The sequence below is a fragment of the Bifidobacterium parmae genome, assembly GCF_002860365.1.
In the GTDB taxonomy this organism is placed as follows: domain Bacteria; phylum Actinomycetota; class Actinomycetes; order Actinomycetales; family Bifidobacteriaceae; genus Bifidobacterium; species Bifidobacterium parmae.
Genome location: NZ_NMWT01000013.1, coordinates 115,344 through 159,224 on the forward strand (window position 1 = coordinate 115,344; position 43,881 = coordinate 159,224).

Annotated in this window: 30 protein-coding genes (1 of these 30 cut by a window edge); 14 read left to right on the plus strand and 16 right to left on the minus strand. The window is 61.5% G+C overall.

The annotated features are described in order from the left end of the window. A protein-coding gene (rpsF, locus tag Uis4E_RS05945) for a 30S ribosomal protein S6 (protein WP_101622285.1) crosses the window boundary here: on the minus strand, positions 1-15 show its 5' portion. 282 nt of this gene lie to the left of the window's left edge; 15 of the gene's 297 nt are visible here — the first part of the coding sequence; the start codon lies at positions 13-15; its stop codon lies off the left edge, out of view. A 358-nt stretch (positions 16-373) separates the two neighbouring features. Here rpsF and Uis4E_RS05950 point away from each other — a divergent pair, with 358 nt between their 5' ends. Together Uis4E_RS05950 and Uis4E_RS05955 are read left to right on the plus strand one after the other, a co-directional pair. Further along, positions 374-2,434: a zinc ribbon domain-containing protein gene (locus Uis4E_RS05950; RefSeq protein WP_101622286.1), complete on the plus strand. Its 2,061-nt coding sequence runs from the start codon at positions 374-376 to the stop codon at positions 2,432-2,434. A gap of 440 nt (positions 2,435-2,874) precedes the next feature. After that, positions 2,875-3,888 (plus strand): ribose-phosphate diphosphokinase, encoded by a 1,014-nt coding sequence (locus Uis4E_RS05955; protein WP_101622287.1) that lies wholly within the window; start codon positions 2,875-2,877, stop codon positions 3,886-3,888. A gap of 400 nt (positions 3,889-4,288) precedes the next feature. Here Uis4E_RS05955 and Uis4E_RS05960 read toward each other — a convergent pair whose 3' ends face one another. The 3 genes from Uis4E_RS05960 to Uis4E_RS05970 form a co-directional block, all read right to left on the minus strand. Then, positions 4,289-6,130 carry an ABC transporter ATP-binding protein gene (locus Uis4E_RS05960; protein WP_101622288.1) on the minus strand — a complete coding sequence of 614 codons (1,842 nt, stop codon included), beginning with the start codon at positions 6,128-6,130 and terminating at the stop codon, positions 4,289-4,291. Positions 6,131-6,268: 138 nt separating this feature from the next. Further along, a complete protein-coding gene (locus Uis4E_RS05965; RefSeq protein WP_101622289.1) occupies positions 6,269-8,251 on the minus strand; it encodes an ABC transporter ATP-binding protein in 1,983 nt (660 codons plus the stop codon). A gap of 391 nt (positions 8,252-8,642) precedes the next feature. Next, on the minus strand, positions 8,643-9,122 hold the full coding sequence (locus tag Uis4E_RS05970; RefSeq protein ID WP_101622290.1) for a MarR family winged helix-turn-helix transcriptional regulator: 480 nt from the start codon (positions 9,120-9,122) through the stop codon (positions 8,643-8,645). 369 nt (positions 9,123-9,491) lie between these two features. Here Uis4E_RS05970 and Uis4E_RS11860 point away from each other — a divergent pair, with 369 nt between their 5' ends. Next, positions 9,492-9,629 carry a hypothetical protein gene (locus tag Uis4E_RS11860; RefSeq protein WP_165784869.1) on the plus strand — a complete coding sequence of 46 codons (138 nt, stop codon included), beginning with the start codon at positions 9,492-9,494 and terminating at the stop codon, positions 9,627-9,629. Positions 9,630-9,811: 182 nt separating this feature from the next. Here Uis4E_RS11860 and Uis4E_RS05975 read toward each other — a convergent pair whose 3' ends face one another. The 3 genes from Uis4E_RS05975 to glf form a co-directional block, all read right to left on the minus strand. Further along, positions 9,812-10,762, minus strand: coding sequence for an aldo/keto reductase (locus Uis4E_RS05975; protein WP_243394373.1), 951 nt, complete (start codon positions 10,760-10,762; stop codon positions 9,812-9,814). Between the two features lie 155 nt (positions 10,763-10,917). After that, entirely contained in the window at positions 10,918-12,441 is a 1,524-nt protein-coding gene (locus Uis4E_RS05980) for an amino acid permease (RefSeq protein WP_101622292.1), read from the minus strand. Positions 12,442-12,594: 153 nt separating this feature from the next. Further along, positions 12,595-13,794 (minus strand): UDP-galactopyranose mutase, encoded by a 1,200-nt coding sequence (glf, locus tag Uis4E_RS05985; RefSeq protein ID WP_101622293.1) that lies wholly within the window; start codon positions 13,792-13,794, stop codon positions 12,595-12,597. 101 nt (positions 13,795-13,895) lie between these two features. Between glf and rfbB the strand changes: the two genes are divergently transcribed. The 3 genes from rfbB to Uis4E_RS06000 all read left to right on the plus strand — a co-directional run bounded on the left by rfbB (position 13,896) and on the right by Uis4E_RS06000 (position 18,813). Continuing rightward, entirely contained in the window at positions 13,896-15,002 is a 1,107-nt protein-coding gene (gene rfbB, locus Uis4E_RS05990; RefSeq protein ID WP_101622294.1) for a dTDP-glucose 4,6-dehydratase, read from the plus strand. 84 nt (positions 15,003-15,086) lie between these two features. Continuing rightward, complete coding sequence (locus tag Uis4E_RS05995) at positions 15,087-16,346, plus strand: UDP binding domain-containing protein (RefSeq protein WP_101622295.1); 1,260 nt, start codon at positions 15,087-15,089, stop codon at positions 16,344-16,346. A 151-nt stretch (positions 16,347-16,497) separates the two neighbouring features. After that, positions 16,498-18,813 (plus strand): LTA synthase family protein, encoded by a 2,316-nt coding sequence (locus Uis4E_RS06000; protein WP_423734920.1) that lies wholly within the window; start codon positions 16,498-16,500, stop codon positions 18,811-18,813. A gap of 478 nt (positions 18,814-19,291) precedes the next feature. Here the strand turns inward: Uis4E_RS06000 and Uis4E_RS06005 are convergent, their stop codons facing one another. Continuing rightward, positions 19,292-19,684 carry a hypothetical protein gene (locus Uis4E_RS06005; RefSeq protein ID WP_101622296.1) on the minus strand — a complete coding sequence of 131 codons (393 nt, stop codon included), beginning with the start codon at positions 19,682-19,684 and terminating at the stop codon, positions 19,292-19,294. A 50-nt stretch (positions 19,685-19,734) separates the two neighbouring features. On the opposite strand from Uis4E_RS06005, the gene Uis4E_RS06010 reads away from it, so the two are divergent. Next, positions 19,735-21,864 carry a glycosyltransferase gene (locus Uis4E_RS06010; RefSeq protein ID WP_165784872.1) on the plus strand — a complete coding sequence of 710 codons (2,130 nt, stop codon included), beginning with the start codon at positions 19,735-19,737 and terminating at the stop codon, positions 21,862-21,864. Positions 21,865-21,910: 46 nt separating this feature from the next. Here the strand turns inward: Uis4E_RS06010 and Uis4E_RS06015 are convergent, their stop codons facing one another. The 5 genes from Uis4E_RS06015 to Uis4E_RS06035 form a co-directional block, all read right to left on the minus strand. Continuing rightward, positions 21,911-22,846 carry a glycosyltransferase family 2 protein gene (locus Uis4E_RS06015; protein ID WP_243394370.1) on the minus strand — a complete coding sequence of 312 codons (936 nt, stop codon included), beginning with the start codon at positions 22,844-22,846 and terminating at the stop codon, positions 21,911-21,913. Positions 22,847-22,851: 5 nt separating this feature from the next. Then, positions 22,852-24,543 carry a glycosyltransferase gene (locus tag Uis4E_RS06020; protein ID WP_165784873.1) on the minus strand — a complete coding sequence of 564 codons (1,692 nt, stop codon included), beginning with the start codon at positions 24,541-24,543 and terminating at the stop codon, positions 22,852-22,854. 52 nt (positions 24,544-24,595) lie between these two features. Beyond that, a complete protein-coding gene (locus Uis4E_RS06025) occupies positions 24,596-26,101 on the minus strand; it encodes a DUF2142 domain-containing protein (protein ID WP_165784874.1) in 1,506 nt (501 codons plus the stop codon). A 77-nt stretch (positions 26,102-26,178) separates the two neighbouring features. Continuing rightward, positions 26,179-27,777: an NAD(P)/FAD-dependent oxidoreductase gene (locus Uis4E_RS06030; protein ID WP_101622299.1), complete on the minus strand. Its 1,599-nt coding sequence runs from the start codon at positions 27,775-27,777 to the stop codon at positions 26,179-26,181. Positions 27,778-28,157: 380 nt separating this feature from the next. After that, positions 28,158-29,030, minus strand: coding sequence for an acyltransferase family protein (locus tag Uis4E_RS06035; protein ID WP_165784875.1), 873 nt, complete (start codon positions 29,028-29,030; stop codon positions 28,158-28,160). 164 nt (positions 29,031-29,194) lie between these two features. Here Uis4E_RS06035 and Uis4E_RS06040 point away from each other — a divergent pair, with 164 nt between their 5' ends. From Uis4E_RS06040 to Uis4E_RS06060, 5 genes are all read left to right on the plus strand, one after another. Beyond that, positions 29,195-30,382, plus strand: coding sequence for a glycosyltransferase family 2 protein (locus Uis4E_RS06040; RefSeq protein ID WP_165784876.1), 1,188 nt, complete (start codon positions 29,195-29,197; stop codon positions 30,380-30,382). Between the two features lie 115 nt (positions 30,383-30,497). Beyond that, entirely contained in the window at positions 30,498-31,331 is an 834-nt protein-coding gene (locus tag Uis4E_RS06045; protein ID WP_101622302.1) for an ABC transporter permease, read from the plus strand. Then, positions 31,331-32,587 (plus strand): ABC transporter ATP-binding protein, encoded by a 1,257-nt coding sequence (locus tag Uis4E_RS06050; RefSeq protein WP_101622303.1) that lies wholly within the window; start codon positions 31,331-31,333, stop codon positions 32,585-32,587. Before Uis4E_RS06045 ends, Uis4E_RS06050 begins: the two co-directional genes overlap by 1 nt. 40 nt (positions 32,588-32,627) lie before the next feature. Beyond that, positions 32,628-34,328 carry a DUF6020 family protein gene (locus Uis4E_RS06055; RefSeq protein WP_101622304.1) on the plus strand — a complete coding sequence of 567 codons (1,701 nt, stop codon included), beginning with the start codon at positions 32,628-32,630 and terminating at the stop codon, positions 34,326-34,328. A gap of 211 nt (positions 34,329-34,539) precedes the next feature. Next, positions 34,540-36,120 carry a hypothetical protein gene (locus Uis4E_RS06060; RefSeq protein ID WP_165784877.1) on the plus strand — a complete coding sequence of 527 codons (1,581 nt, stop codon included), beginning with the start codon at positions 34,540-34,542 and terminating at the stop codon, positions 36,118-36,120. On the opposite strand, the gene Uis4E_RS06065 is transcribed toward Uis4E_RS06060, so the two are convergent. Continuing rightward, a complete protein-coding gene (locus Uis4E_RS06065) occupies positions 36,092-37,207 on the minus strand; it encodes an acyltransferase (protein WP_101622306.1) in 1,116 nt (371 codons plus the stop codon). The genes Uis4E_RS06060 and Uis4E_RS06065 overlap by 29 nt on opposite strands. A gap of 59 nt (positions 37,208-37,266) precedes the next feature. Continuing rightward, positions 37,267-38,253 carry a glycosyltransferase family 2 protein gene (locus Uis4E_RS06070; RefSeq protein WP_101622307.1) on the minus strand — a complete coding sequence of 329 codons (987 nt, stop codon included), beginning with the start codon at positions 38,251-38,253 and terminating at the stop codon, positions 37,267-37,269. Positions 38,254-38,454: 201 nt separating this feature from the next. Here Uis4E_RS06070 and Uis4E_RS06075 point away from each other — a divergent pair, with 201 nt between their 5' ends. Further along, positions 38,455-40,281: a hypothetical protein gene (locus Uis4E_RS06075; protein WP_133125407.1), complete on the plus strand. Its 1,827-nt coding sequence runs from the start codon at positions 38,455-38,457 to the stop codon at positions 40,279-40,281. A gap of 259 nt (positions 40,282-40,540) precedes the next feature. Beyond that, positions 40,541-42,481 (plus strand): cell wall-binding repeat-containing protein, encoded by a 1,941-nt coding sequence (locus tag Uis4E_RS06080; protein ID WP_101622309.1) that lies wholly within the window; start codon positions 40,541-40,543, stop codon positions 42,479-42,481. A gap of 151 nt (positions 42,482-42,632) precedes the next feature. On the opposite strand, the gene Uis4E_RS06085 is transcribed toward Uis4E_RS06080, so the two are convergent. Continuing rightward, on the minus strand, positions 42,633-43,881 hold a 1,249-nt coding region (locus Uis4E_RS06085; RefSeq protein ID WP_133125408.1), incomplete at its 5' end, for a cell wall-binding repeat-containing protein.

Genomic DNA, 43,881 nt, shown 5'->3' on the forward strand with positions numbered 1-43,881 from the left:
CTTATGCGCAGACATCACCCACCTCCTTCGGACTATGTGGCCACGGACCTTCCGTGGCAGGAGTGTGTATGCGTGCTGCATCATCCGGGTCGCATGCGCGCGCGACGATATGCCGAACACGCCTATGACCCCAACAAAGCAACCTCACAAAGATAACGCCGAGCCGCGACAGCGTGACGCGCCGCACGCCGGCCGCACGCCGGCCGCACGCCCGGCTTCACGCGCCGCCGCGCACCCGCCTCCCGCACGCCCGCCGCACCGTTCCGCGCTCCCCCGAACCGCCCACGGACCGGGCATCTTCCCCACGTCCTGCAAACATCACTAGAATAAAGGACTATCGACCAGAGAAGCCGAGCAGAAAGAAGGGATTCTCATGTTCTGTCCTCATTGCGGAGCGGGCGTGCGCGAAGGGGCGAAATTCTGCCCCGCGTGCGGCCAGGCGATCGCCGCCGCCAGCGCGGCGCAGCCGGGTCAGGCCCCGCGACCGGCCGCGACTCAGTCCGCCCAGTCCAATCAACCGTCCTATGACGCGACCGTCATCGGCCAGCGCGGCGCCGCCCCGGCGCCCGGCGTGCAGATGCCGCAGGCCACGCCGTCGGCCCGACAGTTCTCGCCGTCCGCCGGCGCCGCCCCGTCGCAGCCGATGGCCGCCCCCGGCGTGAACGGCACGCCGTCCGGCGCCACCCCGATCAACGTCCAGCCGATCACCGCCGACCCGTTGGTCAAGGAGATGGTCAGCCCGCGCAACATCCAGGCGATCTTCGCGTCCGCCGGTTTCGGCCTGCTCGCCGCGATCGCGATCTCCATCTTCCCGGCAATCGCCTTCACGCAGCTGACGTCCTCAGCCGAATCGTCCTTCTTCTCGATGTTCGGAAGCTCCGATGCCAATCCGTTCCGGTACATCGGCAACGCCGAAGGTTCCAACTTCTTCTACTTCCTCGTGTACTCGCTGGTAACGGGCGTTTCCGGAGCGGTCAAACCGCAGGCCGCCAGCTCCGATTATGAGGCCATCGACGCTTCGATTTCCATGAATCTGGGTCTCACCGGCGTCGCGCTCATCATCGGCGCGGCGTTCGGCGCGTACATGCTGGCACGAAAGGGCGCAATCCGGTTCAAGTGGGCCGGCATCATCAGCCCGTTCATCACGGCGCTCGTCGGAGCCGCGGTCCTGACGATCATCGCCGCGATCGGCAGAATGCCGCTCGGCTCCGGCAAGGATCTGCAGGGATACCTCTCCGGCGCCACATTCCGCACGTTCGCGATGACGTTCCTGCTGCTGCTTATCGGTTCCGGCTTCGGTTACATGCTGGCCCAGTACGCCCCGGACTCCACGAACATGTTCACCGCCGCATGGCGGTGGGCGCATCGCACACGCGGCTTCATCCGCTCGTTCATCGACGTCGTGAGTCTGCAGATCATTCTCATCTTCGTCATCGGCCTGGTGCTGCTGCTCATCGCCACGTTCACAACGAACACCGGCCAATTGATTCTGCTCTTCCCGCTGATGATCAACATGCTCGGCTTCTGGGTGTTCACCGTCGCGACGTTCGGCTCAGTCACGATGTCGGTCACCGGACAACTGCCCGAGAGCATCAGCCTGTTCTCGAAGGATCTGGATCAGTGGACGTCGGGCAAAACCTGGGTGCTGTGGGTGCTGTTCCTGGTGATCCTCGTGCTCCTGTTCTACGTGGCGCTGCGCGCCTCCGCCCGAAACCTCTACGATCCGGCGTTCAAGGGATGGGGCCACAGCTGGAAGATGCCCGTCGCCGTCATGGCGTTCTGGCTGATCGCCGGCATCCTGTTCGGCACCATCACCATCAGGCAGGACAGCGACTCGATGACCATCGGCCCCGCGCTCTGGTACTTCCTCGTGATGGGCGTCTGGGCGTATCTGGTCGAGGCCGTGGCGAACTCGTTCGGCCCGTCCGTGATCATGTCGATGCAGGGCGTGTGGAAGCTGTTCGCGGGCGGCACCGTCCAGCCCACGCCGCAGGAGGTCGTCGACTATGTGGCCGGCTGCAACGGCCGCTGGTTCAAGAAGTACCCGTCCTCCGGCGTGCCGTCCGCCTCCGCGCTGGCCGCAGCGCAGGCGGCGAAGGAACAGGCCGCCAAGGTGCGCGCAGCCGCGCAGGCGCAGGCAGCCGCGGCCCAGGCGCAGTTCGCGGCGAACGGTCCGCAGTCCGCCGCGGTCCCGCCGATTCCGGGTGCCGCACCGGCCGCACCGGCTCCCGCCGCACAGCCCGGCTACGCCCAGCAGCCGCAGTACGGCGCGGCTCCCGCAGCACCGGCCGCGCCCGCCGCACCGCAATACGGCGCACAGCCCGGCTACGGCGCCCCTGCCGCGCCCGCGGTGCCTTCCGCGCCGGCACCGCAGCAGCCGCAGCAGTACGGCCAGCAGGGCGGTCCGAGCCTGCCGCTGCCGCCGCGCCAGTGATGTCAACGGTTGTTCAGTGACGTCGGCCGTCACGCGCGATCCGCGATGGTCGGCGCACGCCGCTAACGCGCACGCCGACCGGTAGCACGCACGCCGACCGTCGACGATGGAGGTCGTGGAACCCAACCGGTTCCACGACCTCCTTCTCGTTTCCGCACCATATCCTCCCCGCAGCCACTCCTGCAGTTCACCCGTATCCCCCATATCCCCCGTACCTCTCGCAACCGCCGCAACCGCCGCGGTCTCCGCAGCTGACCCGCAACCACCCCCGCGACCCCGCTCGCGACCACCCAACCGCCTCACGAAGCAACCCGCCTTCTTCCTATCCCCTAGTACACTTGACTGAGGTCCATCGAGCGCCCGCCGCACCGCCCATCCGCAGGCCCGGCCATGCGCACGATGCAAGAGAAAACGACATACAAAGGACGGGTACGAGAAACATGACGTCGCTGCTCGAAGGCACTCCGGACAAGCGTATGGCGGTGGTCACCGGCCGCGCCTACCCCGAACTGGCCGATCAGGTCGCCGCATGTCTGGGCACGAAGGTGTTGGAGACCACCGCCTACGATTTCGCGAACGGCGAGATGTACGTGCGGTTCACCGAACCGGTGCGCGGCGCCGACGTGTTCGTGCTGCAATGCCATTCCGGCAAGATCAACAAGTGGATCATGGAGCAGCTCATCATGATCGACGCCCTGAAGCGCGCCTCCGCCCGCACGATCACCGTGGTCGCGCCGTTCATGGGCTACTCCCGTCAGGACAAGAAGCATCAGGGCCGCGAGCCGATCACCGCGCGTCTCGTCTACGACCTGTTCCGCACGGCCGGCGCCGACCGCATCATGACGGTCGACCTGCACGCCTCCCAGGAGCAGGGCTTCTTCAACGCGCCGGTCGACCATCTGACCGCCACGCCGGTGCTCATCGACTACGTGCGCAACCATCTGCCGCTCGAGAACACGACGATCGTCTCCCCGGACGCGGGCCGCATCAAGGTGTCGGAGCGTTGGGCCGCGAAGCTCGGCAACCTGCCGCTCGCGTTCATCCACAAGACGCGCGACATCACCCGTCCGAACCATGCCGTCGCGCACGGCATCATCGGCGACGTCGTCGACCGTGACTGCGTGGTCGTCGACGACATGATCGACACGGCCGGCACGATCTGCGAGGCGGTGCACGCCCTGCGCGGCGCCGGCGCACGCTCGGTCACGCTGGTCGCGACGCACGGCCTGCTGTCCGGCCCGGCCGTCGAGCGCCTGTCGCAGTGCGGCGCGCGCGAGATCGTCCTGATGGACACGGTGCCGGTTCCGGAGGAGAAGCGCCTGCCGAACATGACGGTCCTGTCGGTCGCGCCGCTGCTGGCCGCCGGCATCCGCTCCGTGTTCGAGGAGGGCTCCGTGCAGACCCTGCTCGAAGGTCTCCCCGAGGACATGCGCCCCCGCAACATCTACGCGTGATTCCGTGTCACCACTTCCCTCTGACGAGGTAGGTGGGTGGCGCGAAGCGCCGGAGGGAGAGACGCCCCGACAACGGGAAAGCCCCAAAAACCCCCGAAGCCCTTGATTGGGCTCCGGGGGTTCTTTCTTGCCTACAAGGGGTACATCCGTCCTCTCCCCCAGTGGTTTCTCGCCTACGAGGGGTACCCAAACCGCCGATGACGACCAAATATCACCGTCATCACGCCGCAAATGCCCGATGCACCTCACCTTCGGTACCCCTCATAACGCAGATAGGCTTCCGCAACAGCACCGAACCACCCCTCGCAACGGAGATACGACGGAAGCACCCCCAACGGAGATATCCCAAACCGCCGCCGCATCCCGCATCAGCCCCGTGAGGCGATTCGCGCGAATCGCCTCACGCCACCGGCGCGAACTGGCTGTTGTACAGGTCCGCGTAGAACCCGCCGGCCGCCAGCAGCTCCTCGTGCGTGCCGCGTTCGATCACGTCGCCGTGGTTCATCACGAGGATCATGTCCGCGTCGCGGATCGTGGAGAGCCGGTGCGCGATCACGAACGACGTGCGGCCCACGGTGAGCGCGTCCATGGCCTTCTGGATGAGCTCCTCGGTGCGCGTGTCCACGGACGAGGTCGCCTCGTCGAGGATCAGGATCGGCGCGTCCTGCACCATCGCGCGTGCGATGGTGAGGAGCTGCTTCTGCCCGGCGGACAGCGACGTGTTCTCGTCGAGCACGGTGTCGTATCCGTCGGGCAGCGACATGATGTAGTGGTCGAGCCCCACCGCCCGGCACGCCTCACGGATCTGCTCGTCGGTCACGCCCGGCTTCGCGTAGGCGATGTTCTCGCGCACGGTCCCGTGGAACACCCACGTGTCCTGCAGCACCATCGAGAACTGTTCGTGCACGTTCCAGCGTGGCACGCTCGCCGTGTCGACGCCGTCGATCGCGATCCGCCCGCCGGCGATGTCGTAGAAGCGCATGAGCAGGTTGACCATGGTGGTCTTTCCCGCGCCGGTCGGTCCGACGATCGCGACCTTCTGCCCGGCCGTCACGTTCGCGCTGAAATCGTTGATGATCGGCTTTCCGGGTTCGTATTCGAAACGCACGTGGTCGAACGTCACGTCGCCGCGTGCCGGCGCGTCGGCGCGAGCGCCGAGCAGCGCCGGTTTCGCGCTTTCGTCGGTCATCTCCGGCTCCTCGAGGAAGCCGAAGACGCGCTCGGATGCGGCGGCGCAGCGTTGCAGGTTCTGGAACGCCTGCGCGAACTGCGAGAGCGGTTGCGTGAACAGTCGGATGTACATCATGAACGCGACGATGACGCCGAATTCGATGTCGCCGTTCATCGCGAGCGCCGCGCCGACGACGCACACGACGACGTAGCCGAAGTTGCCGATGAACTGCATGAGCGGCATCATCAGTCCGGAGAGGAACTGCGACTTCCAGCCGGAGTCGTAGAGGTCCGCGTTGTACTTTTCGAAGTCGCGGATGGCGGCGGCTTCGCCGTTGTACGCCTTGACGATGAGGTGGCCGGAGTACATCTCCTCGACGTGGCCGTTGACCTGGCCGAGCGCGACCTGCTGTCGGGTGAAGTAGCGTTGCGACGCCTTCATGATCGCCATCATCAGGATGAGGCCGACGAGGCTCGCGCCGATCGCGCACAGGGTCATGATGACGTTGTTCCAGAACATCATGACGAGCGCTCCGACGAACAGCGTGACGGACGTGATGAGCGAGCCGAGCGACTGGCCGAGCGTCTGTCCGATCGCGTCGACGTCGTTGGTGATGCGGCTCAGCACGTCGCCGTAGCTGACCTTGTCGAAGTAGCTGAGCGGCAGCTTGTTGATCTTCTCGCTGATGGATTCGCGCAGGCGCTGGGCGGTGCGCTGGGTGACGTTCGCCATCAGCCAGCTCTGCACGTAGCTCAGCACCGCGTACCCGACGTACAGCGCGACGAGCGTGAATCCGATGCGCGAGACCGCGTCGAAGTCGACGGCGCCCATGACCGGGCGGCCGTGGACCATCGCGGGCAGGCCCTTGACGATCTCGTTGGTCATGTCCTTGAGTTTGTCCGGTCCGACGATCTGGAAGATCGTTCCGGTCGCGCCCAGCACGAGCGCGATGATGATGACGGGGATGTAGCTCCTGCAATACCGCACGAGCTTGCCCATCACCTCGCCGAAATCCTGCGGTTTCTCGACGGCGCCGCGCCCCGGCCCGCCATGTCCCATAGGTCCTGGCATTATTCCATTCCTTTCACAAAGTCCAATCGGCGTGCGCTCCGCGCATCCCACATCCCCTGTCCCCCTCAGTCCGGCCTCCGCCTCGCGCCACGCGCGACTGAGGGGGGGTGACTGAGGGGCTTCACAACCGCCCTGCGCCTACGCCGTCAGTTCGGTCTGACTCAACTGGGATTCGGCGATCTGCCGGTACACGTCGCAGTCCTGGAGCAGCTCCTTGTGCGTGCCTTGACCCACGACCTTGCCGTCGTCGAGCACGACGATCCGGTCCGCGTTCATGATCGTGCCGATGCGCTGCGCGACGATCAGCTTGGTCGCGCCTTTCGCGTGTTCCGCGAGCGCGTCGCGCACTTCGCGGTCGGTTTTGAAGTCGAGCGCGCTGAACGAGTCGTCGAAGATGAGGATCTCCGGATCGCGGTAGACGGCGCGTGCGATGGAGAGTCGCTGCTTCTGTCCGCCGGACACGTTGGAACCGCCCTGCGCGATGGCCGCGTCGAAGCCGCCGTCCATGCGCGAGACGAATTCCGTGGCCTGCGCGACGTCCGCCGCGATCTTGACGCGAGCCATATCGATGGTCTGGTTCCGGGGACCACCCCCAGTCCGCTCCGCGGACAGCCCCCGCCGGCGGGGGCCGGAGGTCGCACCATCCCGCTCCTCACCGCCTCCCGCCGGCAGGAGAGAACGACCGCCCATCTCACTGCCTCCCGCTGGCGGGAGGTGGCGCGTAGCGCCGGAGGGTGGTTCGGCGGCGCCGGCCGCCGCGCGCACGTCGTCGCCGTACGCCGCGCGCGCGTCGTCACCGTACGCGACGTTGCTCGCGACGGTGCCCTTGAACAGCACGGATTTCTGCGGCACGTAGCCGATGCGGTCGCGCAGGTCGGTCACGTTCCAGTCGCGCACGTCGACGCCGTCGACGAGCACCTGCCCGGCGGACACGTCGTAGAACCGCGGGACGAGGTTGATGAGCGACGACTTGCCGGAACCGGTGGAACCGATGAACGCGACCGTCTGGCCTTGTTTCGCCGTGAACGTGACGTGTTCGAGGATCGGCTCGCGCGAATCCGGGTAGGTGAAGCTGACGTCGCGGAATTCGACGGTGCCGTGCGCGTCGTGGCCGAGGCGCGTCACGTCGGCGGGAGTGTCCGCGCCGTCCTTGACGAGCGGATCGGTGTCGAGGACCTCCATGACGCGCTGCGCGGACACGTCGGCGCGCGGCCAGAGCACGAACACCATGCTCATCAGGAGGAAGCTCATGATGACCTGCACGGAGTAGCTGGAGAAGACGACCATGTTGGAGAACACGGTGAGCTTGTCGGTGAGATCGGCGGCGTCGATGAGGTAGGCGCCGATCCAGTAGACGGCGAGCATGAGGCCGTTCATCACGGTGTTCATCAGCGGCATCATGACGGCCATGGCGCGGTTGGTGAACAGCTGCGTGTCGGTGAGGTTCTTGTTCGCCTTGGTGAACTTGGCTTCCTGATAGTCCTCGGCGTTGTAGGCGCGCACGACCCTGAGGCCGGTGAGGTTCTCGCGGGCGACGAGGTTGATGTCGTCGGTGAGGGCCTGCATGGCCTTGAATTTCGGCATGACCATCGCCATGAGGACGACGATGGCGACGAGCAGGACGACCACGGCGATGCCGGTGGCGAGCGTCCATTCAAAGCCGTCGCCGGCGATCTTCGCGATGGCCCACACGGCCATGATCGGCGATTTGACGATGAGCTGCAGGCCCATCGTGATGAACATCTGGATCTGCGTGATGTCGTTGGTGGAGCGGGTGATGAGGCTCGCGGTCGAGAAGCGGCTCATCTCCGCCGGTCCGAACGATTCGACCTTCGCGAATTCGAGCGAGCGCAGGCGCTGGCCGAAGCTGGCGGCAACGCGCGCGGCGATGAAGCCGGTGACGACGGCGCAGGCGACCGAGCCGAGCGAGACGAGCAGCATCTTGCCGCCGGCGATCCAGATGTCCGCCATCTCGCTGCCCGGCGTCTCGACGAGCGTGGTGATGTCGGACATGTAGTCGGGCAGTTTCAGATCGAAGAAGACCTGCCCCACGATGGTGACGAGGGCGACGAGCATCTGCCCGACCTCCCCCTTGGATAGATATCTCATAATACGAAACATGCTGTTGCGATTCCCCTTATCTGCCTGACAACACAATCGATGGCCCGGCCCGATGCCTTCTGCCCCCTCTGACGAGGGAGATGACCGACGCACCCTCCCGCAGCCTCCCTCTGACGAGGGAGGTGGTGCGAGCGCCGGAGGGAGAAGACAGCCATCGAGCGAAGGAGGCAATCGCCACCCCGTACTCTGCTCCCCCTTGAGGGGGGGGGGAGCTGTCCGCGAAGCGGACTGAGGTGGTGTTACCGGTACCACCACCGATTGATTTATCTTTGCCCCATAAATTACTTACACTATAAGATATTTTCAAACCCGACGGCGTGTCCCCTGTAGCCGCAACGCATAGAAGCGAACGGAAAGACAGAGCAACGGAGAGGGGGGATGGAGGGGCGTCCTACTCGCTCTCCTCGAACGCCTTGCGCACCTCTTCCGGCGTAGGCCTCGGGCCGCCGGGGTTGCAGATCGACATGTACGTCATGAATTCGCACGTCAGTTCGACGAACTCGCGCGTGCGCCGCTCCCCCATCTGCGAGAAGATCCAGCGTACGGCCGAACGCATCTTCTCCATGTCACACTCGATCTCCGCACGCCCGGCATCGGTGATCGCGACCCGCACCACGCGACGGTCGTCCGGGTCGGGCTTGCGCGTGACGAATCCCTTCTTCTCCAGCGACGACAGCACCGACGAAACACGCCCGGAGCTGACCCGCAGAGACTCGGCCAGTTTCGACGGCGTCATCTCCCCATGGAAGGCGAGCTGGCGGAGTGCGAAGACCTCGCCGTGGGCGCCGCGGTTGAGCTCGCGCTGCATCGCGGACCGGTGACTCCACACCTTGGAGTACAGCTCCTCCACCGCTTCTTCCTCAAACCCCATCGTTGATCCTTTCCTTGCGCGCATCGCCCATTTCCCCAATCAATATATCTCACACTATAAACAATTTACCCTCGCAGACAATGTCCGCGGCATCGCTTCAGCACTCAGAGACACACCCCGTCGAACCGACGGCGACATATCTCAAGCCCCCGGCAACGCATGCCCCTCCGACTCTCATCCAAGGTCTTCGAAATAGCAGACAAACCCATGCAACACGCCCAAACCAGCTAATTTAATGTGACCTACCTTACACAATCAACCGCTTTCCTAGATTTTGGACCAGACTACGCGTATATTGGACACTGAAACGTTGGCACGGAGGCTGGCGGCCACCACGGCACGGAAGCTGAAGGCCCAAGGAAGGGGAACATGATGACTCGTAACCTATGCAGTATCGCAGGATGCACACATGAAGCGGAAGAGGCCGGTATGTGCGGCATGCACTTCACCGCCGCGCTCGTGCACGGCGCGTTCCAGTACACCGCCACCAGCCGCGCTCACAGCTGAGCGGCTCCGCCAGCGGCCCAGCCGCATACCGAATCGATAATTCCAGACGGCACGAATCAGTCAAGAGGTACAGCATTACGGGCCCACAACGTCACAGCAGACGTATGGGGGTACGCGCAGTGGTTGTCCGCTCGTAATCGACGAATTCGCGCCGTTTTTCTTGTTTTCGGGGCTTGAGTGCGTCAGCCGAGCGCCGCGAGCTCCTCGCCGGTCAGGTGCAGGTCGATCGCAGCGAAGGAGTCGCGGATCTCGTGCGGGTTGCGGGCGCTGGGGATGGTGAACAGCCGCCCGTAGCACGTGAGCTCCCATGCGAGCACGACCCTCTGGTAGGAGACGCCGCGCGCCGCGGCGACCGCGCGGAACGGGTCGTAGGCGTGGCTGTCGAACGGGTCGAGGAATCCGCCGAGCGGCGACCAGCAGACGAAGTCCAGTCCGAGCGAAGCGCAATGTTCCATCGTGTGTTCCGGATCGGGGTGCGACGGCGAGAACTGGTTCTGCACGGCGATGAGCCGGTCACCGAGAATCCGCCGCGCCACGTCGATCTGCTCGTTGTTCACGCGGGAGACGCCCGCATAGCGGATCACGCCCTCGTCGAGCAGCGTCTTCAATGCGCCGACCTGGTCCTCGTAGGGCACGGCAGGGTCCGGCCCGTGCGAATACAGCAGGTCGAGCGCGTCCACGCCGAGATGCCGCGCGGATTCCTTCGCGTCGCGGATCATCGTCTCCGGCCGGGAATCCGCCATCCACCCATACCGACTCCCCTCCGCCTGCAGATGCTGACGAGAAGCCTGACCTTCCTCGCTGCGCCCCCCGGCAGGGAGAGCTGTCGGCGAAGCCGACTGAGGGGGTACCGCGGGCCCATCCACCTCGATCGTCCGCCGATACCCGGTCTTCGTGGCGACGATCACCTCGTCGCGCGGCCCGTCCCATGTGGCGAGCGCGTCGCGCACGAGCATCTCGCCATACCCGAAGTCGCCCGGCACCCCCGTGCCGTCCGCTCCCGGCGCGGACGGCAGATAGTACGACCATGCGGTGTCGAGGTACCGCACGCCCGCGTCCAGTCCGGCGTGAATCGTCGCGATCGCGGTCTCACGGTCGGGCCGCCCTTCGATGGCGAGCGCCATCGTCCCCATGCCGAGCCGCGGCACGCGCCGCTTCCCCGCGAATTCGACGATGTTCGGCTGTTCCTTAGGCTCCTTGGCCTCCCGCGATGCTGTCATACCGTCCATCATCGCACAATCCAAGCCCCCGAACCTCCGTAACCAGCCCGGCTCGAAACCAGCGGCCCCTACTTCCCGAGCGCGGCCTTGAGGTCGCGATTCTGGAAGCGGTCGTGGAGCAGGCAGTAGCCGCCGAACACGGCGAGCCACACGAGTCCGGCGATGCCGGAGCCGATCGTGTCGGATGCGAGGAACAGCGTCACGTAGATGAATACGAAGAACACGATGGCGAAGGTGTTCGTGAACTTGTACGCGGGCATGATGAATCCGTCGCTGATGAAGTCGGCGGAACGGCGGTAGCGCTGGTGCGCGAGCATCGTGAGGATGTAGATGAAGATGATTACCGCGCTGGATGCGGACGAGAACAGCACGAACGCGCTGTGTACCTGCGGGAACGCGTTGATGACGGGCGACATGAGCACGCACGCGGCGGAGATGAGGATCGCGCGGGCCGGCACGCGGCGTTTCGACACGACGCCGATCTTCGAGAACGCGGGCGAGTCGGATTCGCTGGCGAGCTGGTAGAGGTGGCGTCCGGCCGAGTAGAGGAGCGAGTTGAGCGACGATGACGCGGCGGTGATGACGACGAAGAAGACGAGCGCGGACGCCCAGTTGAGTCCGGCGTATTGGAACACCATGATGAACGGGGATGCGAAGGAGCCGTCCTTGTTCGGTGTGAACGAGGTCCATGGCACGATGCACATGATGGCGACGAGCGCGCCCACGTAGAAGATGAGGATGCGCATGATGATCTCGTTGATGGCCTTCGGCAGCACCTTGCGCGGGTTCTGCGTCTCGGAGACGGTGACGCCGACGAATTCGATGGCCTCGTAGGCGAAGAACACCATCTGGAAGCTCATGAGGAACGCGAGCCAGCCGTTGGGCGCGATGGAGAAGTCGTGGAACAGGTTGGCGAGGCTGGCGGTGCCGGCGGGCGAGACGCCGTCGTGTCCGGGGATGTGGACCGCGTCGTAGTGGTAGCCGACGATGACCATGACGACGGCGGTGACGATCATCGCGCAGATGAGCGTGATCTTGATCATCGAGAACCAGAATTCGGCTTCGCCGAACGCTTTCACGGCGATGAGGTTGATGGTGGCGAGTACGACGAGGAACACGAGTTCGATGAGCCATTTCCATGGGGTCAGGTCGATGTCGAACGTGTTGAAGAACGTGATGAAGTAGGTGGAGACGGCGGTGATTTCGGTCATGCCGATGAGCACGAGCACGATCCAGTATGACCATCCGGCGAATTTGCCCCACCCGTTGCCGAGGTAGCGGGTAATGAAGTTGATGAACGTGTGCTGGCTCGGATCGCGGTACATCATCTCGCCGATGGCGCGCATCAGCATGAACATGACGAGGCCGACGCCGATGTATACGAACACGATGCTGGGGCCGGTCAGGGCGATGGATTTGCCGGAGCCGAGGAACAGGCCGGTGCCGATGGTGCCGCCGATGGCGATGAACTGCACGTGGCGGTTGTTGAGGCCACGGTCCATCTCGTTGCCGGCGTCGAGGGATTCGACGGATTCGAGGGTGGAGGCGGGGTCGCCGGCGTTACTACTACCGGGCGCGCCGGCCGCGCCCATACTGCTTGTGCTCTTCTCGTCAGACATAGCCCGCGAGTTTACCGTCAGTTTGTTTCAAAGAAAAGAGCCGAATCCGCTCCGATTATTACCGCCCGGTTTCGGAGGGGCGGGTTGCGGAGGGCCCCCTCTGGTGAGGGGGCCGGAAATCAGGGACTACTTGGCCGAATCGGCGAGGAGCGGGGCGACCTGCTCCTCGTAGGCGGTGAGGGCGGTGTCGATCACGTTGTGCATGTCGTAGTACTTGTACGTGCCGAGACGGCCGCCGAACACGGTCTTCGGCTCGGCCTTGGCCTTGGCCTCGTACTCGGCGTACAGCTTCTTGTCGGCGTCCGTGTTGATCGGGTAGTACGGCTCGTCACCGCGCTCGGCGAAGCGGGAGTACTCCTCCCACACGACGGTCTTGTCCGGGTTCTGCTGCTCGCGACGCTCCGGGTTGAAGTTCTTGAACTCGATGGCGCGGGTGTACGGCACGTCCGCATCGGAGAAGTTCATGACCGGGCAGCCGAAGTGGTCGCCCTCGTCGTAGCGGACCTCCTTGAAGTCCACGGTGCGCCACTTGAGGTCGCCCAGCTCGTAGTCGAAGTAGCGGTCGATCGGGCCCGTGTACACGACCGGCACACCGGCCGCCTGCAGCGCCTTCTTGTTGTACGGCTGCGACTCGTCGAAGAAGTCGACGCCCAGCTCCACGGTGATGCGCTCGTCGTCAATCATGCGCTCCATCCACTTCGTGTAGCCGTCCTTCGGCAGACCCTCCCAGGTGTCCTTGAAGTAGCGGTTGTCGTAGTTGAAGCGCACCGGCAGGCGCTTGATGATCGACGCGGGCAGCTCGCTCGGATCGGTCTGCCACTGCTTGCCCGTGTAGTTCTTGATGAACGCCTCGTACAGCGGGCGGCCGATCAGCTGGATGCCCTTGTCGTTGAGGTTCTGCGGGTCGGTGCCGGCCAGCTCGCCGGCCTGCTCCTCGATCACGGCCTTCGCCTCGGCCGGCGTGTACGCCGCACGGAAGAACTGGTTGATCGTGCCCAGGTTGATCGGCAGCGGGTAGACGACGCCGTCATGCGTCGCGTACACGCGGTGCACGTAGTCGGTGAACTCGGTGAAGCGGTTCACGTAATCCCACACTCGCTTGTTGGACGTGTGGAACAGGTGGGCGCCGTACTTGTGAATCTCGGCACCGGTCTCCTCGTCGAAGTACGAGTACGCGTTGCCGCCGATGTGGTCACGCACGTCGATGATGTGCACGCGCGCGCCCGTGTGCTCCACCGCCTGCTGCGCGACCGTCAGGCCGAACAAGCCCGCGCCCACAATCACCAGATCCGGATACTGCGAATTCTCCAGCGTATTGTCCACCATGGCTTCAAACCTTTCACCGTCCATGTGCGTTTTGTCGCATCCCATCCTACCGGCCACCCCGCCGAAATCCGTCGTGCATATGCGCCGATACGATGATGGGCATGAGCGATTACGGGAATCAGGGATCATCCGCGGCGATGTTCGCACCCCACCACATCCTCGTGACGGGCGGCGCCGGATTCATCGGCGCGAACTTTGTGCACTGGGTGGCGCGCGAACAGCCGGACGTGCGCATCACCGTGCTCGACAAACTCACCTACGCGGGCAAACGCGAAAACCTCGACAGCGTGCCCACGGACCGGCTCACGTTCGTGCACGGCGACATCTGCGACGCCGGACTGGTCGAAACGCTGCTGACGGGGGCGGCGGAGCGCGACGGCGCGACGCACGCCGCCGAAGCCGCGACCGCGGCGACGCCGCCGATCGATGCGATCGTCCACTTCGCCGCCGAATCGCATAACGACAACTCGATTCTCGACGCGACGCCGTTCCTGCGCACCAACATCGACGGGACGTACGTGCTGCTCGAGGCGGCGCGACGGCATGGACTGCGCATCCACCACATCAGCACCGACGAGGTGTACGGCGATCTCGCGCTCGACGAGCCGCGCAAATTCACCGAAACGAGCCCGTACAAGCCATCCAGCCCGTATTCGGCATCGAAGGCGGCGAGCGACCATCTCGTGCGCGCATGGCACCGCACGTACGGGGTGCGGGCGACGATCAGCAACTGCAGCAACAACTACGGGCCGTACCAGCATGTGGAGAAGTTCATCCCGCGGCAGGTGACGAACATCCTCGCCGGAATCCGGCCGAAACTGTACGGGACGGGCGCTGCGGTGCGCGACTGGATCAGCGTGGAGGACCATTGCAGCGCGATCTGGGCGATCCTCACGCGCGGGCGCATCGGCGAGACGTATCTGGTGGGCGCGGACGGCGAGATGAGCAACATCGACGTGCTGCGCATGATCCTTTCGCGCATGGGGCGCCCGGCCGACGATTTCGACCATGTGGACGACCGGCCGGGAGGCGACAAGAGGTATGCGATCGACGCTTCGAAGATCACGCGAGAACTCGGATGGCGGCCACGCCACACCGATTTCGCCGCGGGCCTCGACGAGACGATCGCATGGTACCGCGACCACGAAAGCTGGTGGCTGCCGGACAAGCAGGCCACCGAGGAGAAGTATCGCAAACAGGGGCACTGAGCGGGGCGCCGAATACCCACCACAGGACTTTCGACTAAGCTGGTGCGCAGCGAAACATGGAAGTCTCATAGAAAGCGTGCGGATATGAAGATCGCGGTTGCCGGTACCGGGTATGTGGGTCTGTCGGTGGCGTTGCTGCTGTCGCAGCACAACGAGGTGCATGCGTTGGACATCGTACCGGAGAAGGTCGAACTGCTCAACGCCGGCAAGAGCCCGATCGTGGACAGGGAGATCACCGCGTTCCTCGACGCCGACAGGTCCGGCGAGCGCCCGCTCGACTTCCAGGCGACGCTCGACCCGGAGCAGGCGTACACGGGTGCGGACTACGCGATCGTCGCCACGCCCACGAACTACGACCCGCGGAAGAACTACTTCGACACGTCCAGCGTGGAGGCGGCGATCGAGGCGATCCGCACCTACGACAAGACCGCGTGGATCGTCATCAAGTCCACGATTCCGGTCGGATACACGCAGCAGATCCGCGAGCGCTTCAACGACAAGCGCATCCTCTTCTCCCCCGAGTTCCTGCGTGAGGGCCACGCCCTGTACGACAACCTGCATCCGAGCCGTATCGTGGCCGGCGCCCCGCAGGATGACCCGGAGGCGGTCGAGGCGGCGCACACGTTCGTGGCGTTGCTCGCCGCCGGCGCCGACCCGGCGGAGCGGGACCGCACGAACCCGGACGGCACGACCGGCATCCCGGAGCTCGTGGTCGGCACCACGGAGGCGGAGGCGATCAAACTGTTCGCGAACACGTATCTCGCGCTGCGCGTCGCCTACTTCAACGAGCTGGACACGTATGCGGAGAGCCGCGGCTTGGACACGCGCGAGATCATCAAGGGCGTCTGCTACGACCCGCGCATCCGCGACGACTACAACAATCCGAGCTTCGGCTACGGCGGCTACTGCCTGCCGAAGGACACGAAGCAGCTGCTCGCCAACTACGATAAGGTCCCGCAGAACCTGATCGAGGCGATCGTCGAGTCGAACACCACGCGCAAGGATTTCGTGGCCGACGAGATCCTGCAGCTTGTGGACAAGGCCCGCGCGGCCGGCAAGGAGCGTCCGGTGGTGGGCGTGTACCGGCTCACGATGAAGTCAGGTTCGGACAACTTCCGCCAGTCCGCCGTCCAGGGTGTGATGAAGCGCCTCAAAGCGAAGGGCGTGGATGTGGTCGTCTACGAGCCGACGCTCGACAAGCCCGATTTCTTCGGCAGCCCGGTCACACACGATCTGGCCGCGTTCAAGCGCGACGCCGACGTGATTATCTCCAACCGTTGGAACGCGGATCTCGCCGACGTGAGCGACAAGGTGTACACGCGCGACCTGTTCCGGCGCGACTGAGCGTCCGCTTGCGTGCGGCCCTCGCGGAGATGCCGCACGCAAGTGAATATCAAGTGAATTCGTCCTGAACCTGCGTTTACAATGTGCCGGTACGTTGCCGGAGCAGGGACAGGTGGAGCACGTGGACGAACCGCAGGACCAGGACAAGGACGTGGACGGCGTCTCCGTGGAGCAGGAACAGCCGGCGCAGACCGAACACGCCGACGTACGCCCGGCGATGCTCGACTTCGTCGATTTCAGGCATCACGCGCATATGCCCATAACCGACGCCGAAACCGATGCCATGACCGCCTCCATAGCGGACATCAAGACCTCGGACGCGTTCGTCATCGCCATGAATCCGCCGATCCGACTGCTGCTCTCGGCGCTCAGGTCACTGCTCGATCTGTGGCGGAAGCGTCCGAAATGCCCGTACACCCTGTACGTCGTCGTCATGGCGTTGATGACGGCCGCCGCCACGATCTTCATCCAGTGGGGCATGTATTCGGAGCCTTCGTATGACGACCCGAATGCGGTGGACGACACCACGAAGGCCCTCAACAGCGTGAACGGCCAGCTCACCCGGTTCGTCGCGCAGATGTGGCTGTCAGGCGACGGTGCAAGCGACCTCAAGCTCAACTGGCTGCTGAACTTCCTCGCCTTGGGCATGATCTATCTGGTGCTCGTGTTCGTGCTGAACCGTTTTTGGGTGGCGACGGCCGTTTTCGCGATCGTGATGAGCGTGTACGCGGTGGCGAACAGCATCAAGATGGTTCTGCGCAACGAGCCGATCCTTCCCTCGGACCTGAGCTTCATCTCCAGCGGCAATGGCGGCGAGATCAGCTCGTTCATCCCGGAAGACAGTCAGGCGTTGGTGGACGGCACGATCACGATGCTCGTCTGGCTGACCGTCATCTGCCTGATTCTCCAATTCCTCGACGGCCGCCGCTGCGTGATTCCGTTTCACTGGTGGCGTCCGTTCCGCAACGTGAGGACAGTCATCGGCAATCTCACGCGATTCGTGGCGGCTGGCACGAGCATCGCGTTGCTCTGCTCGTTCACGTGGACGTTGAGCATTCCCGGCGCGTGGGGCTACGAGTGGGCGAAAAGCTGGGGCGATGTCCCACAGCCATGGAGCGCCACCGGCGACGCGACGATCAACGGCGCGGTCATCAACTTCCTGCGCCTGACCCACCCGAAGATCATGGACAAGCCGGAGGGGTACAGCCGGGAGACGATGGAGGCGCTGGCGAAGAAGTACGCCAGACAGGCGAAGGCCACGAACCAGACGCGCGCGAACAATCTCACCGACAGCACGGTCATCATGGTCCTGTCAGAGACGTTCTCCGACCCGACGCGCGTGCCCGGCATCAGCCTGCTCGAGGATCCGATGCCGAACATCCGTACCGTCAAGGATTCGACCACGTCCGGGCTCATGCTCTCCCCCGGTTACGGCGGCGGTACGGCGAACATCGAATACCAGACGCTGACCGGCCTGGATCTCGCGTTGTTCGACGATTCGATGCAGTCCATATACCAGGAGCTCGTCCCCCACCAGAAGAGCCCGTACTCGTTCAACCAGATCTGGAACGCGCGCTATGGCAAGACCGGTTCCACCGCGTTCCACCCGTACTACAAGAACATGTACCTGCGCGACACGGACTACAAGAAGTTCGGGTTCGACCACTTCTACACGTTGGACAGCGATCCGGCCATCACTCATCAGGACAGGATCGACAACAATCCATACGTGAGCGACGCGGCAGCCTACCAGAACGTACTCGACCAGGTCAACAAGGAGTCCCACCCGCAGTTCCTGCAACTGGTCACGATGCAGAACCACATGCCGCACGACGGCTGGTACAACGACAACCAGTTCTGGGATGCGAACGTCTCCGAAAACCTGGGCGACGGTGAGCGCTACGCGGTGAACACGTACATCAAGGGCTTGAGCCTCACCGATCAGGCGACGGCCGACTTCCTGAACCAGTTGAACACGATGGACAAGCCAGTCACCGTGATCTTCTACGGTGACCATCTTTCCAGCGACTACGTGACCGCCGCATCGGACAAGAACAACACGCTCACCTTGCATGAGACCGACTATTTTATCTGGTCGAACCAGGCGTCCGGCGCGGCCGGCGCCGGCGTGAAGCTCGACCCGGCGACGGCCAATACGAACTACACGTCGCCGAACTATTTCATGGCAATGGCCAGCGAGCACATGAACACGAAGGTCTCCCCGTATCTGCAGTTCCTCTCCTCCGTGCGCGCCGATCTGCCCGCCGTGGAGCGTCTGGTGCTCGGAGCGGGCGGTTTCACCGACGACACGTCCACCACGTATCTGGACGGCAACGGCAATCCCATCAAACGCAAGAACCTCTCCAAGGAGCAGAGGCAGCTGCTCAAGGAGTACCGTCTCATCCAGTACGACATGACCGCCGGCAAGAACTATCTGGCCGGCACCAGCTTCTTCGGCATGAAGTAACAGACGACAATCAGATAGTTTTGCCATGCGGCGGTCCTTTACCACCGCATGGCAAAACCTTGGAAATTAGGGTTCTTAGGACAACCCCACCAACTAATCGTATTATTCCGAGGCGTTAATCGGATACTTCGGACACTTGTCGATGTGAAGGCACCGGGGTCTCACGCCCCACGGCCGCATAATCGCACGGCGACAAGCAACAAGCAAACCTGTAGGAAATCCGCCCGAACCTGCATGGTCCGAGACCGAATGTGTATGGCTCCTCCTCGAACCTGTAGGGTTCAGAGACCAACCTGCAGTATTCAGACACGAACCTGCACGGGTAGGCCCTGAAGAACCGTCAATCCGCGAGAACAACCGGCACAGATTTTGGCGGAATTCCGAGCTTCCTCGAAAGCAGTCCCAGCCCGGGAACCGCCTTCTTCAGCACCACACCGTGCACGTTGCCGCTCCAAGCCTACACGTTCACCCTGGAATACTACAGGTTCGGGGCTGAACCATGCACGTTCGTCACCGAACCATACAGGTTCGTCCCAAAACCACGCACATTCGCCTTCCGGCGCTTTCCAGCTTTCCAGCCTCCCGGCCTTCCGACCGTGACTACCCCACGCTCACCACGAACGGGCTCGCCGGTAGTTTGGCCGAGTCGTAGAGCGTGCTGGCGCTGTTGGGCGCGAGCCCCCCACAGGTAGCGCACCGGCGTGACAGCATCCACGTCGTCGGAGTGGACAATCACCTGATTGCCTTGCACGGTGGCGTCGGCCGCGTGGAACACCCCGTCCGAACCGGCCACTTCGAAGCCCTGCAGCGTCGTCGCGGTCACCGCGACAGGTTCCGTCGCGGTCGCTTTCAACGTGTAGTTCGGTTTCATCGCGCGCAGGCCGTCGTCCGGCGCACACCGACCTCGTTATACTGACTGGTATGGTACAGGCACAGGCTGCAGCCGGAGACACGGCTTTTGAGGATACGCCCAGCGGCGCACCAGACACGACACCGACGTCACCGATCACGACACCACGCACGACGCCCACCCCGGAACCGGCCACGCGCTGGGAGACGGTGAACCGCGTCGTCTACCCGATGCGCGACGCCGACCAGACGATGCCGTTGTACGCGGTGAACTGGCATCCCGCGCATTTCGACCCGAGCGTGTTCGACGAACGCGACAACCTGGTCAGCGCGGATCCGAACGGCATGACCCGTTCCGAACTGTCCCGGCTCATCGCCGCCAGCCGTCGCGCGGCGGTCGAGGAGCCGCACGGGTTCGCCGTCGACTCGCGCAACACGATCACGTTGGCGGCGGGCACGCACCTGTCGCTGTGCACGTATTTCAACGCGTTCCCGGCCGGCTATTGGCGCTACTGGACGCGCGTGAGGAGCGTGCGGTTCGTCGCGTGGGCGACGGGCAAGGGCACGGTCACGCTGTTCCGCTCCACGGCGCGCGGTCTCGCCGCGCCGGTGGAGACGTTCACGATCGACACGAAGCATGGTGACGGCGGCCCGGAACGTCTCACCGCGGAACTGTCGCTCAAGGGCATGCTGGACGGCGGCTTCTACTGGTTCGACGCGTGCGCGGACGCCGACGCGTCGCTGACGGTCGGCGACGCGGTCTGGCAGGTCCCGGCTCGCGTGCGTCGCACGCGCGAGCCGGGTACGGTGTCCGTCGCGATCACGACGTTCAATCGTCCCTCCTACTGTCTGGACCAGTTGCGTGCGATCGCCGGCGAACGTGAGCTGCGCGAGCGTCTGGACACCGTGTATTGCACCGATCAAGGCACGGATCTGGTGCGCGACCAGTCCGGTTTCGCCGAGACGGCGGACGACCTGGGCGGTCAGCTCACGTATATCCGTCAGGGCAATCTGGGTGGTTCCGGCGGTTTCTCGCGCGGCATGTACGAGACGGTGAAGGCGGGCGCGAGCGACTACACGCTGCTGCTCGACGATGACGCGATCAGCGAGCCGGAGTCGATTCTGCGTGCCGTGCAGTTCGCGGATTACACGGTGCGTCCGGTGCTGGTGGGCGGCGGCATGTTCCATATCGACCATCGCACGGTATTGCACGTGCAGGGCGAGCGGTATGACGCGCGTGCGCAGTGGATGGAGCCGTCGCGCGGCGCCGAGTTCAATCATGATTTCCGTTCGGAGCCGTTGGCGGACAGTCCGTCGATGCACGGCGTGCGGTTCTCCGATTTCAACGGATGGTGGTTCTGTCTGATTCCGGTCGAGACGATGCGCGAGATCGGATTGGGATTGCCCGTGTTCATCAAGTTCGACGACATCGAATATGGTCTGCGCGCGAAGCGGCATGGATTCCCGACGGTGAGTCTGCCGGGCGTGGCCGTATGGCATATGGGCTGGCATGACAAGGATCCGGCGCGTGGCTGGGAGGAGTATTTCCAGGTGCGCAACCGGTGGGTCTGTGCGCTGCTGCACTACCCGAACGCGGGCCGTGCGGCCGCGTTCCGCATGCTCTACGAGGAGGCGAATCTGGGATTGCGCATGCTCTATTCGGGCATGGAGCTGAGCCAGTTGGCCCTCGCCGACCTGTTGAAGGGCCCGGAGTATCTGGTGGAGTCGCTGCCGACGAAGATCGCCGAAGTGCGCAAGGCGCGCAAGGGCTTCACGGACAGCGTCACGTATTCGAGTCCGCTCGACCTGCCGGAGCCGGACGACCACGCCGATCGCGCGTGGGCGCCGGCCGGCGCGCGTGAGGTGACGAAGCGCGGCATGAAGGCGGTGCTCGCCGCCCTGCGCGCCCGTCCCCGCGCCGACGGTGCGAAGGACGAGGCGCCGCAGGTGGCGATTCCGGCCCGGTTCTCGATCTGGCCGTCGTTCATCGGCGTCCGTTCCGCGATGGTCACGTCCGCCGACGGCGATTCGGTAGCCTGGTTCCGCCGCGACAGCCGCCTCTACCGCCGCAACATGCGCAAGTGCTTCAACCTGGTCCGCCATCTCGCCCGCGACTGGAAGCGCCTCTCCAAGGAATACCGCGCCTACGACCTCCCCTCACTGAAGACATGGGAGCGGATCTTCAAGAATCCGAAGCAGTAAAACGGAGGGGGTCGCTCACGACTGTGAGCGACCCCCTAACCCGGAATCACGCTTCCGGCTGCTGCGGGAAGTCGACCTTCGGGTTGAACTTGATGGCCTTGAGCAGCTGGCCGTAGATCTTTCGGCGCAGCGGACGGGCCACGTTGCCGCGGCGCATGGCATTGTGGACCATGATGCAGAAGTACAGATACTGCCACACGTTGCGATGGTGCAGACGGTAGGACCCCTCGTTACGGGCTCCGTAGGAGAACTTCCACACGTTCTTGTCGTTCACCATGGAGTAGTTGACGCCCTGGTTCACACCCATATCGTGCAGCACGACGCTGTCGGTCACTTCGACACCGGGGCACGACTTGGTGATGCGCAGCGTGTATTCGGCGTCATCGAACCAGATGAAGTACTCCTTGTACGGCAGACCGAAGGCCTCCATCACCCAGCGCGGGACGAGTACGGAGACGAACGAGCACGAGGTGACCATGACCAGGTTGTCGTAGCCCTTGGCCTGCAGGCGGCCCCAATCCCAGGTGGGGACCGGGTTGTTCATCTCGGAGATGGAACCGTCGATGAACTTGACCATCGAGCACACGTAGGGCACGTCCGGGCCAAGCGCCTTGACCGCATTACCGTAGCCTTCGAGTAGCTTCTCCAAGGCGGTGGGCTGCGGGTAGCCATCGTCGTCGAAGATCCAGACGAAATCAGCACCGAGTTCGTAGCCTTTGCGCATGCCGGCGGAGAAGCCGCCGGCACCGCCAGCGTTCTCCGGCAGGGTGACGATGGTGATCTTCACCTTGTCCTTCAGCGCGAAGTCACGCTCGTATTCGGCCAGATAGGCGGCAGTATCGTCGGTGGAGGCGTTGTTGACGATGACGAGCTGCTCGGGCAGTCGCGTCTGCGCTTCCAGCGAGGCAAGCACGTTCTTGAGTTTCTCAAGACGGTTGTAGGTGACGACGATCGCGGCGACCGTCTTGTTTGCGGATGGCATGATGACTACTTGCTCCATTCGTTGAGAATCTGGCGGAACAGGCTGTTTGCAGTCTGCTTGTGCGAGAAGGTTTCAAGACGATGCTTCTCGACCTCCCACAGCTTGCGACGATCGGCCTCGTTGGAGTCCAGATGCTCGAGCGAACGCTTTGCATCGTGGATGAACGATGAGGTCATGCGGCGCAGCAGGCCCTGCGGAGGCACAAGCGTCTCCTGGGATCCGACGTTGGCGGACAGCACGGGAACGCCGGCGCTGATTGCCTCGATGGTGGTCAGGGTGATGCCTTCGTTCACGGAGGAGACGAGCAGCACGTCCGCGTCCTCGTAGGTGCGGGAGACCGGGATGCTCATCGGGCGACGCTCGATCACGTCCTCCAGCCCGTAGCGTGCGATGAGACCGTCGGTGAAGGTGTCCATATCGCCGCTGCCGTGCATGATGAAGTGGAACTTGCCGGGGGCGGCCTGCTTTATCGCCTTGGCGACGAGAATGAACGCATCGGGGCGCTTCTGGCGCGTCATGCGGCCGATGAACGCCACGTTGAGGACCTTCGGATCCTTGCGTTCGCTGTACTGCACGTGTTCGGAATCGGCGGTGAGCCCGACGAGCGGCGCATCGATGACCTTGGACGCGGGGATGTGGTGGACATCCTCCATCCAATGCTCCAGCTGGGGGGAAATCACGTGATGCAGGTCAATCCACTCGTCATGAGCCACGGATTCGCGCGGGAAACCGCCACGGAACATGTATTCGACGATGTGCAGGGAGTCGACGATCTTCACGTCCGGGAAGTACTGCTTCACCCACCAGGCGTTGTCATACATCCACTGGCAGTGATGAATCATGATGCCGCGGATGTCGAACTGCTCGAACAGCGCACGTAGAATCGGCGCATCGCCAACGCGGTACTGGAGCGGCATGGTGAGTGGAATCACGAGTGCCCCCTCGCAGATGGGGTCGGTGATCCACGGCTGGTGACCATCGGAGTCAGTCAGGACGATCGGCAGGAATCCGGCTTCCTTGGCGAGCTGGATAGTCTCCATACCCCAGCGTTCCGCACCTCCCGCCTGCAGCCAATGCATGGCGACGATGACGGCCTTGCGCGCGCCGGGCACACGCGGGCCGGGCTGAACCTCGACCCACGGATGATGGTTGCGTTCGTTGGAGTTGGCCACGTCGATGGTGAACGGCTGGTACTCGACGACCGAGCCGCGGCTCTTACGCTCACGTTCGGAACGCTGCAGTTCGCGTACATGATCGAAAGCGACCGGCCAACGGTACTCGAGCTCGTTGTACAGTTTGACTTTGCTGCTCCCATTGGGCGCATGCTCCCAGACGTCCTCGTCCGTGGCATCGTCCGGCGTGAGCAGGATATAGCGGATGTTGTGGTCAAGCAGCTGCTCGTCCCCGGCGAAGTAGTGCGGGGAGAATTCGGAACGCGCGTTCACGGTGGAGACGACGTCGAATTCGCCGATGGGCTTGCGTCCATCGTTCTCCGTGCAGGAGCCGTTGAGAGTGAAGGTGTCGGTGAGGCGGGGGTACTGCCACTTCTCACCCATGTAGATCCGGTAGTGCAGGGTGCGCCCCGGCTGGATGAGCGAATGGTAGTTGACCGCCGCCGTCACGAGCTTGCGCTGTCGCGGACTGAGCGAGTCCAGAAACTCACACGCGTCCTGTTCAAGTTGGAAGAATCGGCACATAGGCCACATTGTACGCACGTGGGGCGAAGAGGCAGGCCGACATGATAGTTTGTCAGGCCACTGGCGTTAAACCACCAGTCCCTATCCAAATTGAACCTGCATACCTCACATATGTCAGCAACAAGGCGGAAAACAGCAAGAGCGGAACAGCAATTCTGAAAATCTCACCTCTCTGAATATCATTCTCACCATCAAATCCATTTAGATAAGAGCTATTATACAGCCTGAAATCACATTTCTCTAGAACAAAAATAATCAAAAATGGAATAACAGGATAAAAATACCTGGCATGAATTCCCTGCACTAGCGGATAACCTACGGGATTAAAAGTGAGATAAATGCTAGCAATCGAAGCAGCAACAGCAGCAGCCAGCATCAAATACGATAATACAGCAATCCCATGCTGAGAAAACCTTGCAACTTCAACCGACGCACAGACTATGAAAAGCGCAATAAAGAAGCACAACATTCCAGTCTGCGACGCCGGTATCGAAGCTGAAGAAATCACATTATCATAAAACGACGATTCTCCGATAACAAAAGTTCTAATTATCACTTTCAGAAAATCAATTGGATGCCCTAAAATATATTCAATCTGCAAAGAGGACCCGAAGGAACCCGTCCAGTAATCCTTCCTGAAATGCGGAAGCCCTGCAGACACCGGAGACGATATAAGATTCCAACAAAACCATGATGCAACACCAACACCAACGGACAAATACTTCACCACAGCCGCAATCCTAGAATTGAAACCGAAATGCTCTTTCGAAGCAAAAAGAAATACAATGACTATAAATACATAAGTCGGTTTCACGAGCGGAACCAGAAGACATATCAGGGATAATATGACTGTTTCGATTGTCGATAATTTATCGTCGGTCAAAAAGAGTTTAATAAAAAGAGCCGCAGCAAGAAGGAGCAAGGCGTTGGTACTCGTGTCAGCAGTAACAGCAATTGTACTTTGAGCTAAAGCCGGAGGGAATAATGCCCACGCCACCATCAGCCATCGCCATTTTGAGCGACGAAGCAGCCATACGGAACACCAGCATGCGGTAATATAAAAAATAAGATTGAATATAATCGGAATTGCAATATAACCCGCAACGGTAGCATTTAACATGCGAGCTACTAAAAAACCGAGAGCAGGAGCGCCATATGCGACGGGAGAATATAGCGCCGTATTATTAAACCAGACCACCACCTTACTATCATTAGCGCGTATTCTAGAATTCAGAATACTCTTCAGATGATCTGTCACCGCAAAACGAGGCTCACGAGGACCTCGTTCCCTTTTTTCAATACGAGTCGACTCTTCATAGGCCGACCACATTTTTTCAGGCAGATATCCTCCATATGCACCAACATCAGGCTTCTCCTCGAACTCGATAGCTTCGGGAAGAACCACCCCCTGGGAAATCTGATAGGCACGAGCGAAATGACTCATGTTATCACCACCCCAAAAAGGTGGTGTAGCCAAGGCGAACATCAGAGAGAACAATAGGCCAAGTATTAATACAATTATCTGAGCACAATCACGTTTTTCGATGAGGTTTTTCATGCATATATCCATTAATCAGTATAATTAAAAAAACAAACAGGGCGAGACTTCCCTTCCCCGCCCTGTTTCCGAAAGATTTATTTCTCTTCGTGATATTCCTTGTCGGTATTTACCGACCACACATTCTTCTTATCTGCACGTCCGGATTCAATATTATCGACAGCTTCAAACGCAGTGGCCATGGAGTGATCCATATTGTTGTAACGGTGCTGGCCATTTCGTCCAACACAGTACAGATTTCCGAAGGAGTCAAGCCACTTGGTCAAATCCTTGATTTGGTACCACGTGTCGAAATAAGCAGGATACGCCTTCTTGACTCGTTCCCTATGGGAATCAAGGATGTCTTCGCGGGAAGCGATGATACCCATCTCCACCAGTTCATTGGCAGCAAATTCAATGGCCTGTTCATCTGTCATATTCCAGAAGTCGTCACCTTCGTTGCAGAAGTACTCCAGACCAATCCAAACCTTATTGTCGACATCTTCAACCAGATACGGACTCCAGTTGTTAAATACCTGAATACGCCCAACCTTCACGCCGGTATCCTGCACATAAATCCAGCAATCAGGGACAATCTGAGGATGGCCCAAGGTAGGGATGTCGGTTTCATTCTTCAGATTCAGATGATCGACCAAGAAGCCAACCGTGACAAAATCTCGGTACGGAAGACCATCCGCGATTTTCTTCATCTCTGCGGGCACCTGAGCATGAGCCTGGTCTCCCCTCGCAATCGAGTCGACCAAGTCCTTAATGGGCATGGACGAGATGAACTCATCCCCAGCAAGGACGTGCTCCGCACCATCAGCATCCCGATATACCACGGATGCAATATGCCCATCAGAAGTTTCGTTGAATCGAACCACTTCGGCATGCTTAATGATAGAAGCTCCGAAGTCTTCATCATGCTTGGCTACGGTCTCCCAAAGCTGGCCTGGACCGTACTTAGGATACCAGAACTCCTCAATCAGTGAGGTTTCACCCTCTCCAGCTTTCTTTTTCTTGCCGAACAGCTTACCGAAGGCATCCTTGAGAACAGCCATGATACTGATGCCTTTAACACGCTGCGATCCCCAGTCTGCAGAGATGACAGAGGGGTGACGTCCCCACAGCTTCTCCGTATATCCCTCGAAGAACATCGAATACAGCTGCCGCCCAAAACGATTGATATAGAAATTCTCCAGATTATTTTCCGGCAGCTTATGCACGAGAGAAGCCAAGTAGGAGAATCCCACCTTCATCGTCGTGACGAAGCCCATGTTCTTCAGCGTGGCGGGCTTAAGACTCACCGGATAATCAAAGAACTTACCATGCCAGTAAATGCGAGAGACACGATGACGCTTGAGCATCACCTCATCGGTCTTCTCCGGATCGGGGCCGCCAGGCTCCATATCATGAGGACGATTGAGTTTCTTGTCATCATACGAAGGTGCGCCCTGAAGCGGCAAGATAGACTTCCACCAGTTCATCACACGATCATCCTTCGAGAAGAATCGATGACCGCCAATATCCATGCGGTTGCCGTTATGACGCACAGTGCGCGAGATGCCGCCAAATTCTCCGGAGGCCTCCAGAACCGTGACCTGATACCGTTCTGCACCACCGTTCTTTAACAATTCATAGGCAGCAGTAAGACCAGCCGGGCCTCCGCCGATAATGACAACTTCCTTCTTTGCCATATAATCCTCCGTATAACAATATATTGCTATTTAAAGATATCACTTACCCTCGAAAAATGAGTTCGGAGACAATTAACATCCTCAACAATTCAGTAAAACTACTTTCCGATATAGAACTACATCAACATTAAGAATATCTCTCAGTGCACTATAAGTCTTGTTAAAGGATGCACTATTAACTTATCAAACACCCATGCCATGACACTCAAAAGAACGAAAACACCGATAAGAATCAGCACCATAAAGGCACTTTGAACCATGAAACCATTAGGCCTCATCGTAAATCGAGAGAGCAAATCCCAGACAATGCGGAATCCAAACCAGTTCTCATGGATGAGGTAAATACCGAACGTGGTGGGAGCGATGGTGCAGATAACTTTCTACACCATCTCCGGGAACCGATTCATATCGATTCTGCTGACCATGACAAACACCAAGGCGCCGATGATGATAGGGAACAGCACAATGCCGTCATGAATCTGATACTTCCATCCCATGAAGTCGACCAGCCACGAAGGTCCTGATATGTAATGGTTGAAAGCTGCCATCAGTACGGTCAGCAATACGATAATACCCAGCATGGGGAATGTCTTAAACCGGTCCGCGAAATCCTGATAGTACTTACGCAGCCAACCGCCAATCAAATACCCCAGCATGGCGTAGACCAGATTGTTCCAGTTCGTTGTCCGGCCGAAAACGAGAATCTGGATGCTGAAGAATCCCATCAATATAATCAGCGCTTCCATGGAGCGTCTCGACAGCGTCGCAAACAACGTATTAAGATATGGCGCGACCAGCAGCATCAGCAGATAGGCTCCGATAAACCAGTAGCTGTCGTAGAGGAACGGAAATATGCTGGCGAATATGGATTTGTATAAATCTGGCCCGTGCATCACCGGCTCCACAGCCGGAGGATAGCGTCTGAACGCACCCATTACCAGTACAATGACGAGAAAAGCGATGGAGTAACAGAACATCTGCAACCAGGTCTTCAGCAGACGATTCCACTTGAATGATTTTTCTACTAGGAAGTATCCGGAGATGATGAAGAAAATAGATACACCCACCTGACCGTATTGCACGATTAAAAACCGCAATGCCGACCGCCAGCCGGGTTCTTGCTGAAGCGCGATTCGCAGCTGATGATGATTCCAATCGAAATGAATGATGAAGTGACACGCCAGAATCAGAAACATCGCGATGATGCGCAACAGCTCAATGGATACATTTCTTGTACCAGGTTTATTGGGCATGACCGTTCCTTCCATAGACCGCACCAATCGGTTACGGCGATATGCCGCCTTATGCGTCTTATCCAGCAAATCCATACCCAATATAGAGGGAACCTTCGAAGTGATGACCAATAGCGGGGTATACTAGTCGGCATATTTTGTCCTATCGAGGAAGCGGAGTCGGCGTGGAAGCAGTATCATCAACCCCTCTCGTTTCGGTCATCATCCCCGCGTACAACGCGCAGGAATATGTCGCCGAGTGCGTGACGAGCGTCACCAAGCAGACTCTGAAGGACATCGAAATCATCGTCGTCGACGACGGCTCCACCGACCGCACCCGCGAAATCGTGACGTCGATCGCCGAACAGGACGGGCGCGTCACGCTGCTCACACAGTCCAACCAGTACGCCGGCGTCGCCCGCAACAACGGCATGGACCATGCAACCGGCAAATACCTGTACTTCCTCGATGCGGACGACTTCATCGAACCGAATGCACTGGAGACGATGGCCAGCATCGCGGAACGCACCGGCGTGGATATCGTCGTCGCCCGATCGAACAGCCATGACGCCGAAACCCACGAGGAGTCGCTCATCGACTACACCATCAAGGACGTGCCGACGGAACAGGTGCTGCAGAACGCGGAGTACGCGGGCACCACGTTCCAGAGCTTCATCGGATGGCCGTGGGACAAGCTGTTCCGCGCCAGTTTCGTCCGCGAGCAGGGCCTGCGCTTCCAAGCGCTGCGCACGACGAACGACGCGTTCTTCACATTCGTGGCACTGGCCGTCGCCGAATCCATCTACTGCACGGACACGGTACTGTTCCACCATCGCACGCATAACGCCTCTTCTCTGGAGGCGACGCGTAAAAAGAGCTGGCAGAATGCGCTCAACGCGGTCACGACGATCGGCGACCACCTGAAGACCATCGACAACCACATGCTCACCAAGCGCAGCTACGAGAACTGGGTGTCCCACTTCATCCTGTGGAACGTCCAATCGCTGGAACGCCCGACGGCGGTCACGATGATGGACGCGTCATACCCGCTGCTGGAGGCGCTGCCGGACGACAAGGACTACTACTACGAAGAACGCGACTACCGGTTCGTGGAACTCGTGCGGCAAACGCGCTCCCAGCTGATCCTCACCGCATTGGATGGCGATTGGCATGTCGGCGACCTGTGGCGTCAGCTGTGCGAGACCCGCGACTGGGTGGAGGTGCTGGAGAAGCGCATCGCCGACCGCGATCGGGATATCGCCGCTCAGAGCCGCAAAATCCGCGATCTTTACGAATCGGCGTCATACCGTGTGGGTCATGCGGCGCTCACGCCGTTCTCCATCGCGAAGGATTTGCTTGGCAGGCGGAAGTAGGCGGGATCGGGCGCACCTCTCACATACCCGCCTCCCACTAGAATATGTGGGAACGCTGGGCAGAGACACTGACGGCCGTGGCCTTGTTGTCTCGCATGAGTAGGATAGGACGCTTGTGAAAGACGTGATTAAACGCCTCGAGGAGAGGTATCATTACGCGCTGGTCGTGTTCAAGGAGCTGGTGAAGACCAACTTCAAGCTCCGCTACCAGGGATCGTACCTTGGCGTGCTGTGGTCGGTGCTCCAGCCGCTGATGCTGTTCGCCGTCATGTACGTGGTGTTCGTGAAGTTCCTCAAGTTCACGGACGGCACGCCCACCTTCCCGATCTCGCTGCTGTGCGGCACCTGCCTGTGGCAGTTCTTCACCGAATCCACGAGCATGGGCATGCGTTCGATCGTGGACCGCGGCGACCTGCTGCGCAAGATCCACTTCCCGAACTACATCATCGTGGCGGCCACCACGATGGGTTCGATGATCTCCCTGGCCATCAACCTGGGCGTGGTCATCCTGTTCGGCTTCTTCGCCCACGCGCACTACACGTGGCGCATCATCACCGTGATCCCGAGCATCATCCAGCTGTATGCGATTTCGCTCGGCGTCGCCCTGCTGCTCGGCTCCCTGTACGTGTACTTCCGCGACATCGGCCATATCTGGGACGTGATCCTGCAGGCGATGTTCTACGCGACGCCTATCATCTACCCGCTGTCCATGGTGCAGAAGAACCCGGAGTTCAGCTGGGCGGCCGACCTGATGATGTTCATGCCGACCACGCAGACCATCATGGACATCCGCCACAACCTGCTCTCCCCCGAATACGTGCCCACCATCTGGACCGTCGTGGACAACAAGCTGCTGTGCCTGGTCCCGTACGTGCTGTCCGTGGTGGTGCTGTGGCTGGGCGTTCATATCTTCCGTAAGTACAGCGCCAAGTTCGCGGAGGTGCTCTGATGACCGAACACGCAGTCGACAACCGTCCCGTCGTCCTCAAGGTCGACCATGTGGCGAAGTGCTTCCGCCTGCCCACCGAGCAGGCCACGGGTCTCAAGATGGCGTTCCTCAACTGGACGAAGGGCATCAAGGGCTACACGGAGCAGCACGTGCTCAAGGACATCAGCTTCGAGGTCCGTCAGGGCGATTTCTTCGGCATCGTGGGCCGCAACGGTTCCGGCAAGTCCACGCTGCTGAAGATCATCTCCCAGATCTACGTGCCCGAGAAGGGCAGCGTGACGGTGAGGGGCAAGCTCGTGCCGTTCATCGAACTGGGCGTGGGCTTCAACCCGGAGCTCACCGGCCGTGAGAACGTGTACCTGAACGGCGCGCTGCTCGGCTTCACCCGCGAGGAGATCGACGCGATGTACGACGACATCGTCGAGTTCGCGGAGCTTGAGGACTTCATGGACCAGAAGCTCAAGAACTACTCCTCCGGCATGCAGGTGCGTCTCGCCTTCTCCGTCGCGATCAAGGCGCAGGGCGACATCCTCGTGCTCGACGAGGTGCTCGCCGTGGGTGACGAGGCGTTCCAGCGCAAGTGCGACAACTTCTTCGCGCAGATGAAGAAGGACCCCACGAAGACCATCATCCTGGTCACGCACTCGATGGACGCGGTGAAGCGCTACTGCGACAAGGCCATCCTCATCAAGGACGGCGAGATCGTCGTCTCCGGCAACAAGGACGACGTGGCCGACCAGTACACGCTGGAGAACCTCAAGGTGCAGGAGGCCGAACAGAAGGCCCGTGCAGCCGCGAACGCCGACAGCGAGGGCCGCGTCTACCCGGCCGGCCTGAGCGCGCGCGTCCCCGTGCTGGACGTGCGCGCCGCGGACTCCCAACTGGTGAAGACCAGGGAGCCGTTCCGCTTCCACGTGGACTACGAGTTCAACGAGGACGTGGAGTTCTACCTGACGCTCACTTTGCTCGACATGAAGCGTGGCGGCATCATCTACGACACGGCCGCCGACCTGCGTCAGAAGAAGCGCGGCCGCCAGACCGTCACGTTCAAGCTGCCGCTCGACGCGATCTGCAACGGCGACTACCGTCTCACCGCGCAGCTGCGCTCCCTACCCGATCCGAGCAACATCAAGTCGAACCAGCAACTCGCCTACACTGACGAAAGCCGCTCCTGCGACTTCGCCCTGCGCATCCCCGGCAACGACGGCTGGGGGCTGCTCAACAAGAGCTCGATGAAAGTCAAACAGCTGGACTGAGACACCGGTGACGCGACGACACATGAGGAGGGGAACCACGGTGCTGCAGCATCTGCGGCAGGGCAGAATCGCCGTGCCGATTGTTCTGGGGATAGTGTTCGGCCTGTGCGACGCCATCGTCAACACGGATGGCCGACTCTATCTGAACCATGTATCCGTATGGCTGCGCATGGCGATGTTCGTCCTCCTCTTCGTCGTGGCGTTCATCGGTGTGGACCTGTTCCGCGAACGCGTCCGCGCCGGAACACTCGTCGCCGGGCGCCCGGAGAGTGCCGCCGACCCGGCGATCTGCAAGCTGTTGGATTACTCATGGACGCCCCGCGCACTGCTGAAGCTGTGGGGCGTCATCCTCGTGTGCTGGCTGCCCTATATGGTGATGCTGTTCCCGGGCGTGTACTGGGCGGACGACTCCGGCCAGTTGCTGGAGCATTACGGCGCCAACGTGTTCACCGATCATCATCCGTTCCTGGTGACGATGCTGTACGGCGGCATGGCCGATATCGGCCAATCCCTGTTCGGCAATCCGATTATGGGCCTCTACATACTGGTGCTGCTGCAGCAGCTGTTCATGCCGTTGATGCTCGCCTTGACCGTCATGTACTGCGCGCGGCTTGGAGCCAACAAGGTCATCTGCACGTTGGAGCTCATGTTGTATGCGCTCTTCCCCGCGTTTCCGATCCTATTCTCCTCACTGGTGAAGGACACGCTCTCCGCATTGTTCTTCACGCCGTTCTGCCTGCTGTTCGTCGAGGTGATTCGACGCAGGAAGTCGGTCGTACCTCCGATGCTCTACGTGGGACTGTTCGCCACCGGCCTGTTGTCCTGCCTGACGAAGAAGCCCTGCGTGTACATCATCGTCCCATCGCTCATCTTCCTATGTGCGCTTGGCCTGGCGAAGCGAACCAAAATCGTGGTGGCCGCATTGGGCGTGCTGATCGCGGCAATCATGCTGGTCTTCATTCCCAAGGTGGCGCTTCCCGCCGTCCACGCGCAGCCAGGCGGCAAACAGGAAGCGATCCCCTATGCGATTCAGATGGTCGCCCATGACGTGAAATACGGCGGGGGCGACATGTCCGCGACGGACCGCCAGCTCGTCTCCGACTTTCTCTCCGTCGACTATGACAAGATCCCCGAGGTCTATACGTTCTATAGCGCTGACCCCGTCAAGCTCAGAAGCCTGAAGAACCCGGATTTGATGGGCGATTTCCTGAAGCTCTGGGTACGGAAGTCCGCCGAACATCCCGTGGGCAATCTGGAGGCCTACCTCGGTCTGGTCCAAGGATGGTTCGACTTCCGCAGCTATGACGGCACGCCCGCATACATGGTGGTGCTCACCGATTCGGAATGGTTCAACAAACAGATTCTGGATTTCGTGCCGCAATGGCCGGTGAAGTCGAAGGCGGGCAGCACGGTACGCGATGTATACGACGCCGCCCAGTCCGTGCCGGTGCTCAATCTCCTGTTCACGAAAGCGCTGTGGGCATCCATCATCCCGTTCTTCCTGCTCTACGAGGTGCTGCGCCCCGGCAAAGGCAAATTCCAGCGACTTGTAGCGATGATGCCGCTCAATATGAGCTTCGCTTGTCTGCTGATGGTTCCCATCTCGGCAATGGGAGGCGAACCGACCCGGTACATCCTGCAACTGATGTGCGTGATACCACTGTTCCTCGTATCGGTGCTGCGCGAAGCTGGATTCAGACAAGAGGGGAATGAAGACGATGAACAACGACGATCCGCGTGAGAAGAAGCGCATTCTCATATTCCTTCTCATCCTGATCTGGATGGCGTCCAGCCTTCCCATGTTCATGACGTTCCTGCCGAGGACCCCTTGGCAGGACACGGTGTTCCACCTGTTCCGCATCGAAGGCATCGCGAACGGGCTCCGACACGGGCAGTTCCCTGTCCGCATGCAGTATTCGCAGGTCGATGGATATGGTTATCCCGTCTCCATCATGTACGGCGACATCTTCCTATATATTCCGGCGATTCTGCATGCACTGGGGCTTTCCGTCAACAGCGCCTACAAGGTGTTCGTGCTGCTGGTCAACGCGGCGACCGCGGGAACCACGTTCCTGTGCGCGAAACGCGTGTTCGGCTCCAATGCCATTGCCATAGTTGCAAGCGCCCTATGGACGTTGGCCCCGTACCGGCTGGAAGACATGTATATGCGTGGCGCGGTCGGCGAGTACATGGCGCTGCTGTTCGCCGTCATCCTCCTGTACGGACTGTATGCGCTCTTCTTCGAGGAGCGCCGATATGCGTGGCTGTGGTTGGGCGGAGGCATGGTCGGTATCGTGATGTCGCATGTCATCAGCATCGTACTGATCGTCATCCCCGCAGGAGTGGTGGCCGTCATCGGTCTGATTCGGAATCACTCTCTTCGTGCATGGAGGCAGATCGGCCGGTCCGTGCTGGCAGCGTTGGGCGCCTGCCTCTGGTATGTGGTTCCGTTCCTGGATTATTACGCGCATGCCGATATGAGGATCACGCACATCGATGCGTCTCTGCGCGTGGTGAACACCGGCGGGAATGCCATCGAGCCAGCGCAGCTGCTCATGCTGTTCGTCCCGATGAGCGGCGCGAACTTCAAGACCGCCGATCAGGTCGGTCAGGAAATGCCATATGCTTTGGGCTGGGCGATTCTGGGTGGCATGTGCCTGTTCATCCTCGCCGTGCTCGTGAAGCCTCGCGGTCTGTCGTCATCTCAGCGGCTCGCCTATGGCATCGGATGGGTGTCTCTGGCCTTGGCGGCGACGCTCTCGTTCGTCTCGACGAACCTGTTCCCCTGGCATGAGAGCCGGTTCTCTCTGTGGAATGCAGGTATCAGGGTTCTCGCGAACATCCAATTCCCGTGGCGTCTTGTCGGCGTCGCCAGCATGCTGCTGGTGATCACCGCGGGAGCCGGCATGTGCTGTCTTGGTTTCAGCGAACGGTATGCAGGTCTGGCGCGCAGGCTGGGAGCGGGATTGATGGTTCTGGCTTTTCTGGAGGCCGGTGTCGCCTCCACTACATGGCTGCAGAACTCCGTTCCGACGGATGCGTTCCCGACGCTGACCCAAACCAGTCGTGAGTACAACGGAGACATCGGCAACGGCGAATATCTGCCCCAATCATTCGACATGGATACGTTGAAAACGGGATTGGATCGCACCGCACACGCCGACGGGACATCCATCAGCGGATATCGGCAGGATAACGGCACGGTGACGTTCTCCGTTGATAAGGCATCGGAGGGAGCGACCGTGCGCATCCCCTTGTTCATGTATCCGAACTACCGCATCATCTCGCCGGCGAAGGATTATGCATCGCTGTCATCCGGCAGGAACGGTGTGATGACCGTCAGGTTCGATAAGGAGTATTCGGGCGACGTGACCATCACCTACGTCGAACCGGCATCATGGCGTATCGCGGAAGCCACGTCCGCGTTGTCGATCATCGCCGTCGTGGCGACCCCGCTGGTTCGGCGTTATCGGACACGGCAGAGCCGCAAGCGCAACGGGAACATCACCGGATCGCACGTCGCGCGATCCTGATGCCCTGTTTCACCGCGATCACGATTGCCGCCGTGACCACGTAGATCACGACGAGCCGCAGCAGCGGGAACCGGGCGAGCATCTCGCCCGGCGCACCATGCACGTTGTTCGTGAGCCAGTTGACGACCGGCAGGTGGAACAGGTAGACGCCGAGCACCGCGCCGGACAGTGTGCGGATTAGGCCGCGCACCCGCGCCGGCAACGCGCGCAGGCGCGGTTCCAGCCCGCGGAACAGCATGAACACGGCGACGGATTCCACCACGCGCACGGGAGAGCCGTTGATGCCGTAATTATGGTATTCGCCCGACAACGCGCCGCTGAAATACCCATTGATCCACAATGCGGTGCCGAACATCACCGCGGCGGAAGCAGCGGCGACCAGCAGCCACACCCACGCGGGGATGCGCCATTCGACGTGGTGGACGAGATAGTAGCCGAGCAGGAAGTACAGCATGTCCTGCGACATGTAGAGCGGCCAGTGCAGCGACGACGTGAAATACTGTTCCGCCACGCCCAATCGTTCCAGCAGCGGCACGCCCCACGCGATGGCGAAGTCCACAACGATGAGATACCGCATCAGCCGCTTGTCGTCGGCGGCCAACGACAGCAGCGGCGTGATCATGTACAGGTAGATGATCGAGTACAGGAACCAGTAGAAGCTGTTGACATCGTCCGTGAGGAAGCGGCGCACGAAATCCACCGGGCCGAACGAGTCGGCGACCGCCTGTGTGCCGAACGCCGCGGGGAACAGGCCGAACAGCAGGTAGCAGACGAGGCTGGCCAGGACCAGAGCCTTACCGACGCGCCACAGCCGCTTCTTGAAGAACACGCGCGTGGAGTATCGCCGCCGGTAGCCCAGCAGGTTCATGCCGCTGATCATGAAGTACACGGGGACGGCGAAGATGCCGACCGCCTGGAACGCGACGGCCTTCACCCACGCGTGTGACGGCTCGGGCGTGAACGCGTTCAGCGACACGTGCAGCAGAATCACCGCGAGGCACGCGAGCACGTTGAGCACGTCCACGAACTCCCAATGCCGCGTGGCGGCCTTCACCGCCTCAGTCCCGGTCCTGGTTTCGGTCGTCATGTGCCATCCTCTCCCGTCGATTCGTCTCCACTATAGGGAAGACCGCCGAAGCCGATCCGTCATCGCCCATCCGGATCCGGAGTGCCCTGCTCGGAATCGTTGATCTTCTCCTCCTGGACGAGATAGTTGGGGCGGCCCTTGGTCTGTTTGAAGATGCGGCCCAGGTATTCGCCGATGATGCCGAGGCAGAGGAGCTGCGCGCCGCCGAGAAGAAGCACCACCATCATCGTGGAGGCGTAGCCGGGCACGTCGATGCCCTGCACAAGCGTCTTGACGAGAATCACCAACGCGTAGACGACCGCGCTGAACGATGTGATGCCGCCCAGCCAGATCGCGATGTTCAATGGCGCGGTGGAGAAGCTGGTGATGCCGTCCATCGCCAGATGGAACAGCTTCCAATAGTTCCAGTGCGTCGTGCCGGCGGCGCGCTTGTCACGGTCGTAGAGGAATTCGATCTTGCGGAACCCGATCCAGCTGAACAACGCCTTCGAATTGCGTTCCGACTCGTCGAGCCGCTTGAGCGCGTCGATGCACTTGCGGTCGAGCAGACGGAAATCACCCGTATCCTTCTGGATGGCGATGCCCGCCATCCTCTGCAGGATGTCGTAATACCAGCGGCTCGTGGCCTTTTTCAGCCAGCTTTCGCCGTCACGGCTGCGGCGGCGCGCGTACACGTCGTCGTAGCCGGCACGCCACAGTTCGATCATCTGCGGGATGAGTTCGGGAGGATCCTGCAGGTCGGCATCGATGATGATGAGACCATCCGTATGCGTGTGCTCGATGCCCGCGAACATGGCCTTCTCCTTGCCGAAGTTGCGCGACAGGAACACGTATTCGGCATACGGGTGCGAGGCCGCGTACTCCTTGATGAGCGGACGAGTGTTGTCCGAAGAGCCGTCGTCGACGAACATCAGCGTGTAGTCGACGGCATCGGCCTTCGAGCTTTCCGCGATGAGCGCGTCCATCCGTTCGAACAGCAGCGGCAGCGACTCCTGCTCGTTGTAGCAGGGCACCATCACCGTCAACGTCCGCCTGGATTCCGTCATCTTCCGTCCTTTCGTCGCGCCGCCCGTCACGCTTTGCTCACGCATCAGCCACTGTAGAGGATTGTACAATGACTGTGATCTGCGGATGCGGGAACGACCGGCGAGCGCCGCCGCCTCTTCCGCACGGGAGAGGAAGGTTCAGTGGAGGGCATCATCGGCACGGAGACGAATGGGATCGGCACGTCTGCGGATAGCGCTGCGTTGACGGAACGTCAGAAACGCATCATCGTGGCGGTCATCCTGTTGGCGACCATCGTCATCGCAAATATTCCGCTCCTCTCCCGCACGGCGTTATGGGGTGCGGATTTCGATTACCACCTGTTCCGCATCAAAGGCATTGCGGACGGGCTGGAGAACGGCCAGTTCCCGGTGCGCATGCAGACCGTGCAGCTTCATGGTTATGGTTATCCGAATTCCGTCATGTACCCGGATGCGTTGCTGTATATCCCGGCGGTGCTGAACGTTCTTGGATTGTCCGTCGTGCATGCCTATCAGGTGTTCGCCGTCGCATTCAACGCACTGTCCGTGTTGGTCGCATACGTCTGTTTCAAGCGGATCTTCTCCTCGCGGAAGATCGGAATCCTCGCCGGCACCTTGTGGTCGCTTTCCGCATACCGGCTTTCCGACGTCTACCCTCGTGGCGCCGTCGCCGAATGGCTTGCCATATTCTTCTTCCCGGTGTTGGCGTTGGGCGTCTACGAGGTGTTCAGACCGGATACCGGCGCATCAGGAGCGAAACGGCCGTCGCGCGCGGCGCAGACCGGCCGTAGGCGTTCGGCCGATGCTCCCAATTGGGGTTGGCTGTTGTGCGCGGCCGCCGCCACGGGCATCATCAACTCCCATGTGCTCAGCACGGAGATGACCGTCATCGCGTTCGCTCCGGCGATCATCGTGCTGCTCGTCTACAACCATGCGTTGCGCGTGTGGCTTCGGCTGCTGGCCGCGGGAGTGGGCACGCTGCTGTTGAGCGCGGGCTTTCTCGTGCCGTTCCTCGACTACACGCTGCACGCCGATCTTGCGGTGTTCTCCATCAGCGCCGCCGACAAGGTCGCGTTGGCGACCGGCAAGGCGTTGGAGCCGGGCCGCATGTTCCTGCTGTTCTCGCCGATGACGCAGTTCCCGGAGAGTTCCGCCTTCTCGGGGCAACTGCCCTACTCGCTGGGGTGGGCGACCATGGGGTTCGCGTTCCTGTGGTTCGTGCTGCTGACGCTTGTGAGACGGCATGACGGCACATTCCGTACGACGCTGCGATGGGGCGTGCCGCCGCTGGTCGCCGGCATGTTCTGCGCGTGGCTCACGACCACGTTCTTCCCGTGGTCCTCCGAACGTCTCCGCCCGATTACCGCGATATTGGCGACGGTCCAGTTCCCGGCGCGATTCACCAGTTTCGTGGTGTTGGCGATGATTCTGCTCGGCGGACTCGGATTCAGGCTGCTTGCCGCGGACGGTCAGTTCGCGCGCTATGCGAACATCGTGTTCGCCGTGCTGCTGGTGTTCGGTCTTGCGGAGGGCGGTGTCACCGTCTCCACGTATATGACCAACGCCAAGGCGTTGGCTCCGTTCGAACAGGTCACCATGGCCGAGAACAATGGTCTCGCCGGAGCGGAGTATCTGCCCAAGGGAACCGACGTCGCCACGCTGGAGGAACGATACCCTGCCGGCAGTCTGCCGAAGGCGGATGATGGCGTCACCGTCACAGATTTCAGCAAAACCGGCACCACCGTGACATTCGCCGCGGCAGCGCGGCGAGACGGCGAAGTGGTGCTGCCGTTGCTGGCGTACCCTCATTACGTCGTCGAGACGCAGTACACCGGTTCCGCGGATTGCACGCTCACCCGGACGGACAGCGCCACGAACCTGCTCGCGGTGAAGGTGCCCAGAGGGTTCGACGGCACCGTGCGCGTCCGGTTCCGGGAACCGTTGGCATGGAAGCTGGCGTTTGCCTGCTCGTGGATCAGCGCCATCGGCATGGCGGTCGGCGGTGTCATCGTCCGCCGCCGACACCGCACACGCGCTTACGGAGAGTAAGCGCCTCGTTCCCCGCAGATGATACAATCAGGCTGTTTCCCGCCCATCGGGAGACAGCCTGATTAGTGATGACGCTATAAGGGGGAGAATCAAAGTGAGAACCACAGGAAGAAGAATCGGCCGGGCGCTCGCCGCGGCATGCGCCACACTGGCGTTATGCGTCGCGGGATTCGTTCCCGCAGCGACAGCGCAGGAACAGTCGGCGTCGAAGGACCTGTCGGACTGGGCCCAGCGAGCCACAGCCACGGCGACAGCCGATATGAACGCCTGGACCGGGCAGGACGACCAAAACAGCGGCACCGCGGATAACGTGCAGATTCAGGAGGGAGACCCTACGAATGGCACGTTGAACGGCCAGACCGCGTTGGGCGATCCGCTGACCGAATCGGAAGCGACCGCAGCCGATAACGGGGACGGCAACGGAAAACTACGCTCTGCACGTGCCTCATCCGGCACGATTCCGATTCCGCGTACCGTGATCTACCAGCAGACCTCCGCCCGTTCCATGCTGAACCTGGTCAACGGCCTGCGTTCCGGTGTGGGCCGCAGCTCCCTGCAATGGGATACGCGCCTGGAGCAGATCGCCATGCTGCGTGCCGCCGAAATCACCGAATACTTCGCGCATACGCGTCCCAACGGCCAGCAGCCGTACACCGCGGCCGACGATCTGGGTTACGGCAGTCAGATCTTCGTCAACGGCGAGAACATCGCCGCCGGCAGCGACAACGCGCAAGGCACGTTCAACCAGTGGCGCAACTCCCCCGGCCATTACCAGAACATGATCGAAGGCTCGTTCAAGTCCGTGGGCATGGCCGCCGTATACGTGCCGTGGGGGTACGGCATGTACTGGGTGCAGTGCTTCAGCTCGGACAGCGGTAACGGCATGAACGGGTCGGCAGACAACCAGCAGGAGAGCGTGCTCATCCAACTGCCCGACTCGTTCATCACCAACGCCTCGATCGACCGTTCCGACATGTATCTCGGCATCGGCACGAACAACGTCCTTCCGCTGCCCGAATATGACGTGACCATCCGCGGCACCTACCACGACAGCAACGGACAGGCGCAGAACCAATCGGTGAGCTACGGCGTGCATTACCGCAACGCCTTCATGACATGGGATACCGGCAACGAGAACATCGCGAAACTATACTCGGGTTCCGACGGCGGCGTATACGTCGGCGGCAAGAACGTCGGCAGGACCACGGTGACGGGCGAGTTCCCGACCACGTCACGTCTGAACCTCACGCTGAACGCAATCGTCAAGCTGATGGCCCGCTACGGCGGCGCGACCCGCTACGACACGATGGCGGAGATCGTGAAAGGCGCGTTCTCCGGCCACTCGGACACGGTGGTCGTGACATCCGGCGACAACTACCCTGACGCCCTGGCCTCCGGCGCACTGGCCGGAGCCTTGGACGCGCCGCTCGTCACGACAAGCCAAAGCTCCCTGTCGCCACAGGCACGCGAACGCATCACGGCATTGTCACCCAACCGTATCGTCGTGATCGGCGGAACGAACATCATCCCGCAATCGACACTCAACGAGCTGCGTTCGCTGCTGCCTTCCAACGGACAGCTGGTGACAGGCATCCACGGTTCGACCCGCTATGAGACCGCCGAGGAGATCTACAAGCAGGGCGCATCCCGATTGGGTATCGATTGGAGTTCGACCGCCATCATCTCCTGCGGCGACGGCTATGCTGATGCGCTGGGCATCTCACCGTACGCGTACCACACCAAGGCGCCGATCTTCCTGGTGGGCAAGGGCAAGACACTGCCGGCCTCCATCGGCCGCAGTCTCGCGACCGGCGGGTTCAACCGTGTGGTCATCGTCGGCAGCAACACCGTCGTGTCCGACGCCGTTGCATCACAGGTCAGGTCGCTCGGCATCTCCGTGACGCGTCTGGGCGGTTCGACCCGCTACGACACCAGCGTCAAGGTCGCGAATTGGATCATGTCCACCGGAGAATTCGATGCGACGGGCGCCGCCTTCGCCTCCGGAGAGAACTACCCGGACGCGTTGGCCGGCACGTCGCTCGCCGGAGGTGTGGCGATTCCGCTGCTGCTGGTCAAGGACTCCTCCTCTCCGTCCATCTCCTGGGCCCGCGGCCGCGGTCTGAAGATCACCATACTGTTCGGCTCGCAGCTCGCGATTTCCGGGTCGACGGCATCGGCAATCGCGAAGACGATGGCATGATGATCGGTCCTCCCCGCTCGGAAGGGCGAGACCAATGAAGTAGGGGGTGCGGTTCAAATCTGATGAACCGCACCCCCTACTTCATGCTTGGCGGTCGCGGCCCGCGGAATCCTACGGCCAAGCCCGCAAGACTACGAGCGCCAAAGTCGGACTACTCCACTTCCAGTCCGAGTGTGTCGGCGATGGTGTGCATGGTCTGGTTGTCGACGACGACATCCGATCCGACGACCCACGCCTTCGACACGTCCTTCGCGTGCTTGCCGGCCAGGGCGATCGCGGGCGACGACGGGTCACGCACCAGCATCAGCGCCGCGTTCGACCTGCCCGCCAGAGGACCCGCCGCCAAGGCGTCCGCGAACCCCTCGCCCGACGCGAACACCGCGCCGTCCATGCCCATGCCCTGCTTCACGCACCACTCCGCGACCTTCGCGCTCGTCTCATAGCGCGTCGGACCGGCCACGCGCTCCGAAGCCACGCCCAGGGCCGGCAGCTGGGCGAAATCCACCCAATCCGACACGACCACGTTGCTGCCGACGATCACCGCCGACGAGAACGAGCCCGACCCGATGGCCGACACCGCGTCCGCCGACAGGCCCGACGTCGGGGTCGCCAGCAGGATCGGCGCCGCGTTCCTGTACGCGTACGAGCTGATCGACAGGGCGTCCGCATAGCCCTCGCCCGTCGCGACGATCAGCTTGTCCGACCAGTCGACGCCCAGACGCCTGCCCGCCTTGTACACCTCCACGTTCGTGTCGTAGCGGTTCGACCCCTGGATGCGGTCCACCGACAGGCCCATCGACCGCAACTCGGAGGCCGCCGCCGCGCTCACGGCGACCGTGCTGCCGATCACGACCGCCTTGCTCGCGCCCGACGCACGGACACGCTCACGCGCCACCGCGTTCAGACCACCCGAACCCGTCAGCACGATCGGCGCCTTCAACCCGCCCGCCAGGGACGAGGCCGACAAGGCGTCCGGGAAGTTGTCGCCCGACGCGACCACCACGTACTCCGACCGGCCCGGGAACCCCGCCGACACCACCGCGCCCATCGTCTCATAACGCGTCGCGCCCGCAAGACGCTTCAACGCGCCCTTCTCGGCCTGTTTCCTCGTCCAGTGCGCGTACAGGGTGACGTTGCCGTTCACCGGGGCGGAGAAGTCGTACTCCTCGCCGCCCGTCCTCTCCGTATACCAGCCGTCGAACACGTAGCCGTCACGCGACGGATCCGCAGGACGGGACACCGGCTTGCCGACCTCCACCGACTGCGACGACACCGACGAACCACCAACCGAATCAAACCAAACCGTCGCATGCGACGGCGCCGGAGGAACCTCCGTCCAATGCGCATATAAGGCGAGGTCGCCGGTCACGGGCGTTGCGTCGAAGTCATACCGCGAACCG

Coding starts and splice junctions, on each gene's coding strand:
- Uis4E_RS06070 (WP_101622307.1), bottom strand. CDS start 38,253: ATGACGGAATCCAGGCGGACGTTGACGGTGATGGTGCCCTGCTACAAC.
- Uis4E_RS05965 (WP_101622289.1), bottom strand. CDS start 8,251: ATGTTTCGTATTATGAGATATCTATCCAAGGGGGAGGTCGGGCAGATG.
- Uis4E_RS05970 (WP_101622290.1), bottom strand. CDS start 9,122: ATGGGGTTTGAGGAAGAAGCGGTGGAGGAGCTGTACTCCAAGGTGTGG.
- rfbB (WP_101622294.1), top strand. CDS start 13,896: ATGAGCGATTACGGGAATCAGGGATCATCCGCGGCGATGTTCGCACCC.
- Uis4E_RS05975 (WP_243394373.1), bottom strand. CDS start 10,762: ATGGGGACGATGGCGCTCGCCATCGAAGGGCGGCCCGACCGTGAGACC.
- Uis4E_RS06005 (WP_101622296.1), bottom strand. CDS start 19,684: ATGAAACCGAACTACACGTTGAAAGCGACCGCGACGGAACCTGTCGCG.
- Uis4E_RS05995 (WP_101622295.1), top strand. CDS start 15,087: ATGAAGATCGCGGTTGCCGGTACCGGGTATGTGGGTCTGTCGGTGGCG.
- Uis4E_RS11860 (WP_165784869.1), top strand. CDS start 9,492: ATGATGACTCGTAACCTATGCAGTATCGCAGGATGCACACATGAAGCG.
- Uis4E_RS05980 (WP_101622292.1), bottom strand. CDS start 12,441: ATGGGCGCGGCCGGCGCGCCCGGTAGTAGTAACGCCGGCGACCCCGCC.
- Uis4E_RS06010 (WP_165784872.1), top strand. CDS start 19,735: ATGGTACAGGCACAGGCTGCAGCCGGAGACACGGCTTTTGAGGATACG.
- glf (WP_101622293.1), bottom strand. CDS start 13,794: ATGGTGGACAATACGCTGGAGAATTCGCAGTATCCGGATCTGGTGATT.
- Uis4E_RS05955 (WP_101622287.1), top strand. CDS start 2,875: ATGACGTCGCTGCTCGAAGGCACTCCGGACAAGCGTATGGCGGTGGTC.
- Uis4E_RS06020 (WP_165784873.1), bottom strand. CDS start 24,543: ATGTGCCGATTCTTCCAACTTGAACAGGACGCGTGTGAGTTTCTGGAC.
- Uis4E_RS06060 (WP_165784877.1), top strand. CDS start 34,540: ATGTACGGCGACATCTTCCTATATATTCCGGCGATTCTGCATGCACTG.
- Uis4E_RS06035 (WP_165784875.1), bottom strand. CDS start 29,030: ATGCCCAATAAACCTGGTACAAGAAATGTATCCATTGAGCTGTTGCGC.
- Uis4E_RS06030 (WP_101622299.1), bottom strand. CDS start 27,777: ATGGCAAAGAAGGAAGTTGTCATTATCGGCGGAGGCCCGGCTGGTCTT.
- Uis4E_RS05960 (WP_101622288.1), bottom strand. CDS start 6,130: ATGCCAGGACCTATGGGACATGGCGGGCCGGGGCGCGGCGCCGTCGAG.
- Uis4E_RS06050 (WP_101622303.1), top strand. CDS start 31,331: ATGACCGAACACGCAGTCGACAACCGTCCCGTCGTCCTCAAGGTCGAC.
- Uis4E_RS06080 (WP_101622309.1), top strand. CDS start 40,541: ATGAACGCCTGGACCGGGCAGGACGACCAAAACAGCGGCACCGCGGAT.
- Uis4E_RS06025 (WP_165784874.1), bottom strand. CDS start 26,101: ATGAAAAACCTCATCGAAAAACGTGATTGTGCTCAGATAATTGTATTA.
- Uis4E_RS05950 (WP_101622286.1), top strand. CDS start 374: ATGTTCTGTCCTCATTGCGGAGCGGGCGTGCGCGAAGGGGCGAAATTC.
- Uis4E_RS06015 (WP_243394370.1), bottom strand. CDS start 22,846: ATGCCATCCGCAAACAAGACGGTCGCCGCGATCGTCGTCACCTACAAC.
- Uis4E_RS06065 (WP_101622306.1), bottom strand. CDS start 37,207: ATGACGACCGAAACCAGGACCGGGACTGAGGCGGTGAAGGCCGCCACG.